Source organism: Sporosarcina sp. CAU 1771 (assembly GCF_054482775.1).
The window spans coordinates 57,672-114,197 of the sequence record NZ_JBTLRN010000007.1; the positions used below are offsets into that span (position 1 = coordinate 57,672).

Annotated in this window: 51 protein-coding genes, 2 riboswitches and 1 other annotated feature (1 of these 54 cut by a window edge); of the genes, 11 read left to right on the forward strand and 40 right to left on the reverse strand. The window is 37.7% G+C overall.

Annotated elements, in window-relative coordinates; genetic code table 11:
* A protein-coding gene (gene gdhA / locus ACXYMX_RS07565) for an NADP-specific glutamate dehydrogenase (RefSeq protein WP_459043644.1) crosses the window boundary here: on the reverse strand, nt 1-1,340 show its 5' portion. It extends 43 nt beyond the left edge of the window; only the first 1,340 of its 1,383 coding nucleotides appear in the window; the start codon lies at nt 1,338-1,340; its stop codon lies beyond the left edge, outside the window.
* A 508-nt stretch (nt 1,341-1,848) separates the two neighbouring features.
* Nucleotides 1,849-2,082: a binding site (T-box leader), on the forward strand.
* Nucleotides 2,083-2,168: 86 nt separating this feature from the next.
* Here gdhA and serA point away from each other — a divergent pair.
* Nucleotides 2,169-3,755, forward strand: coding sequence for a phosphoglycerate dehydrogenase (gene serA / locus ACXYMX_RS07570; protein ID WP_459043694.1), 1,587 nt, complete (start codon nt 2,169-2,171; stop codon nt 3,753-3,755).
* A gap of 172 nt (nt 3,756-3,927) precedes the next feature.
* A complete protein-coding gene (locus tag ACXYMX_RS07575; RefSeq protein WP_459043645.1) occupies nt 3,928-4,299 on the forward strand; it encodes a hypothetical protein in 372 nt (123 codons plus the stop codon).
* Nucleotides 4,300-4,454: 155 nt separating this feature from the next.
* On the opposite strand, the gene ACXYMX_RS07580 is transcribed toward ACXYMX_RS07575, so the two are convergent.
* Both ACXYMX_RS07580 and ACXYMX_RS07585 read right to left on the reverse strand, forming a co-directional pair.
* The gene (locus ACXYMX_RS07580; RefSeq protein WP_459043646.1) at nt 4,455-5,234 is read right to left on the reverse strand and encodes an HAD family hydrolase; all 780 of its coding nucleotides are present in this window, start codon (nt 5,232-5,234) and stop codon (nt 4,455-4,457) included.
* A gap of 79 nt (nt 5,235-5,313) precedes the next feature.
* Entirely contained in the window at nt 5,314-6,600 is a 1,287-nt protein-coding gene (locus tag ACXYMX_RS07585; protein ID WP_459043647.1) for a LysM peptidoglycan-binding domain-containing protein, read from the reverse strand.
* 393 nt (nt 6,601-6,993) lie between these two features.
* Here ACXYMX_RS07585 and ACXYMX_RS07590 point away from each other — a divergent pair, with 393 nt between their 5' ends.
* From ACXYMX_RS07590 to ACXYMX_RS07600, 3 genes are all read left to right on the forward strand, one after another.
* A complete protein-coding gene (locus ACXYMX_RS07590; RefSeq protein WP_459043648.1) occupies nt 6,994-7,134 on the forward strand; it encodes a hypothetical protein in 141 nt (46 codons plus the stop codon).
* Between the two features lie 171 nt (nt 7,135-7,305).
* Nucleotides 7,306-7,962 (forward strand): spore coat protein, encoded by a 657-nt coding sequence (locus tag ACXYMX_RS07595; protein ID WP_459043649.1) that lies wholly within the window; start codon nt 7,306-7,308, stop codon nt 7,960-7,962.
* Between the two features lie 126 nt (nt 7,963-8,088).
* Nucleotides 8,089-8,748, forward strand: a complete 660-nt coding sequence (locus ACXYMX_RS07600; RefSeq protein WP_459043650.1) for an HAD family hydrolase — start codon at nt 8,089-8,091, stop codon at nt 8,746-8,748.
* Nucleotides 8,749-9,129: 381 nt separating this feature from the next.
* On the opposite strand, the gene add is transcribed toward ACXYMX_RS07600, so the two are convergent.
* From add to ilvD, 21 genes are all read right to left on the reverse strand, one after another.
* A complete protein-coding gene (gene add / locus ACXYMX_RS07605) occupies nt 9,130-10,122 on the reverse strand; it encodes an adenosine deaminase (RefSeq protein WP_459043651.1) in 993 nt (330 codons plus the stop codon).
* An 87-nt stretch (nt 10,123-10,209) separates the two neighbouring features.
* Nucleotides 10,210-10,308, reverse strand: a riboswitch (purine riboswitch).
* 147 nt (nt 10,309-10,455) lie between these two features.
* On the reverse strand, nt 10,456-10,599 hold the full coding sequence (locus tag ACXYMX_RS07610) for a hypothetical protein (RefSeq protein ID WP_459043652.1): 144 nt from the start codon (nt 10,597-10,599) through the stop codon (nt 10,456-10,458).
* A 274-nt stretch (nt 10,600-10,873) separates the two neighbouring features.
* The gene (locus ACXYMX_RS07615) at nt 10,874-12,310 is read right to left on the reverse strand and encodes a DEAD/DEAH box helicase (RefSeq protein WP_459043653.1); all 1,437 of its coding nucleotides are present in this window, start codon (nt 12,308-12,310) and stop codon (nt 10,874-10,876) included.
* Between the two features lie 6 nt (nt 12,311-12,316).
* A complete protein-coding gene (locus ACXYMX_RS07620) occupies nt 12,317-12,946 on the reverse strand; it encodes a YczE/YyaS/YitT family protein (protein ID WP_459043654.1) in 630 nt (209 codons plus the stop codon).
* 19 nt (nt 12,947-12,965) lie between these two features.
* On the reverse strand, nt 12,966-13,859 hold the full coding sequence (locus ACXYMX_RS07625) for an RluA family pseudouridine synthase (RefSeq protein ID WP_459043655.1): 894 nt from the start codon (nt 13,857-13,859) through the stop codon (nt 12,966-12,968).
* A gap of 74 nt (nt 13,860-13,933) precedes the next feature.
* A complete protein-coding gene (locus ACXYMX_RS07630; RefSeq protein WP_459043656.1) occupies nt 13,934-15,115 on the reverse strand; it encodes an MFS transporter in 1,182 nt (393 codons plus the stop codon).
* Between the two features lie 89 nt (nt 15,116-15,204).
* Complete coding sequence (locus ACXYMX_RS07635; RefSeq protein WP_459043657.1) at nt 15,205-15,993, reverse strand: 5-deoxy-glucuronate isomerase; 789 nt, start codon at nt 15,991-15,993, stop codon at nt 15,205-15,207.
* A 13-nt stretch (nt 15,994-16,006) separates the two neighbouring features.
* Nucleotides 16,007-16,843, reverse strand: a complete 837-nt coding sequence (locus ACXYMX_RS07640) for a class II fructose-bisphosphate aldolase (RefSeq protein WP_459043658.1) — start codon at nt 16,841-16,843, stop codon at nt 16,007-16,009.
* Between the two features lie 21 nt (nt 16,844-16,864).
* Nucleotides 16,865-18,784: a 3D-(3,5/4)-trihydroxycyclohexane-1,2-dione acylhydrolase (decyclizing) gene (iolD, locus tag ACXYMX_RS07645; protein WP_459043659.1), complete on the reverse strand. Its 1,920-nt coding sequence runs from the start codon at nt 18,782-18,784 to the stop codon at nt 16,865-16,867.
* A 118-nt stretch (nt 18,785-18,902) separates the two neighbouring features.
* Nucleotides 18,903-20,360: a CoA-acylating methylmalonate-semialdehyde dehydrogenase gene (locus ACXYMX_RS07650; RefSeq protein WP_459043660.1), complete on the reverse strand. Its 1,458-nt coding sequence runs from the start codon at nt 20,358-20,360 to the stop codon at nt 18,903-18,905.
* An 18-nt stretch (nt 20,361-20,378) separates the two neighbouring features.
* Complete coding sequence (iolC, locus tag ACXYMX_RS07655) at nt 20,379-21,383, reverse strand: 5-dehydro-2-deoxygluconokinase (protein WP_459043661.1); 1,005 nt, start codon at nt 21,381-21,383, stop codon at nt 20,379-20,381.
* Between the two features lie 260 nt (nt 21,384-21,643).
* On the reverse strand, nt 21,644-22,615 hold the full coding sequence (locus ACXYMX_RS07660) for a sugar ABC transporter substrate-binding protein (protein WP_459043662.1): 972 nt from the start codon (nt 22,613-22,615) through the stop codon (nt 21,644-21,646).
* Between the two features lie 105 nt (nt 22,616-22,720).
* A complete protein-coding gene (locus tag ACXYMX_RS07665) occupies nt 22,721-23,707 on the reverse strand; it encodes an ABC transporter permease (protein ID WP_459043663.1) in 987 nt (328 codons plus the stop codon).
* Nucleotide 23,708: 1 nt separating this feature from the next.
* Nucleotides 23,709-25,214: a sugar ABC transporter ATP-binding protein gene (locus ACXYMX_RS07670; RefSeq protein WP_459043664.1), complete on the reverse strand. Its 1,506-nt coding sequence runs from the start codon at nt 25,212-25,214 to the stop codon at nt 23,709-23,711.
* A gap of 199 nt (nt 25,215-25,413) precedes the next feature.
* Complete coding sequence (gene iolG / locus ACXYMX_RS07675) at nt 25,414-26,415, reverse strand: inositol 2-dehydrogenase (protein WP_459043665.1); 1,002 nt, start codon at nt 26,413-26,415, stop codon at nt 25,414-25,416.
* A 272-nt stretch (nt 26,416-26,687) separates the two neighbouring features.
* Nucleotides 26,688-27,689: a LacI family DNA-binding transcriptional regulator gene (locus ACXYMX_RS07680; RefSeq protein WP_459043666.1), complete on the reverse strand. Its 1,002-nt coding sequence runs from the start codon at nt 27,687-27,689 to the stop codon at nt 26,688-26,690.
* A 278-nt stretch (nt 27,690-27,967) separates the two neighbouring features.
* Complete coding sequence (locus tag ACXYMX_RS07685; RefSeq protein WP_459043667.1) at nt 27,968-29,017, reverse strand: Gfo/Idh/MocA family oxidoreductase; 1,050 nt, start codon at nt 29,015-29,017, stop codon at nt 27,968-27,970.
* A gap of 5 nt (nt 29,018-29,022) precedes the next feature.
* Nucleotides 29,023-29,919 carry a myo-inosose-2 dehydratase gene (gene iolE, locus ACXYMX_RS07690; RefSeq protein WP_459043668.1) on the reverse strand — a complete coding sequence of 299 codons (897 nt, stop codon included), beginning with the start codon at nt 29,917-29,919 and terminating at the stop codon, nt 29,023-29,025.
* 59 nt (nt 29,920-29,978) lie between these two features.
* A complete protein-coding gene (locus ACXYMX_RS07695) occupies nt 29,979-31,724 on the reverse strand; it encodes a solute:sodium symporter family transporter (protein ID WP_459043669.1) in 1,746 nt (581 codons plus the stop codon).
* Between the two features lie 823 nt (nt 31,725-32,547).
* Nucleotides 32,548-32,787, reverse strand: a complete 240-nt coding sequence (locus ACXYMX_RS07700) for an indolepyruvate ferredoxin oxidoreductase subunit alpha (protein WP_459043670.1) — start codon at nt 32,785-32,787, stop codon at nt 32,548-32,550.
* A 129-nt stretch (nt 32,788-32,916) separates the two neighbouring features.
* A complete protein-coding gene (gene ilvD / locus ACXYMX_RS07705) occupies nt 32,917-34,602 on the reverse strand; it encodes a dihydroxy-acid dehydratase (protein WP_459043671.1) in 1,686 nt (561 codons plus the stop codon).
* Between the two features lie 214 nt (nt 34,603-34,816).
* On the opposite strand from ilvD, the gene cynS reads away from it, so the two are divergent.
* Together cynS and ACXYMX_RS07715 are read left to right on the forward strand one after the other, a co-directional pair.
* Nucleotides 34,817-35,266 carry a cyanase gene (gene cynS / locus ACXYMX_RS07710; RefSeq protein WP_459043672.1) on the forward strand — a complete coding sequence of 150 codons (450 nt, stop codon included), beginning with the start codon at nt 34,817-34,819 and terminating at the stop codon, nt 35,264-35,266.
* A 28-nt stretch (nt 35,267-35,294) separates the two neighbouring features.
* Entirely contained in the window at nt 35,295-35,852 is a 558-nt protein-coding gene (locus ACXYMX_RS07715) for an SLOG family protein (protein WP_459043673.1), read from the forward strand.
* A gap of 54 nt (nt 35,853-35,906) precedes the next feature.
* Here ACXYMX_RS07715 and ACXYMX_RS07720 read toward each other — a convergent pair whose 3' ends face one another.
* From ACXYMX_RS07720 to ACXYMX_RS07765, 10 genes are all read right to left on the reverse strand, one after another.
* Nucleotides 35,907-36,044 (reverse strand): hypothetical protein, encoded by a 138-nt coding sequence (locus ACXYMX_RS07720; protein ID WP_459043674.1) that lies wholly within the window; start codon nt 36,042-36,044, stop codon nt 35,907-35,909.
* An 81-nt stretch (nt 36,045-36,125) separates the two neighbouring features.
* Nucleotides 36,126-37,385: an imidazolonepropionase gene (gene hutI, locus ACXYMX_RS07725; RefSeq protein ID WP_459043675.1), complete on the reverse strand. Its 1,260-nt coding sequence runs from the start codon at nt 37,383-37,385 to the stop codon at nt 36,126-36,128.
* A gap of 1 nt (nt 37,386) precedes the next feature.
* Nucleotides 37,387-39,060, reverse strand: coding sequence for a urocanate hydratase (gene hutU, locus ACXYMX_RS07730; RefSeq protein WP_459043676.1), 1,674 nt, complete (start codon nt 39,058-39,060; stop codon nt 37,387-37,389).
* 152 nt (nt 39,061-39,212) lie between these two features.
* Nucleotides 39,213-40,691: a helix-turn-helix transcriptional regulator gene (locus tag ACXYMX_RS07735; protein ID WP_459043677.1), complete on the reverse strand. Its 1,479-nt coding sequence runs from the start codon at nt 40,689-40,691 to the stop codon at nt 39,213-39,215.
* Nucleotides 40,692-40,854: 163 nt separating this feature from the next.
* Entirely contained in the window at nt 40,855-41,577 is a 723-nt protein-coding gene (locus ACXYMX_RS07740; protein ID WP_459043678.1) for an amino acid ABC transporter ATP-binding protein, read from the reverse strand.
* A 4-nt stretch (nt 41,578-41,581) separates the two neighbouring features.
* Entirely contained in the window at nt 41,582-42,316 is a 735-nt protein-coding gene (locus ACXYMX_RS07745; protein WP_459043679.1) for an amino acid ABC transporter permease, read from the reverse strand.
* Between the two features lie 40 nt (nt 42,317-42,356).
* Nucleotides 42,357-43,148 carry a basic amino acid ABC transporter substrate-binding protein gene (locus tag ACXYMX_RS07750; protein ID WP_459043680.1) on the reverse strand — a complete coding sequence of 264 codons (792 nt, stop codon included), beginning with the start codon at nt 43,146-43,148 and terminating at the stop codon, nt 42,357-42,359.
* Nucleotides 43,149-43,304: 156 nt separating this feature from the next.
* Nucleotides 43,305-44,243, reverse strand: coding sequence for a DMT family transporter (locus tag ACXYMX_RS07755; RefSeq protein ID WP_459043681.1), 939 nt, complete (start codon nt 44,241-44,243; stop codon nt 43,305-43,307).
* 108 nt (nt 44,244-44,351) lie between these two features.
* On the reverse strand, nt 44,352-45,260 hold the full coding sequence (gene metA, locus ACXYMX_RS07760; RefSeq protein ID WP_459043682.1) for a homoserine O-acetyltransferase MetA: 909 nt from the start codon (nt 45,258-45,260) through the stop codon (nt 44,352-44,354).
* Between the two features lie 103 nt (nt 45,261-45,363).
* Nucleotides 45,364-45,472: riboswitch (SAM riboswitch) on the reverse strand.
* A gap of 76 nt (nt 45,473-45,548) precedes the next feature.
* Complete coding sequence (locus ACXYMX_RS07765) at nt 45,549-47,597, reverse strand: catalase (protein ID WP_459043683.1); 2,049 nt, start codon at nt 47,595-47,597, stop codon at nt 45,549-45,551.
* 181 nt (nt 47,598-47,778) lie between these two features.
* On the opposite strand from ACXYMX_RS07765, the gene ilvA reads away from it, so the two are divergent.
* Nucleotides 47,779-49,047, forward strand: a complete 1,269-nt coding sequence (ilvA, locus tag ACXYMX_RS07770; RefSeq protein WP_459043684.1) for a threonine ammonia-lyase IlvA — start codon at nt 47,779-47,781, stop codon at nt 49,045-49,047.
* A gap of 46 nt (nt 49,048-49,093) precedes the next feature.
* Here the strand turns inward: ilvA and ACXYMX_RS07775 are convergent, their stop codons facing one another.
* From ACXYMX_RS07775 to ACXYMX_RS07785, 3 genes are all read right to left on the reverse strand, one after another.
* Nucleotides 49,094-50,233: a hypothetical protein gene (locus ACXYMX_RS07775; RefSeq protein WP_459043685.1), complete on the reverse strand. Its 1,140-nt coding sequence runs from the start codon at nt 50,231-50,233 to the stop codon at nt 49,094-49,096.
* Nucleotides 50,234-50,417: 184 nt separating this feature from the next.
* Nucleotides 50,418-50,735 carry a thioredoxin family protein gene (locus tag ACXYMX_RS07780; RefSeq protein ID WP_459043686.1) on the reverse strand — a complete coding sequence of 106 codons (318 nt, stop codon included), beginning with the start codon at nt 50,733-50,735 and terminating at the stop codon, nt 50,418-50,420.
* A gap of 37 nt (nt 50,736-50,772) precedes the next feature.
* The gene (locus ACXYMX_RS07785) at nt 50,773-51,846 is read right to left on the reverse strand and encodes a branched-chain amino acid aminotransferase (RefSeq protein WP_459043687.1); all 1,074 of its coding nucleotides are present in this window, start codon (nt 51,844-51,846) and stop codon (nt 50,773-50,775) included.
* A gap of 364 nt (nt 51,847-52,210) precedes the next feature.
* Between ACXYMX_RS07785 and ACXYMX_RS07790 the strand changes: the two genes are divergently transcribed.
* Entirely contained in the window at nt 52,211-52,543 is a 333-nt protein-coding gene (locus ACXYMX_RS07790) for a DUF5658 family protein (RefSeq protein WP_459043688.1), read from the forward strand.
* A 69-nt stretch (nt 52,544-52,612) separates the two neighbouring features.
* Here the strand turns inward: ACXYMX_RS07790 and ACXYMX_RS07795 are convergent, their stop codons facing one another.
* The 3 genes from ACXYMX_RS07795 to ACXYMX_RS07805 all read right to left on the reverse strand — a co-directional run bounded on the left by ACXYMX_RS07795 (nt 52,613) and on the right by ACXYMX_RS07805 (nt 54,765).
* Nucleotides 52,613-53,236, reverse strand: coding sequence for a hypothetical protein (locus ACXYMX_RS07795; protein WP_459043689.1), 624 nt, complete (start codon nt 53,234-53,236; stop codon nt 52,613-52,615).
* A 53-nt stretch (nt 53,237-53,289) separates the two neighbouring features.
* On the reverse strand, nt 53,290-53,838 hold the full coding sequence (locus ACXYMX_RS07800) for a DUF420 domain-containing protein (RefSeq protein ID WP_459043690.1): 549 nt from the start codon (nt 53,836-53,838) through the stop codon (nt 53,290-53,292).
* Nucleotides 53,839-53,979: 141 nt separating this feature from the next.
* Nucleotides 53,980-54,765 carry an ABC transporter ATP-binding protein gene (locus ACXYMX_RS07805; RefSeq protein ID WP_459043691.1) on the reverse strand — a complete coding sequence of 262 codons (786 nt, stop codon included), beginning with the start codon at nt 54,763-54,765 and terminating at the stop codon, nt 53,980-53,982.
* Between the two features lie 153 nt (nt 54,766-54,918).
* On the opposite strand from ACXYMX_RS07805, the gene ACXYMX_RS07810 reads away from it, so the two are divergent.
* Nucleotides 54,919-55,824: an AEC family transporter gene (locus ACXYMX_RS07810; protein WP_459043692.1), complete on the forward strand. Its 906-nt coding sequence runs from the start codon at nt 54,919-54,921 to the stop codon at nt 55,822-55,824.
* A 78-nt stretch (nt 55,825-55,902) separates the two neighbouring features.
* The gene (locus tag ACXYMX_RS07815; RefSeq protein WP_459043693.1) at nt 55,903-56,370 is read left to right on the forward strand and encodes a VanZ family protein; all 468 of its coding nucleotides are present in this window, start codon (nt 55,903-55,905) and stop codon (nt 56,368-56,370) included.
* Nucleotides 56,371-56,526: the final 156 nt, after the last annotated feature.

Genomic DNA, 56,526 nt, shown 5'->3' on the forward strand with positions numbered 1-56,526 from the left:
AATCCTGCAACGTTCGCACCCATTATAAGATTACCAGGGTGACCATACGTTTCTGCAGCATATAGACTACTGCTATAAATATCCTTCATTATTTGTTTGAGTTTTTCGTCAACCTCTTCTGCTGTCCAACTTAAACGCATACTATTTTGTGACATTTCCATTGCTGAGACTGCAACGCCCCCTGCATTTGCTGCTTTTGCAGGAGCAAAAAGCACCTCATTTTCAACAAATCGATTAATAGCCTCATTTGTACAAGGCATATTCGCTCCTTCACCAATTGCTTTAACTGAATTGGATACGAGAATACGAGCTGCTTTTTCATCGATTTCATTTTGAGTTGCACAAGGAAGGGCAATGTCACAAGGAATCGACCAAATTTTAGAACAATCTTCAACGTATTCCGCATTTGGATGTTCCTTTAAATACTCTTTAATTCGATAGTTATTTTCTTCTTTTAAAAACTTTACGGTATCTAAATTAATGCCGTTTTCATCGTAAATATAGCCATTCGAATCACTACACGCGATAATCGTTGCACCAAGTTGAATTGCTTTTTCCATTGCATAAATAGACACGTTACCTGAACCAGAGACAATTACTTTACTTCCTGAAAAACTATATCCTTTGTCTTTAAGCATCTCATCAACAAAATATACAGTCCCGTATCCCGTTGCTTCTTTTCTACCAAGACTTCCTCCGTGTGCAGGATCTTTCCCTGTAAATACGCCGGCTTGGTAACCGCCTTTTAATCGGTTATACTGACCAAACATATAACCAATCTCACGTCTTCCGACACCTATATCTCCCGCAGGTACATCGACATCCGCACCAATATACTTGCTTAATTCAGTAATGAAGCTTTGAACGAAGCGCATTATTTCTCGCTCTGATTTCCCTTTCGGATCGAAATCAGAACCCCCTTTACCTCCACCAATTGGCTGCCCGGTAAGTGAATTTTTAAACGTTTGTTCGAATGCTAAAAACTTCATAATACTTGTATTTACTGAAGGATGAAATCGAACTCCACCTTTATATGGTCCTAAATCACTGTTAAACTGAACTCGGAAACCTCGATTCACATGAACTTTTCCTTGATCATCTTCCCAAGCAACACGGAATGTAATGATTCGGTCTGGTTCTGTCAATCTTTCAAGAATCCCATTTTCAATAAATTCAGGATGCTTTTCAAATACAGGCCTTAAAGAATCAAAAATCTCCCTAGTTGCTTGTAAGAATTCTTTTTCATCACTATTCCGTTTTTTTATTAATTCGTATACCTCATGCACATAATCATTCGCTAGTTTTTTTGCATCTTTCGTTACATCTGTTAAGTTTTTCATTTTATTATCAGTCCTTTCTTAAAAAGAAAAAAGAGGTTCCAAATGACTCGCTCCTTAATCAATTAGGCCAAGGCATAATTGATTAAGGAGCATTTCGAGTTCACTCGAAAAACTCCTCTAAAAAACCATGATATTCGAGGGACAGCCAAAAAAGCTGACCATGCATATTTCAGTACAGAATCGTGTACAGAAACATGCATTCCTTTATCTAGATTCAGCAGGAGTTTAAACTCCCAATGAATGAATATTCACTTGAATTCATCCCCTATTTTATAGAAGTTGAAGTCTACTGCTGGATTTAGATAAATAATCCGTAGTTCAAATTGCAACATAGTTTTGTATAGTCCTTGTATTTTATACGAATAAAGGAATAAATACAACATATAATTCAATTCTTCGTAATATATTCACAATTTAGTGACAAAACAAAAAACATATAAACTATTAGAACTTTCCTTTGACATTTTGGTTTTGTTTGTCTATCATTGATTCAAATTCAATATTAATTTTAACTATTTTGATGGAGATAAACATTACGTTTACAAATCTTAAGAGAACTGATGGTTGGTGAGAATCAGTGGTTTCAACGTTTTGTGGCACTCCTGAATAGATTGGTCGAATCACAAGTAGACCACTCCGCCCCATGCATGTTGCGCATGATAATTTAGGCCAATTTCTATTTTCGTATTGCGATTGGCAAAAAAAGGGTGGTACCGCGTGAGTAAAGCTTTTCGCCCCTTACATTATGTAAGGGATGAAAGGCTTCTTTTTATTTCATCAAACAATACTGCATTACAAATTTATTTGACTGAAGGAGCGTATCTATTAATGACTTTTAACATTCTAATTAGCGATCCACTTAGTGAAGAAGGTATATTTCCATTAAGACAAGCTAAAGGTATGAATATCGTGGTTGATACAACAAATTCACCTGAACAACTGGTTAATAAAATCCATGAATTTGATGCTTTACTCGTACGTAGCCAAACAACCGTAACTCGGGAAATTATAGAAAAAGGCATAAATTTAAAAATCATTGGTCGAGCTGGAGTTGGTGTAGATAATATCGATATAGAAGCTGCTACTGAAAATGGAATTATTGTTGTAAATGCACCGGACGGAAATACAAATTCAGCTGCTGAACATACAATTGCTATGCTTATGTCACTTGCACGTAAAATCCCTCAGGCATTTAACTCATTAAAAAATGGAAAATGGGATCGCAAATCGTTCATTGGCGTTGAATTGAAAAATAAAACGTTAGGTGTCGTTGGACTAGGGCGGATTGGAGCTGAAGTTGCTACTCGTGCAAAAGGACAGCGAATGAGTGTGATTGCTTACGATCCGTTCCTGACAGAAGAAAAAGCTAAAAAACTTGGTATTACCGCTGGGACAATCGATGAAGTGTTACAAGCAGCTGATTTCATCACGATACACACCCCTTTAATGATAGCAACCAAACATTTGTTGAATAAAGATGCATTTGCAATGATGAAAGAAGGTGTACAGATTATTAACTGTGCCCGTGGAGGCATTATTGACGAAGATGCATTGTATGATGCGATTGTTGCAGGAAAAGTGGCAGGTGCCGCACTAGACGTATTTGAAACAGAGCCCTTTCTTGATCATAAACTATTAACACTTCCACAAGTAATTGCAACTCCTCATTTAGGAGCAAGCACACTAGAAGCACAGGAAATTGTAGCGATTGATGTAAGTAAAGATGTCGTTAGCTTTTTAAATGGTGGATCTGTTCGCAACCCGGTAAACCTCCCTTCTTTATCTAAAGAGGCTTTGGCAAAAGTCGAACCTTACTTTAATTTAGTAGAAAAACTAGGGATATTTTTATCCCGCTTATCTGAAAGTACCATTGAAGAGGTTAACATCTACTATTCGGGTGAGCTTGCTGAATCTGATGTGCGTCCATTAACACGCAATACGATGAAAGGGTTATTGAAACGAAACCTGGGAGATCATGTAAATGATGTGAACGCGCGTTATTTGGCTGATCGATTTGGAATAAAGGTTCATGAACATAAGTCGACAACATCTAAAGGATTCTCCAATCTGATCACTGTTGAAGTGAGAACGCCAAACGGAGTCCGGTGCGTTGCTGGAACTTTACTTAACGGATTAGGGGCACGCATAGTTAAAGTGGATGAGAGTCTTGTTGACGTAGCTCCAGATGGACATTTACTCTTTATTAAACATATTAACCAACCTGGTGCGATTGGTCGTGTTGGTACCCTTCTCGCTAAAGAAAATATTAACATTGCAACGATGCAAGTGGGACGTTCAGTTGCAGGCGGGCATGCGATTATGATGCTGACGGTCGATGAGCATGTCGCGGAGGAAAACATCAATAATTTAAAGAAGATTGAAGATATTTTAGATGTCATTTCGATTGATTTATAAATAAGAGAAAAGGCTCAAAACCATGTTGGTTTGAGCCTTTTCTAAAACGAACTTCTTTTCTCATTTTTTTCGAACTAAGAACTCAAGTACGAATCCTATCTAAATTCCAGTCTTTTTTTCATAATTATTCTTTCCTCAAAACTCCTTGTATAAATTCTATGTTTCGTCAAAATTGACTCTACCTCCACATGAGAGGTTTCTATTTTTTATTCTAGCTCTGTTAAATAATAATGTTGTTAATTTCCGTTTCCGCCCTGAAGAGCGGAAAGATGAAGTCCAATCTTTCCCTGAAGAGCGGAAAGATGAAGTCCAATCTTTCCCTGAAGAGCGGAAAGATGAAGTCCAATCTTTCCCTGAAGAGCGGAAAGATGAAGTCCAATCTTTCCCTGAAGAGCGGAAAGATGAAGTGCGATCTTTCCCTGAAGAGCGGAAAGATGAAGTGCGATCTTTCCCTGAAGAGCGGAAAGATGAAGTCCAATCTTTCCCTGAAGAGCGGAAAGATGAAGTGCGATCTTTCCCTGAAGAGCGGAAAGATGAAGTGTAATCTTTCCCTGACGCATTCCGAAGGGCAGGCGGTCGACCAACCCGTTGTTGTTTCACTTGTCCTGCTGTCCTCCCGGAGTCGCCGTCTTCCACTTCAATCGACTAGGAGTGTACAAATAATTTATCAACTTTCAACAGAGTTATATAACATAGCCTTTACTTTAATAAAGCAAAAAGTTCTTCTAGATTAGTAATTTCAAAAGTAGATTTTACTTCTGGGTTTGGCTCAGCGTTTTCTCTATTAATCCAAACAGATGAAATACCGACACGATTTGCTCCTAAAATATCAGTCATTAAATTATCTCCTACCATTAAGGCTTCATCCGGATTCGTATCACATTTGGCCAAAACATGCTCAAATATTGATGGATCCGGCTTACCTTTTCCAAATGCACCAGAAATGACAATAAGATCAAAATAGGGCGCAATTTCAGGAGTAATTTTCAATTTCGTATGCTGTAAGCTAGGTGATCCATTCGTTAACAACACGAGAGTATACGACTCCTTTAAAAGGTCGAGTACTTTGAACGTCTCTTCATACACGAATGGACTTTTTTTGCGATTTTTAGGAAATAATTCAGCCAACTCACTTCCTAATTGACTATCTTCAATTCCAAGTCGTTTCAAACCCCTTGTCCAAGCTTCCCAACGGTAGCCAGGTACAATCTTTTTCATTTGTTGAAAGGATTCCCCTTCATCATCGAATGTTCCCCAAAGCCCTTCAAATGGATTGATTCCTATCATTTGAGTAAATTCATATGTATCGTATTTTTCATATAATGCTTTGGCTTCGAAACGAACTGCTTCTTCTAACTTTGTTGGGTCCAGTTCGTGTACTTCAGCCGCTCTTTCACAAGTTAACTTAAATGCAGTAGCAACACTTTGTTTGTCCCATAATAACGTATCATCTAAATCAAAAATAATCGTTTTTATCACAATGACCAACTCCAATTTAATTTTATACATAGTATAACAGATTTAAGACCCCGTTAATGGAACAACGAGGTCTGTTTTCTCAAGTTATTTTTGTGACTGTAAAATTGTCGTTGAGTAACAACCAATTTTGTGGAAAGGACAACCCGAGTTTCCAGTACATTATGCCACGCAAGTTAAATTCTTTCATTAAATCAAATTTTGCTTGAATACTCCGTGCATCTTCAAACCATACTTCATGAAACGCACCTGTCTCATCGTAATATTGGAAAAACGGTGCCTGTGCTTGATAGTTATATTGAATCCTCGCATTTTCTTTTAGCGCAAGCGCAATAGCTTGTTGCGGGCTTAATGCTTTCGCGGGAGCACCACCTTGAGGAGGGTAAGGCGTTCCCCAATCATATCCATACAAATTTTGGCCTAAGTACAGTTTTTCTGCTGGAATTTGTGAGAGTGCATACTCTACCACTTGGCGTACAGGACCGATTGGACTGACTGCTTGAGGCATACTGTATGTGTATCCCCATTCATACGTCATTAATGCAACAAAATCTACAATCTCTCCTAGTGTTGCATAGTCATGAGCGCCATAAATTCCGACTGTCACATCGCTTGTTTTAGGGGCTACTGCGACAGATAAGGTATATCCAGCTTGATGAATTCGATCTCGAGCATTTCTAAGAAATTGATTGTACAATTCTCGGTCCTCTGGATAAAGTAATTCAAAATCAAAGTGAATATCCTTATAGCCTATGTCGTTGGCTACTTGGATAATATTTCCAAACAACTGATTTTGTGCAGCCTCATCTGTAAATAGGGCATGGGCTAAATCCGGGCTAAACTGATAGTCTTCTAAATTACTAACAACCATTGCATTCGCCGTTCCCACTCTGCTCGCAATATTTGGAATGTCATCGATTGATGGGGCTATAAGTGAACCGTCGCGATTCATCTGGTAGCTAAACATCGCAAGATAAGTAAGTGAACTTACTAACTTTTTTACTTCTTGAACCATTACCTCAGTGACAGGTGTTCGTGGCTCGACATAAAGTAAGGCTTCAATCGGTTGTTTTTTCTTTTGGGGTATATACAAACGCTGCCCTACTAGTAGCGTTTGAGAAGTTTCGATACCGTTTATTCTAACTAGTTCATTTACAGTCATCCCAAACATATTCGCGATGGAGTAAAGAGACTCTCCTGGTCTCACTAAATGAAAACTTCCTGTAATCGGTATAACCAACGATTGCCCGATTACAAGGCGAGTTGGATCAGGAATTTCATTTGCTACAGCAACTTCTTGATAAGGTACTCCATATGCTTGAGAAATACCATACAAACTTTGACCACTTTGAACTACATGAATTTGCAAATCCATCAACCTCTCATTCGTTAAAATACTTATACTCTAAGGTTATTGATGTGACAAGCTTATTATGCATACAATGAAGCCAAGTGCTTATTTCCGGACATTATAGATCTTATTCAGAAGCATGTTGATACCAAATTTCTTCCCCATTTCTCTTCAATTAGAAAAGACATTCAGTTTCGCCCAGCATACTATGTAAATGAACAGAGAACTTGGAATACAAATAAAAAGTTAATAATTTTAAAAGTAATTTATTTTGTTTTTAATAAAATATCCATGTGAATGAAATATTTTCTTTTCTTTTATTAACAATTATAGTATTATCAAACTATTCTGATGAATGAAGTTATTAATTGCGGACGTTAGAAAAAAACTGATATAAAGGATGGGATAATTATGAAAATCAAGAAAATTGCTCGTGCGTTACTTGGTGCAAATCTATTGCTATTGTTTTCGTTTGCTTTTCTCCCAGCCCTATTATTTAATCCTGACTTAGAAGCATTTCAAACCATTTTAAAATATATTAATAATGATTGATACTACAATTATCTGAAGGAGCCTTGGCATAATTTCAAGGCTTTTTATTATTATCATCATGCAAGTTCCTCTTCTAATAAAATGACTTATTTCTATGATTGAATAGATTCTGTCCTTTTACACATACTAATGTCGATGCTAAAAATGATCGATATTAGGAGGAGTTAGTAAATGACACATAATCAATTTGGAGAACAACCGGGTCAAATGCATCAAAATATGCAAACTGGTGCAATTTCACAGCAAATGAATCACGGTGGCCATGAAGTTTTTGATTTACATGAAGCTATATCTTCAACCGTCGCTTCGTTAGACCAGTCTTTGATCCTTAGACCGCATGTAAAAGACCCGGAGCTACTCGATATATTAGATCGACAATATCGATTTACGTTGGATGAGTATAACATTACCGTAGAAGCTTTTAAATCTGGGAAAGATCCTTCTCACCCCACGGGAAGTTATAAGATGAAGCAAGAAAATGACTTTATTTATGGGTTGAAAGAATCGCCGCCCAAAAAACCTATCCAATCTGCAGCTGAAATATCCGATGAAATCATTTCCGGTTTCTTACTCGGAGCCACGAAAGCAGGAGCAACTACGAAAGCGGCTGTCGCTCTCGAAACAACCAACCCAGTTGTACGCCGTGTTCTTGCTGATTCAATACCTAATTGTATTGAAATGGCTTATGAACTTTCAATTTATCAGAACAAGCATCATTATTACCAAGTACCTCAATTGGCACAGCAAGACATGCAGCAAATGCTAAATGCATTCGCTCCAGCTCAAGGTCAACCACCTTTACCTCCAAATAATAGCGGTATTCAATAAAATTAAAGACCGTGTACAATCCCCTTATTTTAAAGGGATTCGTACACGGTTTTTAATTTCTTTATATTGCAAAAACATTTAATGAACTGTATAGTTTGAGTAACAACCAAGGAAAAGGTGATTTGTATGCGCGTAGCTATATTTGATTTTGACGGTACTTTATACGAGAAAGAAACATTTTCCACTCTTATGGATCACTTAAAGAATCACCCACTCTATCACAAAAAATACAATCGTTTTATTCGCTCCGTGCTTCCTCGATATATTGGAAGTAAAGTTGGGGTTTATCCAGAAGCAAGGTTAAAAGAACGTTCAATGCGCTTTTATTTAGATGTATTTGATAAGTTATCCTCAAAAGAACTAGATACATATTTTGAAGAGCTTGCTGTAAAAATGCGTGTAGATTTTAATGCAACCGTGCTCTCTAAAATAGATGAACACGTTACGGATAACGTTCATGTTATGCTTGTTTCCGGTGCATATACGCCACTTTTACATTCAGTAACTAGAGGCCTACCATTCGATGAAATTATTGGTACTGATATTCCGTTAAAAGAACAACGGATTGATAGCAAAACACCAATCTTTCATATCAATGGGATACGCAAAAATAAAAAAATTCTTGAAGCATTAGAAGGTAAGAAGATTGACTGGGCGAATAGTTTTGCATATGGGGATAGTCACTCTGACTTATCTGTTTTAGAACTCGTTGGAAACCCTGTAGCTGTTCAGCCAGAACCAAGACTTAGATCTGTTGCTGAAAAACGAGTTTGGCAAATCATTTAGGTTTAATAATCGATGAAAATGGACCTTATTAAGTTCCATTTGTGTTGGTAATTATTAAGGAATCAGACTCTATCGGTCTACATAACACATTGATTTCTGTTCCAGACCCTAAGTGTGGAAAGATAAAGTTCAATCTTTCCACAACGCGCTCTGGAGGGCCGGCAGTGGTACAACCCGCTGTCGTTTCACCTGCCCCGCTGATTTAACAGTCTGCACTCCAATCAACTAAGTATTTACAAATAAATCTTACTTCATAATCGTACCCTATAGTTTAAGTGGGAACCTTCAAAATCTGTTAATATTACAAAAGTTTATTGTTATGGTAATTTAAAAAAATGTTCGAGTTCGGGGACTATTTTTGTTTCTAAGTCTAATTTCCTTTTAATATTGTGCTAAGCACCATTCTTTCGTTTCTTGGTCGGCAAAGGAGGCTTTAACACTCGTTACATAAATTTGTCGGTAATCTTCATCGCTTAGGCTATTTTCTTTATTAACTAAATAGAATTCATTTTCCATTGTCGTATTGGATACTGTTCGGTTATCTGTATTAAACGTCACTTTTAATCCATCTTTATGAAACTGATAAATCGGATGTTCAGAATAATGATGAACAGCTTTCGTTTGGACATTACTTGTTGGACACATTTCAAGCACGATTTGTCTATCTTTCACAAGCTGGTAAGCCTCGGCACAATCTTTAATAAATACGCCGTGTCCGATTCGTTCAGCGCCCAAGAGTTCAATGGCTTCTGAAACGTTTTTACCAATCCCCGTTTCACCGGCATGAATAGTGACTCGGTAGCCATATTTCCGAGCTAATGCGATTGGATCTACGAATCTTTTAGAAAAGCCTTCTTCCTCGGATGCGCATAAGTCAATTGCCACTACACCTTTTCCAAGGAACTGTTTCCCTTTTTCAACTACCTCAAATGCGCTTTCAACTGACATCGTCCTCATGCAAGATAGGATTATATTTCCCTTTATCTCGTAACGACTTTCAGCATCTCTCATTCCCTCTATAACCGCTTGAATAACTTCTTCAACAAGAAGACCTTTTTCTACGTGAAGTAGCGGGGCGAATCTGACTTCTAAATATTTCACATTTTCCCATGCTGCATCCTCAAATAGCTCAAAAGTAATTCTTCTTAAGTTTTCCCGGGATTGCATGACCACATTAGGAAGAAAAAATCTTTTTAAATACTCATCGAGAGATTCACAATCCAACGGTGCAACCAATTCCTTTTGCAACTCCTCTTTATCATATGAAGGTAACTCAATGCCTTCCTTTCGGGCAATATCGATAATGGTTTCCGCCCGAAGACATCCATCCAAATGACAGTGAAGTTCAATTTTCGGTAATGCTAAAAAATCCATGTTTGTCCTCCTGAACTAATTTTTTGATGATAAAACAGAAATATTTTGATAATAAAACAAAAAAATTCCTGATTACGAAGAAAATACAAATAAATGTACTTTCTTCGTAATCAGGAATTTCGGTTCCTGGTAGAGACCCCCAAACCATATTATTGGGGTTATACGAAGTCTTATTTAATTCATTAATGTTTTTATAATGATAATGAAAAACATGACAGTTGTCAATAGGGTGTCTAACACCTAACTCATTTTGTTGATTGGAAAAGCCTATTCCACACCCAAAATTATTATTTTCCATGTTCAACTAAATGACTCTATTGCGGAATATACTTTTTACAAAATAGACTCCGTTGCTTGGACTTCAGTGGGAACAGCGCAAGCTGAAAGCCCAGCAGGTAGCGTAGCGGACGCCGAAACGGAAAGCAACAGTTTTCTATATTCGGTTTTCGGCTCTGATTGTTGAAGATCAAATTGCATTTATCTCCCCTATCATACCAGTGGAACCGAACAAAGTCTTCAAAATACTTAATTCCCTTCAGGTTCATTAAAGAGATAAGTCAATTAGGCTAGTCCATTCACACTTCAATAGAGCTGTATTTATAGCCTTACCCCTGTTAGAACAACAAAAAAGGGACCAAACCATTTCGGTTTCGTGTCCCATTTCTTTAATTTTTTAACGCTTTACAGCTCTGGAGAGCACCCGTTACTGTTTTTTTTGTTTTACTTTTTCATTAGATTTTAATACTCACAATCATTTTTTAGCCTTGTGCACTTTCAATTGTTTTCCTTTTACCGTTTTCGTTTTCATTTCCTGTAAGACAATAGGCCCTTTACCATTCAAGATATCTATATACGTAACACCATCTTGAATTTTAATAATCCCGATATCTTCAGCGTCAATTCCAGGAATCGAGGTAATTGTTCCAACAAAATCAAAGGCACGAAGTTTTTTCTTTTTGCCGCCGTTAAAATAAAGCTTCATTATATCTTTGTTTAACTTTTCGCTTTTCACTTTTTTCAACTTAGGGATTTTTTCCATCTTCTCAGTGAAAGCATCCATTGCTCCAGCAACTTGTATCTGAGTCGGAGCATTCGACCGAGAAATTGTAAAACCGATATAGGCTTCGATATCTGAAAGAAATCGATCTTCATAAGGCGTTACGAATGATAGTGCAACTCCTTTATTCCCAGCCCGTCCTGTCCGTCCGACCCGATGTACATAGCTCTCATTCTCGAGTGGTATGTCATAATTAATGACATGCGTAATGTTATCGATATCGATTCCACGCGCAGCCACATCTGTAGCAACTAAATAACGGAAACGACCTTGCTTAAACTCATCCATCACTTCAAAACGATCATCTTGCATCATTCCACCGTGTAATTTGTCGACTGTGTAAAACAAGTTTTCTAATTGCTCCGTTACTTCATCCACTTGATCTTTCGTTCTGCAAAAAATAATACAACTGTCTGGATTTTCGACTACAGTTACTTTACGTAACAAATCGAATTTCTGATTTTCAGTGACGATATATAATGAGTGTTCAATTTGATCAGTCAATGTAACAGTTGAAGCAATTTCTATATTTTGTTGGTTCTTCATATAATTGCTGCTTAACTTTTCAACTTTTTCAGGAAGTGTTGCTGAAAACAACATTGTAGTCCGTTCATTTGGGATTTTTTTAATAATCGCTTCGACTTGTTCAATAAACCCCATATTTAACATTTCATCCGCTTCATCTAAAACCAAATAAGTGATTTTATCTAGAACGAGTGTCCCTCGCTCTATATGGTCCAGGACGCGTCCTGGCGTTCCAACCACAATATGGCACTTCTGCTTCAACTCGGCCTTTTGGTAATTAAAAGGTTGCTTTCCGTAAACTGCAGCTGCATTAATCCGCTTAAAACGACCGATATTCGTAATATCTTCTTTCACTTGATCTGCGAGTTCCCGTGTTGGTGTTAAAATGAGAGCTTGAGGTTTGTTTTCATCCCAATCCACTACTTCACAAATAGGAATCCCAAATGCAGCCGTCTTACCACTGCCTGTTTGTGATTTCACTACTAAATCTTGTCTTTTAAGCGCACAAGGGATTACCTTCTCTTGCACTTCAGTAGGCTCTGTATATCCTAGTCCGTCCAGTGCCTTAATAATTTCATCACTTAATGAAAATTTTTGAAACGTCATTTCCAATCAACCTTCCGCTAGTACTTCATCACAAAGTCTAACCTTTAATTTTGTAAAGCGAGGATAAAATAGTTGTATTAATGGTCCTATTATTATCGTAATAATAATTGTCCCGATTCCAATAGGTCCCCCAATGAAGAATGCTATTACCAAGACAACAAGTTCCATTGCAGTTTTTGTAAATGCTATACTTTTTCCTGTAAGTTGTTGAATCACCACCATCAGGTTATCAATAGGATTTCTAGCAACTTTCATTTGTAAGTAAGATGCAATGCCGATTGCTAAAACTAACACTCCAGCAGACATAACGATTACATCTTTCCCAAAACTACCCGTCTGATATTCCGCAAATACAATGAGTAACCAAAAATCGACAAAGGATCCGATAATAATAATCGTTATGATTGCAAGAAAGTCTGGTATTCCTTTTGCTAATAGACTATTTACAATAATTAAGAGTATACCTACGATAAATACCCAACTACCTACTGTTAAACCTAACTTTTCGGAAAGCGCAACGTACACTGCGTCCCACGGTCCTACTCCTAGATCTGCTATAATCATCATACTTACTCCCAATGCGAGTAATAGCAAACCGACTAAATAAAAAATACCTACAATTAACTTAGCTTTCATTCACTATACCTACTTCTCGTTATTTAGAACGCGTATTAAAAATGGTTGGTACTTCAGCAACAAAACGTTCCAATTTACCAGTACTAGGATGCAAGAAAGCTATAGCTGTCGCATGAAGACCTAATCTTCGTAGTGGATTGCCTGTTGCTCCGTATTTTTTGTCCCCTACTACAGGATGTCCTAACTCTTCCATATGCACTCTAATTTGATTTTTTCGTCCCGTTTCAAGCTGCACTTCTAGTAATGAATACTCTTTGTTCGATTGAATTCTTTTGTAATGAGTAATTGCATGCTGTCCGCCGTTGTCTACAGGACTTGAATATACTTTAAAGGAACTGTTTTCAGTTAACCAAGATTTAATTGTTCCTGATTCCTCACGCACCCTACCTTCTACTAAGGCGGTGTACATTCGTTCCTTTACTGATTCGCTCCAAGTGTTCTGCAATGCTTGTTGGACCTTTTCACTTTTGGCAAACATCATAACACCTGACGTTCCTTTATCGAGCCGATGTACGACAAATATTCTGCTTTTAGCATGATTGCCTCGTACATAGTCCGTTACTTGACGGTAAGCAGTTAGTTCATTTGCTTTATTTGTCGCAACTGAAAGTACGCCCGCATCTTTATTAATAACGATAATATCTTCATCTTCATGAATTATCGATACACCATTCAATTTCGAAAGATTGAGTGCCATTTGATTGCTTAATATTTCAACCTTTTGGCCGGGTTCTAAAGTAAAGTTATGTTGTTTTGTCAACTGGCCATTCACTGTCACTTGACCTCGTGTAAGTATTGACTTGACCGAATTTCTACTGCTCTTAGACATAACTTCGAGTAAAAATGGTAACAACTCGACCTGTTTTTCCACTTTATATGATGTTGTCTGAAATGTTTTATGGTTTTTCTTCATTAAAACTTACCCCTCTACTTACCTTTATAGGCATTGCTATTGAAATTATACACCACAATAGGCTTCCTGTCCGTTCACTTCACTTTATATAAGAGTGCTAATATACCCGCGACTAAGAAGGAAGCTATTCCTGTAAAGATAAAAACCTCGTTTAACCCCATTTGTTCTGCGATAATACCCGCTAAAAAAGGTCCAAATAATATTCCCAATGCATAGAAGGATTGATGGAAACCCATCGCAGACATTTTAAGATTACTCGGACTAATTCTCACGACCTCGCTTAGAATAATTGGAAAGACAAATCCTAATGCGAGTCCTAGACCTGCGTGATAAACACTTAACATTAAAAGTGATTTTGCTGTCGGTATTACAACTAAACTGATAGCTGTTCCTACAAAACTGAATTTTAATATTCGCTGATTCGTTTGAACCGAAAATGTGCGAAATATAAATAAGAAAGAGGCAGATATATGAGGGATAAAAAATGCTCCTATAAGCCAGAAAAATCTTTCCTCAGATACTCCTAACGAAACTGCTACAATTGGTGTAAAACCGAAAATCGTAATAAATAAAACAGCATGTCCAATTAATGAAGCGAATGTAAGAAGTTTTAAATTCGGAACTGCTCTCAATTTATGTAAATGATCTTTTATCGTTAAACGAGGTGATTGAACTTCATTCACTTGTACATCTTTTATTCTCACAGCAAAAAAGATTCCTGCGATCGAAGCAAAAGCTCCTACCCAGAATGGTAAACTCCAACCCGCCAAATATACGAGATAGCCACTAACCGCCATTCCCACGAACTGTGTGCCAACAGTAATGAACTGTAAAGTACCCATAGCCTTAGCTGATTGATTTGGGCTAAAGTAGTACGAATACAAAACAGTTGCCATTACCCAAACGGATGCCGTCACCCCAACTAAAAGCCTTGCGACTAACACCATAAAAAATGAATCAAAAAAGACAAATATCAAATTACTTAAAAGAGCCATTATAAAGCCGACTACCAGAAGATGTTTTCGAATACGTTGTAAATAATCGGATAAGATTCCCAATGGAAGACGGAGTAACACTTGTGTAATTCCATAACTTCCCAAAATGACACCTATAGCAGCATATGAAAACCCTATATGTTGTAGATACACACCAAAGACAGGAGCATATATGTAAATAGCTAGCCAAAAACAACTAACCATTGCCATGAAATTCAAGTGATCTTTAACTGTAATCGTATGTGATGGCTCTATTCTCATAGTATTTCACCCTTAATTTGATTTCATCTAAAAAAAACAGCGCTTGTTCAAATCAGCGCTGTTTTTTTCTATTGCTTATAAAACCAACTTTATTTTTCAGGCCAAATTTTTGCATCCGGCTCTAACATCCACTTATGCTCATCTTCAAAAATTCGTTCTGTCCACGGATTGTTTTCCATATGACGAATCATCCAACAAAAATACATTGCATAGCCTGGTGCTGATGCTTGTGGGTGATCTAAATCTCCTGGTATTGTAATGTAGCTATTATGCTCAATCCGGTGCGCGTCTGGTCCAACCATCGCACAACCAAACCCTTGTGGCTTATCAAAACGATAGTAATAAACCTCTGGCTGATCGTGGTGGTGCGGTGGGTAACTTGACCAACGACCTGGATAGGAAATAACTTCCCCAATCACGAGGTTCGAATACGGCGCGTTGTTGTAATCGAAAATTGTACGGATTACTCGCTCTGCTGTTCCGTCCCAAACACCTTCGCCAGCATTTGTGCTTTCACACTCTTCAGGTGTGTAAAGCTTTGCTTCAAATTCAGTGACATTATCTGTTTTTTGAACGAGCACTTCGCTTTTTCCTAAAGCTGTTACTTTAACATCTATCCCACGTGGTACATGAAGGCACCAAGGATTTTCCTCAAAGACTGATTCTCTTTGAACTTCTTGAGACTGTCCATTCCACTCCAAACGGATTGAACCTTCTAATAAAAGGATTGCTTGTTCTTTAACTGAGTCTGTAAATACTTCTTCGTTTCCTTCGGCGATTGTATAGATGCCGATATCTTGAAGCATATCGGTATGTTTGTCTTCCATATCCGTCAGCTTCGTGTATCCTTCTTTTAATTCACCTAGTTTTTCGTACAATGTAAATTCCTCCTTAAACTCGTCCTGTACTTTGGAACATTTCCATATGCTTTTTCACATTTTCAGCCGCAGCTTGAACAACGAATTCATGGTAATCAAAGTAATTTTCAAAAGGTGCTTGTTCATTCACACGTTTAATGACGTTGTTAAACGTCGATGTCGCCACATTAATTTTACGAATCCCATGAGAGATGGCATGGCGGAAGTCCTCTTGAGATATACCTGAACCACCATGTAAAACAAGTGGAATCTCCACTTCATTATTGATTTCTTCCAGACGATCTAACCGTAAGTTGGGATCCCCTGCATAGACGCCGTGCGCATTTCCAATCGCAATTGCTAACGCATCAACGCCAGTTTCTTCAGCGAATAATTTAGCTTCTTCAACAGATGTAATTGCAATTTCAATATCTGTTAAACCGTCCTCACTTCCACCTACTCGCCCAATTTCAGCTTCAACTGTTGCACCGTATGCTTTTGCTAATTCAACAATCTTTTTTGTTTGAGCCATGTTTTCGTCTAATGGAAGGAGTGAACCGTCAAACATGACCGATGTAAATCCAATTTCCAACGCTTTTTTAATATTTTCTTCTGTTTCACCGTGGTCAAAATGAACCGCTACAGGTACACTCGCATTTCTCGCTGCTTCAACCATCATCGGTCCCATTAGATGTAGCGGAGATGGGCCAAGGCGTACTTCTGCAATTTGTAAAATAAGTGGTGAGCGGAGTTCTTCTGCCGTTCGGATGGCTGCGATTACCATTTCCATGTTCGCTACACTAAAGGCACCTACACCATAATTGTTTTCTTTTGCCGTATTTAGGATATCTTTCATTTTTACAAGTGTCATCGTGTTCCTCCTACTGGAATATCAGTACTTACGTGCTTTTCGTAGATTGTCTTCTTTATCTTCGTATGCCTCTTGAACTTCTTTGCGTTCAGAAACTTCAGGTACACCTACATGCCACCAAGAATCATAGCCATTTGTCATTGTTTTAGGTAGAACTTTAATATCAATTAAAGTACAAACTGACTGTTTCTTCGAATGCTCGATTGCATTCTTCAATTCTTCCATTGATCTGACAGAGTACGTTTTAGCACCATACCCTTCTGCTACTTTCGCAAAATCAATTGTCATAACTTGACCATCCATTTTACCTGTTTCCTCATTACGATGTCTGAACTCCGTACAGAAACTGTCTATTCCATTACCCATTTGCAAGTTATTTATGCAACCGAATCCTGAGTTATCGAATAGTAGAATGTTGATTTTTTTATTTTCTTGGATGCTTGTAACTAATTCTGTATGAAGCATTAGGTAGCTTCCGTCACCAGTCATTGCATATACTTCTTTAGTTGGTTCTGCAAGTTTAACACCAAATGCACCTGCGACCTCATAACCCATACATGAGTAGCCGTATTCCATATGGTATGTGTTACGCGTTTTAGATTTCCACATGCGCTGCAAGTCACCTGGTAAACTTCCTGCTGCACCAACAATAATTGCATCGTCATCTAACAACTCATTAATCGTTCCAAGTACACTTGTCTGGGTAAGCTCAGTCCCTAGAGCTTCTTTATAATCGTTCATTTTATCGTCTAAATGTCCTGCAATTTCTGGAACAAAATTTTCTTGATATTTGATTGTATATAAACGAGCAAGTTCAGTTTTCCAATTATCCTGTGCTTTTTCAATCTCCGTTAAATAACTTGAAGTATATCCTTGAATCGCTTCACTTATTGTGTCGAGACCTACTTTTGCATCCGCAACAACTTGAACAGCATCTAATTTATTTGCATGGAATTCAGATATGTTTATCGTTAAAATATCCGCTTCGCTAAATAAATGCTTGGATGCCGTTGTAAAGTCAGTGAACCTTGTTCCTACGCCTATAATTAAGTCGGCATCTTTTGCTATGTCATTCGCTGCTGAGTTTCCAGTTACGCCTACACCACCAAGATTTAATGGATGTGTACTTTCAATTCCACTTTTTCCAGCTTGTGTTTCTGCAAAAGGAATTTGATGTGTTTCTGCAAACTTTACCAATGCATCTGCTGCTTCAGAGTAGCGAACGCCTCCACCTACAATTAGTAATGGTTTTTTCTTAGATTGGATAAGTGCGACTGCATCTTTAACGCTTTCAACTGAAGGTACTCGTCTTTCAATACGGTGTACACGCTTGTTGAAGAACGCTGTTGGGAAGTCCCAAGCTTCGCCTTGTACATCTTGTGGCAATGAAATTGTGACTGCTCCAGTATCTGCTGGATTTGTTAAGACACGCATTGCGTTAATCATTGCAGACATGAGTTGCTCAGGACGACTTACTCGGTCCCAATATTTACTTACTGGACGAAACGCATCATTTGTTGATATAGATAGATCATGCGTTTGTTCAATTTGCTGTAAAACTGGATCTGGCTGACGAGTTGCAAAAACATCTCCAGGAAGTAATAATAACGGAATGTTATTTGCAGTTGCCGTCGCAGCTGATGTAACCATATTTGCAGCACCTGGTCCTACGGAAGAAGAACAAGCTATGATTTGTTTACGATGCTTTTGTTTAGCAAAAGCAAGAGCAGCGTTTGCCATACCTTGTTCGTTACGTCCCTGATAAACTTCAAGCGCTCCTGGGTTTAAAGACAAAGCTTCTCCTAATCCAACTACGTTACCATGACCAAAAATTGTGAATACACCTTTTACGAAACGTTCTTGCTTACCATCAAATTCAACGTATTGTTCATTTAAAAATTTAACAAGAGCTTGTGCTGTCGTTAATCGAATTGTACTCATTAATGAAGCCCTACTTTCAAATAGAATTTTAATAAAAAGAGGGAAAAGGTTAGAACTGCATTCAGCTCTTCCCTTTTCCCCTCTTTGATCAAACAAGCTGCTGCTGAATTAAGTTATCTTATTTCACGTAACGAGCTGTGACCATTTTCTTCCTAGTATAAAACTCAACGCCATCTTTACCATTTGCATGAAGATCGCCATAGAATGAATCTTTATAGCCTGAGAATGGGAAGAATGCCATCGGAGCTGGTACTCCAAGGTTAATTCCTAACATTCCTGCATCGATTGTTTCACGGAATTGACGAACATCTGCTGCACTGTCTGTATACAAGCATGCACCATTCGCAAATTGTGAAGCGTTTGAGATTTCAATCGCTTCTGCCAAATCTTTAACGCGAACGATCGATAGAACAGGTGCAAAAACTTCATCTTGCCAAATTTTCATTTCTTGCGTTACGTTGTCAAAGATTGTTGGTCCAACAAAGTACCCTTCGCCATCTACTTCTTTGTCTAGACGACCATCACGTACCATTGTTGCTCCTTCTTCGACACCTTTTTCAATGTATCCAAGTGTACGATCTTTATGAGAGTCACGGATAACCGGGCCAAGGAATACGCCATCTTCAAGTCCGTTACCGATAACGATATCATCCGAAGCTTTTTTCAACATTTCAACAAACTCATCTGCAATTGAATCTTCAACCGCAACAACTGCTGCCGCCATACAACGCTCACCAGCTGAACCGAAAGCTGCACTGATGATTTGTGATGTTGCAACGTCAAGGTTTGCATCTGCTAATACGATTGAGTGGTTTTTAGCGCCAGCAAGTGCTTGAACACGCTTCAAGTTTGCAGCACCAGTTTTGTATACATACTCAGCAACTGGTTGTGAACCAACAAATGAAACTGCTTTGATTTTCTTGTTTTCTAAGATTTCGTTAACTACGTCATGCGCACCGTGTACAATGTTTAGAACACCGTTTGGTAGACCTGCTTCTGTAAATAATTCGATGAGGCGATTCGCAAGTAGTGGCGTACGCTCAGATGGCTTCAAGATAAATGAGTTACCACAAGCAATTGCAAGTGGGAACATCCAAGCAGGAACCATCATTGGGAAGTTAAATGGTGTAATTCCACCAACAACTCCTACTGGGTAACGATACATACCTGATTCAATTCCTGTAGCGATGTCTGGAAGTTGCTCACCCATCATAAGTGTTGGAGCACCTGCTGCGAATTCTACACACTCAATTCCGCGTTGAACTTCACCGTATGCTTCTGCTAAGCTCTTACCGTTTTCAATCGTGATAAGTCTAGCAAGCTCTTCCCAGTTTTCAACAAGAAGCTGCTGATACTTGAAAAGGATACGCGCACGACGTGGAACTGCTGTTTGTGACCAAGTTTGGAAGGCTGCGTCTGCTGCTTTTACTGCTAGCTCTACATCTTCTTTTGTTGATAAAGGTACACGAGCAAGTTCTTCACCAGTTGCAGGGTTTACAACCATTACGCTTTTCTCTGATAGTGAATCTACCCATTCGCCGTTAATATAGTTTTTCAAAAGTTCTACGTTTGTCATTTATTATTCTCTCCTTTTTTATTGAGCTGGTTCATATACCGCTGTTTCCATATGGTGCTCTAATTCTTTCACTGTAGGCATTGCATCGGAACAACTATGCTTAGAAATAACTATCGAAGCAGATCCGCTACCCATTTTCATAGATTCTGCAACGCTTTTTCCATTCATAAGGCCATAAATAAATGCTGAAGCATAAGAATCACCAGCGCCGAATGTTTTTAATACATTCGTTTTGAAGATGCCACTTCGATGAGAATCTCCATCTTTCGTATAAGCAATGGAACCTTCTCCGCCGTGCTTAATGACGACAATCTCAGCTTTGTATGAGAACCAACGTGATGCCGTATAGTCGTCATCAGATTCCTCAATATTCAAAAGCTTTTCCATCATGTCAAACTCTTCGCGAGTACCAATAAGGACATCACATTTTTCAGCTGCTAAATTATAGTAAACTGCTGTTTCAGCCTCGTCTACCCATGTATACGGACGATAATCAAGATCAAAAAATACCGTAACATTATGTTTAACAGCGTGTTCCAATGCAACAAATACCGCTTCTCTAGATGGACTTTGCGCTAATGCCGTACCTGAGATAAGCAACGCTTTTGACTGTTTAATGTATTCTTCATCAACATCAGAAGGATGAAGTTTCAAGTCCGCAACATTGTCACGGTACATTAGGATACTACAGTCTTCCGGACTCATGATTTCAGTGAAAGCAAGTCCTGTTACTGCACCTGTATTATCAATCGAAACGCCTCTTGTGTCAATATTTTCGTTCTCTAAATATTCTGTGATGAAGCGACCCATCTGATCGTCTGAAACTTTACCGATAAAACCAGTTTTCTGACCAAGACGCGCTGACCCAATCGCAATATTAGCAGGAGATCCCCCTACATATTTTGTAAAAGTGCTCGTTTCCTCCATCGGTCGGTTGATTTCATTCGCATTCAAATCGACACAGAGCCTACCTACTGCAATTAGATCTAATGGACGATCGGATGCAATTTTAAGTGGATTCATTTTTGTTCCTCCTTAAGAAATAAGTAATTGTTAAGCGCTTAACCTTTTCAGCAAATAAAAAAGATCAATTAATCTATGTAATGGAATAATTAAGTTTCAACACGTAAATGTTGGCGCTTACTATTAACTCAAGTATAATTTTTCATTCTAGAAAAGTCAACACACTTACATTAATACTTTGATTCGCGCGAATATTTATTGAACTAAAAAAGTAGTGCTTATCATAAGTATTCTCGTTAGATAAGCACTACTTGTATTAATTACTCAAGTAAGGATTTTAGGAATGCTAATTTCTCTTCAGCATTTTCTTTTGTAATCCTATCTGCTCCACTTTCGATACGTGGATCTACTTCTTCGCCTTTAATTGCTTTAAGCGCATTTACAACACCTTGATAACCCATTTCATATGGATTTTGAGCAATTGTTCCAGCGAGCTTTCCAGCAATTACTGCTTCAACTGCCTCGATTGTACCATCCGTTCCTACTACTGCAACTTCTAAACCTCTAGATTCGATTGCTCTACTTGCTCCTAGTGCCATATCATCGTTTACTGCAAATACACCTTTAATATCTGGGTGATTTTGAATAATGTTTTCCATTACACTAGCTGCTTTTGATCGATCACTATCAGCAGGTTGGTTGGCAACAATTTCAAACCCAGCTTTTTCAAGTGCTTCTTGTGCACCTTTCATTCGCTCATCAGAAGCGGTGTTTCCTAAAGCCCCTCCGATGATTGCAACCTTATCTCCTGGGCTTAGTAAAGATGCTAAAAATTCTCCACCCAAGTTTCCAGCAGTTATGTTATCAGTTCCAATGAAAGTTGTCTTATCAGACCAATCCGCATCTGTATCTAACAATAAAACGGGTATATTTGCCTCTTTATATTTTTCGAAAACAGGAATTGCAGTTGGTGGCTGTGTTGGTGCTGTAACAATTGCTCCTGGTTTGTTCGTAAGTGCATCTTCCATCATGTTGATTTGCGCAATAACTTCTGACTCAGCAGAAGGTCCAACAACTTTACCATTCACATCCAAGTCTTTAAATGCTTGTTTTGCACCTGCTTCAACAAACTTCCAATACGGACTGCTTAGTGTTTTTAATACGACTACTACACTTTCTTTATCCCCATCGCCTGAATTGTCTGTGCCTTCAGCCGCTTCCCCATCACTACACCCTGCAAGAACAAGCGTCAACATACTAATTGCCATTAGAAACATAATTAATTTTTTCATAAGTATAATCCCCCTATTATCATTTTACTTTAAATTGTGACGCTACATTCGTATCTCCCTTTGGAATCACACCCTTTCGATGGAATAAACAAACAATCTAAACTGTTATTTATTTTTTCCACGGTGACGAAGTACGTCGACATAAACTGCTGCAATAATTACAACTCCGATGATCGCCATTTGAATATCAGATGAAACGTTCAATAAGTTTAATCCATTTCGTAAAACCGCAATAATGAGCGCACCGATCAAAGTACCACCGATCGTCCCTACTCCACCCATAAAGCTTGCTCCACCGATAATAACAGCAGCAATGGCATCTAATTCATACCCTAGCCCCGCCAACGGGAAAGCTGAGTTTACACGACCAACTAATACCAACGCTGCCAATCCAGCCATCAATCCACTTAATGTATAAACCAATACAAGAACCCGGTCTACGTTAATTCCAGATAAGTGAGCGGCTTCTTTGTTTCCACCTACAGCGTAAATATATCTTCCTGTAGCTGTTCTAGTTAAAAACAAATGGAAGAGTAGTGCAATTACTAGTACTAAAATAAAGCTTACAGGCATTGGACCGATAGATTCGTAACCAATGTATTGAATCAGGTATGGAAAACCAGCAATCGGCGCTGCTGCCGTAATAATCAATGCTATACCTCTAAGTAAGTTCATCGTTCCAAGTGTTGAAATAAATGGATGTGGCAAACGAAGTTTCGTTAACAACATTCCGTTTACCCAACCAGCAAATGCTCCAACACCCAGACAGATAAGAATACCTAGTATCGGGTTGAATCCCATATTTACAACAAACAGTCCCATGGTCATCATAGAAACCGCCATAATTGCACCAACTGATAAGTCGATTCCCGCTGTTAAAATAGGAAGAAGCATACCAAAAGCAAGTAACGCGTTGACCGACGATTGACTTGCGATGTTCATTAGGTTTCCGACTGTTAAAAACTGGTCACTCAACATCGTGAGAACAACACTAAGCCCGATTAATCCTAATGGAGCACCAAATTTACTAATAAAATCTTTATCAAATTTGAATTTCCCTTTTGTTTCTACTACTTCTTCAACATCTTTCACGTTAAATCTCCCCCGTAGCTGCTTTCATTATTTTTTCTTGGCTTGCATCTTCACGCATCATGTCCGCTGTTAATTTTCCTTCATGAAGTACAAGAACTCGATCACTTACCCCAAGTATCTCTGGTAATTCCGAAGAAATAATTATTACAATGGCACCATTTGAAACCAATTCGTTTAACAAGCGATACACTTCAACCTTCGCCCCAACGTCAATTCCTCGTGTCGGTTCATCGAAGATAAACACTTTCGCTTTTGTACAAAGCCATTTAGCAATAACTACTTTTTGCTGATTTCCCCCACTTAAGTAAACTGCATGTTGCTCCATATTTCCTGGACGCACTTGTAGTTCCTTTATGTATTCTTGCGCTGTTTTCTTCATCGTTTTTCTTTGTAACAAAGCACTACCCTTAAATCTTTTTAAGCTTGCAAGTGTCATATTAAATTCCAAATCTTGTTCGAGAATTAGTCCTTCACTTTTTCGATCCTCTGTAATAAAGGCTAGTCCCGCTGCAATCGCGTCTCGCGGCGTTTTTATGGAAACTTTCTCACCGAAAACAAAAACTTCACCTGAGTCTATTTTATCTGCCCCAAAAATCCCTCTTGCAAGCTCTGTACGACCTGCACCTACAAGACCTGATATACCAAGTATTTCTCCCTCATAAGCTGTAAACGAGATTGAATGAGGCGAATCCATCAATTTCATATTTTCAACTCGTAAGCCTTCTTTTCCCTTAACGAAATCTACCTTAGGGAATTGTTCTTTAAGGTCTCTGCCTACCATTAGCTTAATCATTTCATCCGTGTTCGTATCTTTAACCTTTAATGTTTTAATTTTATTACCGTCACGCAAAACGCTAAGCGTATCGCCAATTTTAATGATTTCTTCCAACCTATGTGAAATATAAATAATTGCAATTCCCTGTGTTCTTAGCTTCTCAATTGTTTCTAAAAGTTGTGACGATTCAGATTCACTTAAACTTGAGGTTGGCTCATCCATAATAATCAACCTCGCGTTAACGGTAAACGCTTTCGCGATTTCTACAAGTTGTTGTTTACCTACCCCTAAAGTCGAAATGACCGTATCCGGAGATATATCCTGACCTAGAACTTTAAGGAACTCTTTAGATTTACGCTTCATCTCTTTACGATCCAGGTATGTAATGCCACCTCTAGTAATTTTCAGTTCATTTCCAAGAAATATATTTTCATACACTGTTAGTTCAGGAATCAGGTTCAACTCTTGATAAATTGCAGAAATTCCAATATCCATGGCATCTATTGGTGATTTAATGACTGTTTTCTCTCCACTCCAGTACATATCACCTGAATCTTTTGAATAAGCTCCTGTTAAAATCTTAATTAATGTTGACTTTCCAGCACCATTTTCACCAAGAAGTACATGAACCTCTCCGGGCTTTATTTCCAAATTGATATCTTTTAAAACATGAATATTACCGAAACTTTTATTGATATTTTTTAATTCCAATAAAGGTGTACTATCTTTCAATTAAAAAACCTCCGTCCTCAAGTAGTTGCTAGAGATTCCTTTCACTTCGCAATCATGACAATATTCTCACTCAATTTAAGATAGCGCTTACCTTTCTGAATAAGAGAAATATTGAAACCGACTTGTACGTATACTTATCGATTTCAATATACTTAACTGATAGTTTTCATCTAGCGATGCGAACCTATCTTCTATTAAATTAGTTAATTTTGACAGGTTTACCTGAAAGGAATGATTCTTTAGCCGCTTCTGCAATCTTTTCAGCTTGTAGTCCGTCATTTCCACAACAAACCAATGGCGCATCCGTTGCAACTGAATCAATAAAGCAAGATATTTCTTTGATATATGCATCCTTATATCTTTCTAGGAAAAAGTATTGAGGATTATCTTTTATAACACCGTCTTCAGTGCTAATGATTGCTGTTGTTGGCTGAACGTTACCAGCTTCAACAGTACCTTTCGATCCGAAAACTTCCAATCTTTGGTCGTAGCCGTAAACAGCTTTTCGACTATTATCAATGACTCCCAATGCTCCGTTAGCAAATTTCAAAGTAATGATAGCTGTATCTACATCACCAAGTTCTGCAAACATCGGATCTACCAAGCTAGCACCTTGTACGTAAACTTCAGTAACTTCACTACCTGTTACGTAGCGAGCAATATCGAAGTCATGGATACTCATATCCATAAACATTCCACCTGAATTTTTAATATATTCTGCAGGAGGTGGTGCAGGATCTCTTGAAGTAATCTTCACAATTTGAGTGTCTCCAATTGTACCCGCTTTCACTGTATCGTGAACTTTTTTAAAGCTAGCATCGAATCGACGATTAAAGCCTACTTGGAATTTCACGCCATTCTCTTCAACTGCTTTAAGCGCCTCTGCTGAGTCTTCTTTTGAAAAGCTAATCGGTTTTTCACAAAAAATATGTTTTCCTGCATTAGCAGCGTCTTTAATCACCTGGAGATGAGTACTAGTAGGTGAACATACTAGAATTGCATCAATCTCATCGTCGTTCAATATGTCCTGGTAGTCTGCAGTGACATTTTCAATACCAATTGAAGTTGCCCATTCTCTTAAACCATCTACATAAAGATCTGAAATCGTTTTAACTTTAGCATGTTGAAGGCCTACAAGATTTTCTGCATGTAATTTACCAATTCTACCGGCACCAATTATACCGAGTGTTGTTTTTTTCATTTTACTGCCTCCATGACCTTAATAAATAATACGCTTTAATCTTAGATTCTCTAAAACTCTCTAACTTTTTAAATAATTTAAAACAAAGCACTTCGTAATCAAACAAAATCAGTTAAGCGCTTCAGTAAACTAGGATAATCATAAAACGCTTTCAAATAAAAGTCAACCACAAATTTGAATTGTTTAATAAGTTAATAAGTGGACTACCGACTGTGAGCGATTTCTATAAAACTATATAGAAATCACTCACCCAGTTTTCACTTTACTAAACATCATTTTTCTTTTTTAGTCGCCGTTCCCCTCACTATTAACTGGGGATTAAACAAGATTCGCTCGTCTAACTGTTTGTTTTCTTTTATCTCTTTTAAAATAACGTCGACTACCCTTTTCCCTATTTCATAAATTGGTTGAGCCATAGTTGTTAAAGCTGGAACAGTAGTTGTTGCCAATATTGTATTATCGAACCCAACAAGAGATAAATCCTCCGGCACAATTAATCCTTTTTCCTTCGCGCCTTGAATAACACCAATTGCAAGTAGATCGTTACAAGCAAAGATAGCTGTTGGCATGTCGCCTTTATCAATTATTTGATTGAATACTTGCTTTGCATTTTCTAACGTTGCGGATGTTTTATAAATATTCGTATCAAAACACTCAATGGAGTGCGCTGCATGAGCCTCACGATAACCATAAATCCGCATACTACTACTATTCGCATGTTCTGCAATAATCGCAATATTTGTATGACCTAATGATATTAAATAGGAAGTAGCCTCATACCCACCCTTGAAATCATCAACGGATACAGACGTTACGCCCAACCCTGCATTATCATGCGTTAACATGACAAGCGGAAATCCCCTTTTCTTTAAGTCTTTTAATAATGTTGTATCTTGAAATGTTGAAGCCACAATGAATCCATCGACTTGTTGTCTTTGCAGTAATTGGAGATACTTCGTTTCCTTCTCAAGATCTTCGTACGTACTACAAATAATAATACTCATTCCAAACTCATGTGCTCTGTCCTCAATTGTTTTAGCTATCTCGGAAAAGAATGGATTCGATATATCTGGAACTAATAATCCAAGTGTTTTTGTCCCTTTCCCTGTTAATGCTGTAGCCATCATACTCGGTTGATAATTGAGCTTTTTCATTGCTTCCTTAACTCTTTCTCTTGTTGAATCCCTCATATTTCCGGTATTGTTAATTACTTTTGATACAGTTGCAATCGACACCCCGGACTCCTTAGCTACATTATAAATTGTTGGTCTCATCTTCTTTTCTCCAATTCCACTTTTTTATAATCAGACATTTTCATGAAAGCCCTTTCTTTACTATATAAAAAAATAGGTAGAATTCATTTACAATGCCCAACTATTCCCCTTTTATAAATTCAGTTAGTTATTAACTATAATACATTCATTTTATTTTTCCACCTATTTTTATCTTTTAAGTGGAAAATTCAATTAATTGTCTTGAAATCATTTTATAAAAAAGCCCCTCTACTCTAGTTTATAGAGAATAGATGAGGCTATTTCAGGTCATTAAATTATTATTTCGTAATCGCTACTTTTTGTTCAGCTTGTACGTTTATTAATTTTCCAGTTTCAAAAGACTCTTTACATGCATATCCCAACCTTGTAGATTCAACACCATCTCCAACTGTTACTCCAGGCTTACGGTTTTCTAAAATACAGTTGATGAATTCTTCTACCTCGCTCAAATAAGCTTGTTCAAAACGCTCTAAGAATCCATCATGACATTCTTTAATAACGCCATCACTATTGAATATAACTACTTGGTCTCTGTCAGGTGTCGTTCCAATTCGAAGACTACCTTTTGTACCAATAATTTCCGTTTCAATATGATAACCGTGCGCACAGTTTCTTCCTGCAACAAATATACCCATTGCATTATTTTCAAAACGAACCATAGCTGCCCCTGTTTCAGCATCGTTTAACTCATCAAATTCAGGACGTGCATAACTTCCACCAATTGCCCAAACCTCTTCCGCCTTCGCACCTAAAAACCAATGCGCTAAATCGAAATCATGAATAGACATATCAAGGAATAGGCCACCACTGTAATTTGCTTTAGCAAAACTTAAAAAGCTATCCATTTTGTCGGCTGGATCAATCCCATAACAACGGATGAAAATTGGTTGTCCAATATCTCCACGATCCACTTTTTTCTTCGCAGATATATATGAACGGTCATACCGACGCATAAATCCGAGCATGAATACTTGGTCTGGATGCGCATTTACTGAAGCCTCAACTTCAAGTGCTTCTTCCATATACAATCCTAATGGTTTTTCACTAAATACATGAAATCCTGCCTCAAGTGCTTGTTGTATTTGTTTGCAATGAAATCCTGATGGAGATGCGATAAAGATTGCGTCTAACTCTTTATTCTCCAGCATATCTTCATAGTTTGTATAGCCAAATGGAATATTCCATTGTTTTTTTACTTCCTCAACCTCTTCAGGGATAACGCTACAAATTGCCGTCAATTCACAATTTGGAATGCGAAACGCAATATTCTCTGCGTGTTGTCTTCCTAAACGTCCTAACCCAACGATTCCAACTTTAACCTTTTTCATTCGTTTCACACTCCTGCAGTTTCTCTAATATAGTTTCTTGCTTTTAACGCGTATTCAAATGGATTGGCAAGTGCAGGATCCTGTTCAGCTTCTACAATCATCCATCCTTCATACCCGCGTTTTGCTAACACTTCAAACATTGGTGAGAAATTAATTTCTCCGTCTCCAGGAACTGTGAAAACACCTAATTTAACTCCTTGAAGGAAACTTAACTGCTCTGCTTTTATTTTATCTGCTATCGATGTGCGAAGATCTTTTAGATGAACATGCTTAATTCGATCAAAATGACGTTCCAGAACATCCATCGGGTCTTCACCCGAGAATACTAAATGTCCTGAGTCAAAAAGTAATGAAACATATTTCTCATCAGTTAACTCCATAAGCTTATCGATTTCCGCAGTCGTTTGAACACCTGTCCCCATATGGTGGTGATAAACAATTTGCATGTCTTTTTCGTGCGCTAATTTCCCAAGTTCAGTTAACCCAAATGTAAGATCAGCCCAATTTTGTTCTGTGAAAACTGGCTTTTCTTTAAATAGTGGTGTACTTTGTTGGCCTTGAATACTATGCCCTTGTTCAGACACGACAATTACTTTAGCACCCATCTCTCTTAAGAAGTCACGATGTTCAAGAAATGCATTCTTCGTTTCTTCAAATGGCTGCGTAGTGAGATGCGCACTAAACCATGCACTAGCTATTTCTAAATTACGCAATTCCAATGCTTTTTTTAGTGTAGGAATATGTCTCGGATACTTATTCCCAACTTCTGATCCAGTGAAGCCAGCTAATGCCATTTCACTAATGCATTGATCGAAAGTATTTTCTCCACCTAGTTCAGGTAAATCATCATTCGTCCAACCAATTGGTGCGATTCCAAGTTTAACTTTATTTTCTTCAAACATTACTTTTCCCTCGCTCACATTCGATATTTTTCATGCTAACTTGCTTTTTAAACATACTACTAAACTTTCTTCACTTCTGCTTTGGTTTTAATAATTTCACTCGAATCTTCAGGATCAAACTTTTTGTTCATTCGAACCCAGAACCACAAGATTGCAATTATAAATGCTAATATCGCAAACAAGAACACTACCAACCATGGTGAGTACGGAATACTTGCTTCAGCTACACCTATTGGCGAGAAGAATGTATAAACACAAATCATCGTTACTAATATGAATACAGAGAAATGCTTCGCGTATTTCCAAGGTTTCATATCGACAACATTCGCATCATGCATTACAAAAGGCGTCGCACGTGGTCGTAATCTACCCACAATTAGCATAACTAGTACGTTAATCGGGAAGAGGACCGAAAGAATATATAAGAAATTGACGTGACCGAGAACCAATTTGGATAATCCATAGAGTACAACGTGTACAATAATCGCTATTTTTGGAGCACTTGCTGGGATTCGTTTACTGAAGAACCCAACAACTACCATCGTTAATATTGGTAAACTATAGAACCCAAACATTTCTTGTAAGTAATAGTAAAGACCTGATGGAGCAAAGATGATAAACGGTGCTACCGTAACAGCAACAACTGCTAATCCAACAGCAAATATTTTACCCGCTTTAACAAGTTCTTTATCCTTCGCATTCGGTTTAAATATTGGTTTATATAGATCCAATGTAAATAGAGTTATAGAAGCATTCAATGCGTTGTTAAATGAACTCATGATTGCACCAAACAACACTGCTGCTAATAGACCAGATAACGCAACCGGCATTACATCCGCCACAAGCGTAGGGTAAGCCATATCTGGGTTTGTTAACCTGTCGCCATACATGAAATATGCAATTATTCCAGGTAATACTAAGAAAGTAACTCCGAACACCTTTATGAGTCCCGCGAAAAGAACACCTTTTTGTCCTTCTGCAAGGTTTTTAGCACCTAATGTTCTTTGGATAATCGTTTGGTTCGTTGTCCAATAAAATAAGTTGTTAAACAACATACCGGTAAATAATACAGCCCAAGGAACAGATGATGTATGGTAACCAATTGAATTCAATTTTGCAGGGTTAGCGGTTAATAATTTATCCACACCCTCTACAATATTTCCTCCACCTAGAGCTATTAACGCAAGGATTGGAATTAGCAATCCACCGATCATTAACCCGATTCCATTAATTGTATCACTCATCGCAGTTGCTTTAAGTCCACCTAAAACAACATACGAACAACCAATTACACCAATCGCAATCGATATTAGTAATACCATCATGAATGGGCTTATGCTAGAAATTGTAGACAATGAAAATATACTATCTAGTACTAATGCGCCCGAATATAAAACTGTCGGTAAGTAAGCTACTGCATAACCTAACAGAAAAAGTACCGAGACAATTTGCCTCGTTCTCAAATCATATCTTTGTTCAAGAAAGTCAGGAATTGTAGAGATTCCAGTTTTTAAGTATCTTGGTAAAAAAACAAACGCCATAAATATCAGAGCAATCGGAGCTGATACTTCCCAAGCCATAACAACCATTGACTCGCTAAAAGCTTGTCCGTTTAATCCGACAATTTGTTCCGTCGATAAATTTGTGAGAATTATTGAACTCGCAATTACGATTCCCGTTAAGCTTCTTCCACCAAGAAAATATCCGTCAGATGTGGTTAAGTCTGTACCTTTCGTTTTGTACCATGAAAACCACATAACGAATACTGTATAGAGCATAAAAGTTGTGAATACAATCCAAATCATTTGTAACCCTCCATTTAATCTCATTCAACAAAATCAGTACTTTTTCTCTTACTTTGCATTCCATCACTTTCTATTTACTTTTTTAGGGAAGCGCTTAACTTTAAATTCGTTAAGTATCTGAATATTTACCATTCTAAATAATCGCTATATGACTTTAAGTTTACAAACTTAGCGTCAGCAAGACGTGTTATATGTATTGAATTTATAAATTTAAAGAAAGCGCTTTACTGAAATTAATTATATCTTTTGTCTAGTTTAAAATCAATGATTATTATTAATCATTTATCACTTAGTCTAAATGTTTACTTATCTGAATAATCTATCTCTTATCCATACTTGTTGGCCACCACATGCGTTGCAATACCAGTTCACTTGACAAACTCGCTACTTTCGTTTATAGTAATATACTTAGGAAGTAAGGTAGCAGGCAAGACTTGATATTCTGGCATTCTACACAATGTTTTTGAGAACACTTATTCACACTGGCGCGACTATAGGGTCGTAAGGACGTAAAAGTAGGTAGGGTTTACGTTGCTTAAGTTAGAAGACACCCAGTGGAACTACGACCGCGGCAAGGAAAGTAATTTACTTTCTTATGGAAATTATTCCCCCGACTATTCGGGATGAAAAAATGACAATCAAAACTTTTGTTACCTTATAAATAATCAAAGGGCAACTCTCAATTGAGAGTTGCCCTTTTCTAATTGTCTAGACCCCAGCGCCCAGCTCAACTGTGGAAAAGATGAAATCCACAAAAGTCAAAGAGCGACTTCTGTGGATTTCCCTATTTCCTTCGCGAATTACCCAGAGCAACTACGCTTTGTTATGCAATATTGTAAAATGTTTTTGCTTTTTCTAAGAATGGTAAATCCTCAGTAAGTAAATCTTCTTCATGATAAATCGCCTCTACCGGACAAGCGGCTACACAAGCTCCACAATCTATACAAGTATCTGGATCGATTAGATATTGATCTTCTCCAAGTTCTATACAATCAACAGGACAAACCATTACGCAGTCCGCTGCCTTTTCGAGTATACATGCAGAAGTAATAACAAAAGCCATAAAGGAACCCTCCCTTCACTAAATTAAATCTAGTGTAATCATAATATACTTTTTCCAAATTGAACAGCATTAATAAAGACAGGTACCAAGAATCCACATAATTTGTGTCTACTCGGTACCTGCTATTAGTTATCTATTAAAATTATCTGTTACAGCTCCAATTGAGGAACAAGAAACAGTGTGCGCATATTTTCCAAGCACACCTCTTGTATGCATTGGAGGTGCAACCCAACCTTTACGACGCTCTTCCAATTCTTCGTCTGTTAGATCGACTGATATGACTTGAGAAGCCGAACTGACTGTTACCATATCTCCCTCTTTTAGTAGCGCGATTGGTCCACCGACTTGAGCTTCTGGTGCGATATGTCCAACTACAAGACCATGTGTACCTCCAGAGAATCTGCCATCCGTAAGTAACGCTACTTTTTCACCTAAACCTTTACCGATTAGTATTCCGGAAATGGAAAGCATTTCTGGCATACCTGGTCCACCTTTTGGTCCAGCATATCGAATAACTAATACGTCACCATCATTAATTTTATTATCCATTACAGCTTGCGTTGCTTCTTTTTCAGTATCATACACGCGCGCTGGTCCAGTATGAGTCGTTACAGATACTCCTGATACCTTTGCAACAGCCCCACTTGGTGCTAAGTTACCTTTTAACACTACTAACGGACCGTCTTTTGTAAACGGCTTATCCAAAGGTCTGATTATTTCTTGGCCTTCTTCTAAATCTGGTGCATCTTTCAAGTTTTCTGCAATGGTTTTCCCAGTAACTGTTATACAATCTCCATGTAAATAACCTGCTTCTAGGAGTAACTTCATTACTGCAGCCACGCCTCCTACATTAGATAAGTCTTCCATCACATATTGACCACTTGGCTTTAAATCTGCAATATGTGGTGTTTTCTTCTGGATTCGGTTAAAGTCTTCCATTGTTAAGTCAACTTCCGCTGCATGAGCAATTGCAAGTAAATGCAACACCGCATTCGTTGAGCCTCCAAGAGCCATAACAACTGTAATCGCATTTTCAAATGCCTCTTTTGTCATAATATCTTTTGGATAAATACCTTTTTCAAGTAAGTGATAAACCGCTTTTCCTGCAGCCTTACAATCGTCTAACTTAGCATTAGATGTTGCAGGGTTAGAGGAACTACTAGGTAAACTCATTCCCATTGCTTCAATTGCAGATGACATTGTATTTGCAGTGTACATACCGCCACATGATCCAGCTCCTGGACATGCTTTGCATTCAATATTTCTAAGTTCTTCTTCATCAATATTTCCGCTGTTTAATTGTCCAACACCTTCAAATACCGAAACAATGTCAAGCTTCTTACCATTATGATTTCCAGGGGATATTGTTCCACCATAAACAAATACAGCAGGAACCTCAGAGTTAGCAATCGCAATCATACAGCCAGGCATATTCTTATCACATCCACCAATTGCTACAAGGCCATCTAGGTTTTCTCCCCCTACGACAGTCTCTATTGAATCTGCGATAACGTCACGACTTGGCAACGAGTAGCGCATCCCATCGGTACCCATAGAAATACCATCAGAAACAGTGATTGTATTGAAAATAAACGGAACTGCACCTGCTTCTTTAGCGCCGTCTTTGGCGGCAATTGCCAATTTGTCAATATGTATATTACAAGGAGTTACTTCGCTCCATGTACTTGCAATACCAACCATTGGCTTTTTAAAATCTTCATCCGTAACTCCAACTGCACGTAACATTGCGCGGTTTGGCGCTCTCATTGTTCCTTCACTAAAGACTTTACTATTTATTCTCAAATCTTTTTTCATTATATATGCACCTCTTTCATTCACTCATTATACGAGTAACTATTTTAAAGTTCAATGTTTTCTTTTAATTCTCTACTACCTTTTTGTTTTTGTGTCGAAAAAATTACAGATAGTGGCACTATCTTCATTTTTTTTGAAAATCTAAGTCTTATAATGGTAAACTACTATATGAGATATCAATATTAAATATAGTTTACTAAAGGAGGAAATAAAGTTGGTACTGACTAAGGAAATGGCAACGGAAAAAATTTTATTAGCAAAAAGCACTAAACAATTATCGTTTGATGACATCGCCAAAGCAGTTGGCCGTCATACTGTTTGGACTGCGTCAGCAATTATGGGACAAGCTACAATGAATGCTGACGAAGCAAATAAATTAGTTGCGTTACTCGAATTGGACAATGAAGTTTCAACTTCCCTTCAACAAATCCCGTTAAAAGGATCATTGGATACTTCGGTTCCTGTAGATCCACTTATATATCGATTCCACGAGATTACACAAGTTTATGGTACTACAATAAAAGAAGTCATTCATGATAAATTTGGTGACGGGATTATGAGCGCAATTGACTTCACGATGGATATTCAAAAAAAGGAAGATCCAAATGGCGACCGCGTAGTCGTTACATTGGACGGAAAATTCTTACCTTATAAAAAATGGTGATAAAGTACGAATGGTTGGAGATAATAAAATGTTGAAACGATTAGTCGTTACAGGATATAAACAACACGAGTTAGGCATATTCGATGAAAATCATCCAGGTATAGCTTTTATCAAGAAAGCATTGAAAAGTAAATTGCTTTCTCTTCTCGATACTGGACTTGAATGGGTCATTATAAGCGGTCAACTAGGAGTAGAAACCTGGACTGCCGAATTAGTTCTGGAATTGAAAGATGAGTATCCTAATCTTAAATACGCACTCATCACCCCTTTCCTAGAACAAGAGAAGAATTGGAATGAAACGAAACAAGAAACCTACCGTTCACTAATTGAAAAAGCTGATTATCATAACAGCTTAACTCAGACTCCATATGAAGCACCATGGCAATTCATAGAAAAAAATAAATTTTTCATGCGCAATTCGGATGGTATCCTGATTGTCTATGATGAGGAAAATGAAGGGTCTCCTAAGTTTATTAAACAAGCCGCTGACCGCTATGCAGCTAGGTCTGAGTATCAGGTACTGACAATCACTGCGGATGATCTCCAGGCCATTGCCGAGGAAGAACAGTTAAATGAATGGTATTGATGCTGCAAGTAAAGAAAAGTTTCCTAAACGCATGCTTGCGTTTAGGAAACTTTTTTATTTCTTATCCTTTTCATTCTCGTTCTCTCGATTTTTTCCAATTACCTTTAAATCATCTACACTTTTATCGTACCCATACCCATATTCTTCGCGATCTTTTTTACTTCCTTCATTCTTGCCTTTATCTTTTTCCAAGAACTTTCACCTCCATCAAAGGCAGTTTGTTCACGATAGAGGTAAATCATTCCCTTTTTACGAATGAAACTTTTTCAGCTATTAGCCGACTACTTGCACGCCTTTTTTCCAAACAGTTTTCACATGGTTTACACCGAATAAATACTGAAGTTCCTGGTAGTTCTTAATATCCCATAAAACAACATCCCCAAGCTTCCCTATATCCAATGAACCTACTTTATCCTCACTCTTAATGGCACAGGCAGCATTGTATGTGGCAGCCGTCAATGCTTCAGCGGGTGTAAGACGCATTAAGATACACGCTAAGTTCATAACTAGTGGCATTGATGTCGTTGGAGAGGAACCAGGATTACAGTCTGTTGAAATGGCAACCGCGACACCCTCATCAATCATCTTTCGTCCAGCCGCTGCAGTTTCACGTAAATACAATGCAGTAGCTGGGAGTAAACAAGCAATCGTTCCCGACTCTGCAATTGCACGAATCCCTTCGTCAGATGCTTGCAATAAATGCTCTGCTGAAATGGCACCTACTTTTGCCGCTAGTTCTGCACCACCATATGATTCAATTTCATCCGCATGAATTTTCGGAATTAGTCCAAAGCGCTTTCCAGCTTCTAATATACGTTCAGATTGCTCTGGTGTGAAAACTCCTTTTTCACAAAACACATCGTTAAAAACCGCTAATTTCTCTTCAGCAACAACTGGTAATAACTCTTCTATCAAATACTCTATAAATGCATCTTCGCGTCCTTTATACTCCGCTGGGACTGCGTGTGCACCCATAAATGTTGGAACTAGATCAATTGGATGCGTTTCTTGAAGTTTTTTCATCACACGTAGTTGTTTGAGCTCTGTTTCAAGATTCATGCCGTATCCACTTTTTCCTTCAACAGTTGTCACGCCATGGGTAAGAAACGAATCTAGTCGACGGGTTGTTTGCTCGATTAATTCTTCCTCAGTTGCTTCTCGTGTCATACGTGTAGTAGCGTGAATCCCTCCACCAGCATTCATAATATCCATATATGAAGCGCCTTCTAATCGCATTTCGAATTCTTTTTCACGACTTCCTCCGTACGCAACATGCGTATGAGGATCTACAAGTCCAGGAGTAACAAGATGTCCAGTTGCATCGACGATAGTTGCTTCATTCGATCTTGCACCGTATTGCTTTTCAAGTTCAGTTGTAGTTCCTACTGCTTGAATAATACCATCTTCAATCCATACGCTACCATCTTCAATAATTCCGATATCCGACATCGCTTCTTTTATGCGAGGACCTTCTACATTTGAGCTAAGTGTAGCAAGTTGACTCGCATGCTTAATCCAAAGTGGTTGTGTCATTTTATTTACCTTCCTTTTTTAACATTGGAATATTGACTCCCTTTTCCAACGCTGTTTTTTCTGCAAGTTCATATCCTGCATCTACGTGTCGTACTACTCCCATACCAGGATCTGTTGTCAGTACACGTTCAAGGCGAGCTTCTGCTTCTTTCGTTCCATCAGCAACAATAACCATTCCAGCGTGAATTGAGTAACCCATACCTACGCCGCCACCATGGTGTACCGAAACCCAAGTTGCACCACCGACTGCGTTAATCATTGCGTTTAAGATCGGCCAATCTGCGACTGCATCCGAACCATCTTTCATTGCCTCTGTTTCACGATTTGGTGAAGCTACAGATCCTGAATCAAGATGATCTCTTCCGATAACAATCGGTGCTTTTAATTCCCCTGAAGCTACCATGTCGTTAATGATTTTCCCGAAACGGGCACGTTCACCGTAACCTAACCAGCAAATTCGTGAAGGCAAACCTTGAAACTCAATTTTTTCTTGCGCCATCTTAATCCAATTGCAAAGATGTTTGTTATCACTAAATTCTCGAAGGATAACCTCATCTGTTTTATAAATGTCTTCAGGATCACCTGACAATGCAACCCATCTGAATGGACCTTTTCCTTCACAAAACTGAGGACGGATATACGCTGGGACAAAACCAGGGAAATCAAATGCACGTTTGAATCCCTCATCTTTCGCAACTTGACGAATGTTATTACCATAGTCGAATGTAATTGCACCTTTATCCATCATTTCAATCATTGCCTCAACATGTTTCGTCATCGAAGCTTTTGAAAGTTTCACATACTCCTCTGGATTTTCACTTCGAAGTTTCGATGCATCTTCTAGTGACATTTTTGAAGGTACGTAGCCATTTAACGGATCATGTGCCGAAGTCTGATCTGTTAGCACATCAGGCGTGAAACCTTTCGCAATCATTTCTGGTAGTACATCTGAAGCATTTCCTATTAAACCAATAGAAAGAGCCTTTCCTTCCTTTTTTGCTTCTTGAGCAAGACGAATCGCCTCATCAATTGAATCCGTCTTAACATCTGTATACCGAGTTTCAATTCTACGATCAATCCGAGTTTCGTCGACATCGATCCCAATACATACCCCACCCGCCATCGTTACTGCCAGCGGTTGTGCTCCACCCATTCCACCAAGACCAGCAGTCAAAGTGATTGTCCCTTGTAAAGATTCTCCAAAATGTTGCTTCGCAAGTTCAGCAAATGTTTCATAAGTGCCCTGCACAATACCTTGGGATCCAATGTAAATCCAACTTCCCGCAGTCATTTGTCCATACATCATTAACCCTTTTTTATCGAGTTCATGAAACGTTTCCCAGTTTGCATAAGCGGGTACCAAATTTGAATTTGCAATAAGCACCCTTGGAGCATCCAAGTGAGATTTGAAAATTGCAACAGGTTTTCCCGATTGAACTAAGAGTGTCTCATCATTTTCTAACTCTTTTAAGGAACGCACAATCGCATCAAATGATTCCCAATTACGAGCTGCTTTTCCAATTCCACCGTAGACTACAAGTTCATCAGGATGTTCTGCGACTTCAGGGTCTAAATTATTCATTAACATTCGAAGTGCAGCCTCTTGTTGCCATCCTTTTGTATTCAATTCTGTCCCTCTATATCTAATAACTTTTTCACTTGTATTTGTTGTCATTTTTCATATCCCCTTTCAATTATATATTCATTATACATCGAAAAATCTGTTTATTTATTATGATTTATTGTCTTTTTTATAATTAATCGAATAAAATTTATGGTTTTTTGTTTTAATTACAAAAAACCTCGTTATATTTATTCGAACGAGGTTTACAAATTTCTAGAGCGATAAATTGAAGGTGTACAACCTTCATGTTTTTTGAAAATAGTATTGAAATAGCTTTGATATGAATAACCTGTTAAATTCGCTATTTTTTCAAATGATAAATCTGTTTCAATCAGTAATTCTTTTGCCTTTTCGAGTCTAATTTGATGCAATACAACATTAAAAGACAGACCTGAATCTGAAGAAAAACGTCGACTTAATGTACTTTTATGAATACGAAGTGAATCTGCACATTCGTTAAGTCCCCACTCTACATTCCAATAATTAGATTCTATTAATTCACGGACCTTTTCGACCAATGAACGATCCACACCTGAAATACGAGACTGCCCATCGCCCTGTAGAAGTAATTTTGTTGTAAAACCTATTAACTCTTGAACAATTTCATAAACAACCGAACTCCGTAGTATTTTCTGAAATACCGCATGATACGCAGTTTCCCACTCGTCCGTTTGGATATTATACGACTTCATATACCGCCTAATTTGAGCTAATACACTCGTCAATTTTACACGCACAAGTTCCGGATCTGGATAGGGATATGTATACATAAGAAAAGAGTGTTCAATCCAGTAACGGATTCCTATCGCATCTTTTTTATCTAGCATTTCAATCCATTGCCTTTGTTCCATCGGGGTTAAAAATGGATCCATTTCTGCCCAAATCACTTTCTCATTCTTTGATAAAATAATGTCATAGCCCTCAAAAAAGAGAACCTCTGTTAGTCGCTTAGTTTGCAAATAATTTTCCTTCAATGATTCTAAAGAGGCAGATACATGACTAACAATCGTAAGTGGGCCCCCACCACTGTCTTTCCAGCGAGATAAAAACACTTGAAATTCTTCTTGAAATATATCCACTTCTTTAGTTTCATATACACATAATATAAATTCTGACAAAGCAAAAAGTTGAACTTCTTCAGGAAATGGGAAGTAGCGTAACTGTTCATAAACCTTTGCTAAATCATCACTATTCGAAGGTAAAAAGGCCGTCATCGTTGTCGGTATTTTATGTGATTTCTCCATTAAAAATAAATCCGAATGCTCACTAGAAAATCTGATGCTGTTTTCTTTGCCTTTAACGGAATAGTTTTGGCTCGAATTTCTTACTTGGAATCGTAATTGTTGGATATGTTTAATTATTTCGGTAGATGTGAATGGACGAAACAGCACATCATCTGCACGTAAACGAAGTCCCCTATATGCCGTACGAAAAATTCGTTCTGAGGAAATTCCAATCCAATTATTGTTTTCACTAGAATGGATTGAGAAGAAATCATCGTGTTCCTTTGTCCAGTTATCCATATCAATCAGTAACAAATGGCTCGTTTCTTCTCGGAATATCTGTGCATATTCTGTAAAGGTATCCCAAGATATAATTTCAACATCCGATAAATGTGTTTCTACTATCCATCTGATACCTTCCGCTTCTAATGCATCCTTTGCAACCAAATGAATCTTCATACACGCACCCCACTTTTGCCGTTAGTAATCTTAATAGGTATTTAATATTAAATGAATGTAACCATTATCCGTAAACATAAAATAAAAAAAATGATAACGCAACCTCTATTTAGGTTTAACGTTATCATTAAAAGTAACTAAATAAATGTTCGGGTTTTACCTATTACAATATTTTACTTAAAAATGCCTTTGTTCGCTCATTTTGTGGATTATTAAACAACTGGTTAGGTGGTCCTTCTTCAACCAAAAGCCCTTCATCCATAAACAGAACTCGATCTCCCATTTCCCTGGCGAAACCCATCTCATGTGTAACAACAACCATCGTCATACCTTCAACAGCAAGTTGTTTCATGACATCCAGAACTTCCTGAACCATCTCCGGGTCAAGTGCTGATGTTGGCTCATCAAATAGCATTACTTTAGGCTTCATTGCAAGCGCTCTTGCGATTGCGACTCGTTGTTGCTGTCCGCCTGATAATTGTTCGGGATAGGCATTCGCTTTATCGGCAAGTCCTACTTTTTCCAACAATTGAAGTGCTAATTGTTCAGCATCGGAAGGACTCATTTTCCGAACCTTTTTCGGCGCCGCGGTAATATTATCAATGACCCGCATATGAGGAAAAAGATTAAACTGTTGAAAAACCATGCCTACTTCTGTTCGAATTTCATTAATATTTGTCTTTGGATCATTTACTTTGACTCCATCAATAAAAACTTCTCCAGAAGTAATTTCTTCCAACAGGTTGATACAGCGTAAAAAGGTACTCTTACCAGATCCACTCGGCCCAATTACGCAGATAACTTCTTTTTCCGCAACATTATAATCAATCCCTTTTAGCACTTTTAGATTTCCAAATGATTTATGCAAATCTTGGACTTTAATCATTTATTCACCTTCCTGCTGACTCACGTCCATATTTAAATATTCCTCTTCTAGGTGAGGGAGTGTAACTATTGCTAAACCGTTTTTCTACATAGCCTATCAATTTACCAAAGATGAATGTTAGTAACAAATAAAGTATTGCAACTGTAATATAAGGTTCCCAGAATCTACTTGATGCGCCTGCCACTATTTTACCAGCATACAATAAATCTGGAGCTGCGATAACCATTAGCAAAGAAGAATCTTTCATCAATGCGATCAATTCATTGCCCAAAGGCGGTATCATTCGACGAAAAGCTTGCGGCAAAACTATTAACTTCATTGACGTCGCAGCAGTCATACCTAAAGATCTCGCCGCTTCGGATTGCCCCTTTTCAATCGACTGAATACCTGCTCGTATAATTTCAGCATTATAGGCCGCACTATTAAGTGTAAGTGCTATTACTCCGGATGTAAAATATCCTAAGGAATGTCCAAAGATCCCCGGAATTATTGCCGTATGAATTAACAATATCTGTACCAACAATGGCGTACCACGAAAGAAATCAACATAATACTTCGCGGGGTAAAAAATCCACTTTCGCTTCGATAATTTTCCCATTCCTACAAATAAACCTAGGAATAGTCCAAGGATATATCCAATAATTGTTAGAGCAAGTGTTATACCTATACCGCGAATAAACATGGCACGATAATTCCAAATCATTTCCCACATGTCCCAGCGTATATTAAGGAAATCCAAATCAATCACTCCAATCTAGTCCACTGAGGTAGAAAGATATTTACTCTACATCGAATCCTGTGATTTCTTTTAATTTCCCGCTGTCTTTCACTGCTTGAATACCTTTATTCAATAGGTCCACAATCTCAGTATTCCCTTTCTTAACCATTAGACCGTAATACTCTTTTTCAAAACTATCATCCTCGATTGTTTTCACTTTCACATCAGGATTTTGATTTTTATATTCAATAACTACAGCATTATCTCCCACAGATGCGTCCGCATTCCCGTTAATCATTTCGGTGATTGCTAACGGCATTGTTTCAGCTGCAAGAATCTTAGTACTAGTATCACCCAAAAGTCCCTGCGTTACGATATGACCTGTTGTGTTGATTTGAACAGCAACACGTAAGTCTTTTAAATCTTGGAAGTTGGTAACTGTAGATTCTTCAGGAACAAGAATTAATTGGTTAGCAATAAAGTATGGATCGGTGAAATCATAGGACTTCTGACGATCCTTTGTTATTGTAATCGAAGAAACTGCAAAATCTACTTCACCACTGTCAACTGCAGGAAATAAAGGTTCCCATCCGTAGTTTTTGTATTCTACTTCAATGCCTAATTCTTCGGCAATTGCATTAACAATATCGATATCGATTCCTACAATATTCCCTTTTTCATCCATTGACTCCATTGGTGCGTAAGTTGCGTCTGTTCCAACAATTAGCTTTTTCTTACCCGTATCACCACCGGTAGACCCAGTGTCTTCCGACTTAGTTCCACAAGCAGCCAATAACAATCCTAAGCTAAGTACAAAAATCAACATTGTAAATAAACGTATTCTTCTTTTCAATGAAATCCCCCCTAAATGTAATAAGTTATTTGTAATTACGGAATATTCTAAAATTCCGCGTAATTGTATTAATTATATATGAATAAGTACTTCTATACAATAGCTATATTGAATACTACTTCCTAGACCAATTCAAAAAAGTCTAGCTCTATTTTGCTAGACTTCTTCCTTATAAAGTATTTTCTTCTGTTTACTAAGTGATAAAATCAAAATTGTAGATAATATACATGCCGTTCCAATCCACTCAATTATTCCAAATGCAACTTGTAGCCAAACAACTGCTAAGAATGCTGCAGAAAGCGGTTCTACACAAGCAAGTAAACTTGCCTCGGCAGCCTTTATATGTTTTAAACTTTCCAAAAAGAAAAAGAAAGCTATGAGCGTTCCGAAAATAATAATAAACACCACTGCACTGAATGACTGCATGTCCCATTGGCCTTCAAACTTCCAGGGTGGATGTACAAAACTAAACGCAATCCCCCCCACCAACATGCCCCAACCTACAACAATACCTGAACCCCATCTTGCAAGAAGTTGTAAAGGATGCAATGTATAAAAGGCGAGTGAGAATGCAGAAGCAATCCCCCAAAATAAAGCTAGTTTTGATATTGACAAACTATAAATGCTGCCTTTTGTAACGAGTAAGAAAGTACCAATTAACGCCAATACAACCGCGAAAACCTCAATTTTAGAAGGCAACTTCTTAATTCGTATTGCTGAATAACATACAATCAGAACAGGCGCTAAGTATTGAAGAATTGTAGCAGTTGCTGCATTTGAATGTTGAATCGCTGCAAAAAAAGTATATTGCACCGTTAACATGCCAAATATACTAAATAAAACCATACTGAAAGCATCGTGCTTATGCTTCCACACATCCCAAATCCTTTTCTCTCCTCTAGCCCGCGTAATCACTAACATGACTACTCCAGCTATAAGTAACCGACTGACAACTAACCATTCAGAGCTAAATTCCTTTTTCTCAAAAAGAAACTGAGCCACCGTACCAGAAACTCCCCACATTACAGCTGCAATTAATACCAATATAATTCCAGTCATTCGTTTAGGGATATTTCCTTTAAATTCTTGTTGCATCTAAACTTCCCTCTCAATTGCATCCGTATTTCTTTGTATAGTCAAAAATTATGATTCGAATACAGAGTTTACTTTGCCGGTATCAAAAACTTCTATACAAAGATTATATTAGCTCCATTCATATGGAGTTTCTTGATAAACATAATAATTTAGCCAGTTAGAAAATAGCAGATGCGTATGTGATCGCCATGTATTCATAGGCTCTTTAGTCGAATCGTCATTCGGAAAGTAATTTTCAGGCAAGTCTACTTCGACACCTTTATTCATATCACGTGAATATTCTTCACCGAGTGTTCCTGCATCGTATTCAAAATGTCCCGTAATCATTATATGCTTCGCGTCATTTGACAAAATAATAAATGCTCCAGCATCTTCAGAGACGGCAAGCAGTGTTAAACGTGGATCATTCTCTATTTCTTTAATCGAAACAGATGTATAGCGAGAATGCGGTGCATTAAATTCATCATTAAATCCCCGAACAAGTTCAACGGTCGGGTCGAAAACTCTATGGTTGAAAACACCAAAGCATTTCTTAGGTAAATCATGCTTCCCAATTCCATAATGATGATACAACGCAGCTTGTGCACCCCAACAAATATGTAATATAGAAGTGACATTGGTCGTGGTCCAATCCATTATACCTTGTAGTTCTCCCCAATAATTCACGTCTTCAAATTGTAAATGTTCAATCGGTGCACCCGTAATTATCATTCCGTCAAAACGCTGATGTTTAATTTCATCAAATGTGTTATAAAAGTTATCCAAATGGGATTTACTTACATTTTTTGATTCATGGGTTGCCATATTTAAAAAAGTGACATTTACTTGTAACGGAGTGTTTCCAAGCAACCTTAGAAGCTGTAATTCCGTTCTTTCCTTTTCAGGCATTAGATTTAAAATAATAATATTCAGCGGACGGATATCTTGAGCAGTTGCACGCTCTTGATCCATCACAAATATTTTCTCTGCTTTTAACAGTTCGCTAGCTGGTAATTGTTTTGGGATATTAATCGGCATTGTATCTCTTCCTTTCTTTACTGGAAAAATGATGAATAATAATAATATTAAAAATCCTCTTTTCTAATGATGAAAGAAAAGAGGATTGAGTGTAAGTTCTCATTTCTTATCTCTCAAGATAAAGAATCTTGGTGGAGGTAGCACCTTCCTGATAAACTCAGAGGTTGCTGAAGCTTCAATGGGCCATATCCCTTAGCTTCTCTTGATAAGAGCTATTCAATTTTGAATTAATTATACTACTCTTAAATATAATGTCAATTAGATAGAGTCTTTACCTTTCTAGGCGTGTCAATAAATATCTCGATTCCAAAATCGTTGCTGAGCAATGGCGTTCACCATCTGCGTACCGAAATTGGCGTCATTTTTAGTTAGAATGATGCCCGGCCCTTCTTCTGCCTGGGACTTTTCAAGATATTGCATACCACTCGTTGCAAATCCAATCGGTTTATAATGCTTAAATGCTTCATTAATATAATAAGTAATATCTCTCGAAAACTTCATTGGATTACTAGATTTTCCACCTACAACATAAAGTGAATCGAATAGGACTGGATCTGTTGTAAGAAACGTTTCGTTTACCACAACTTGATAATTATCAGTACTTCTAATGGTTCCTAGTCTTTCGCCCACTATTTTGACAACAACTCCTGCGTTTAAAAATGTTTGAACAGCATCCAACACTTCGGCGCCGTTAAACCCATTACCAATCAACACAGCTACCGTTAATGTGTTCGGAAGGCTAATCGTATCAGATTGACTAAGTGCTGGCGAGGAGGCAGTTACTAACGACTGTGGCTCTGTCGGTCGTTGTACACCAACTTCCTTTGCGACAGTAATTGCCATGCGTTGGTCTATCCGTGCTAACATATCCACAACTTGTTGTTTAACCGATTGACTAGTTACTTTACCAACCTCAAAAGTGAATGCTGAGACAATATGCTCTTTTTCAGGAGGTGACATACTATTCCAGAATAGGCGGGCTTGCGAAAAAAAGTCTTTGAACGACTCACTTCGCTGCTGAATTACACGCCCCTCTACTTTTTCCTGGTAGTGGACAAAGCCACCTTCTTTCGCACTTGATGTAGCAGGAGTATTATTTGCTAATGAATTTTTATGATAGCTTACTTGACCTACATCAATCCTTTGTCTTCCGTATCCATTGCGTTGATTGTTATGAATCGGACACACTGCCCGATTAATTGGAATTTCAGTAAAATTGGGGCCACCTAGCCTTATAAGTTGTGTATCTAAATAGGAAAACAATCTTCCTTGAAGCAATGGGTCATTTGTGAAATCAATTCCCGGAACAATATTTCCTGGATGGAAAGCCACTTGCTCTGTTTCCGCAAAAACATTATCAACATTTCGATTTAATGTCATTTTACCAATTATTTTTACAGGGACAATCTCTTCGGGCCAAAGTTTTGTTGCGTCAAGCACATCAAAATCGAACATAAACTCATCTGCTTCTTCAATCATTTGAACGCCTAATTCCCATACAGGAAAGTTTCCATTTTCTATTGAATTCCATAAATCCCGTCGCTGGAAGTCCGGATCTTTCCCTGAAACTTTCTGTGCTTCATCCCAAACTAACGAATGCACCCCCAGTGTAGGCTTCCAATGAAACTTAACAAATCTTGCTTTGCCCTCTTTATTCACAAAGCGAAACGTGTGTACACCAAAACCATCCATCATCCGCCAACTTCTCGGAATTGAGCGGTCCGACATAAGCCACATGATCATATGCGCTGATTCTTGATTGTTGGCGATAAAATCCCAGAATGTATCATGAGCAGATGATGCTTGTGGAATTTCATTATTTGGTTCAGGTTGAATTGCATGGACTAAATCAGGAAATTTTAAAGCGTCCTGGATGAAGAAAACAGGTATATTATTTCCGACTAAATCATAATTCCCTTCCTCTGTATAAAACTTTACCGCAAATCCTCGAACATCTCGCACAGTGTCAGCCGAACCCCTACTTCCAACAACGTTTGAAAATCTTGTGAAAAGCGGAATCTTAGTACCTGGCTTTTGTAAGAATTTTGCTGTCGTATATTCACTCATTGATTCATACAACTCAAATTCCCCATGGGCTGCGTATCCCCTTGCATGTACAACCCGCTCCGGAATGCGTTCATGATCGAAATGTGTAATTTTCTCTCGGAAATAAAAATCCTCTATAAGTGTTGGTCCACGAAGACCTGCAGTTAAGGATTGCTCGTCATTCGAAACACGTAGTCCTTGATTTGTAGTTAGTCTCGTTCCATCATTGTTCACTCTGAATTTCTCTAATTGTTCATTCTTACTGTTTTCATTTATTGAAGAACTCTCCATGCTATCCCCTTCCAGCTAATTAATTGGGCCACAATATATACCATCCCCATTATCTATATGCTCACATCTATAAGAATGAAACTTTATTTTATTGAAAAATTGTGTATAATATTCACATACTTCACTCCATTCATGTTATAATCACAGGATATTTAATTAATTCGAAAGAAGTGGATAAGTAATGAAATTAAAAAACAACGAACCGAAAACGTTACATATTGAAGATATCCTAATCGCTTATCAACTTTTAAAAGATATCGTCGTGCATACACCTTTACAAAGGAACGAGCGCCTATCTGAAAAATATGACTGTCATGTGTATATAAAAAGGGAAGATTTACAACATGTTCGCTCATTTAAATTAAGAGGTGCTTACTATAAAATAAAAACGATTGAGGCACAAGCACGTGAAAAAGGAATCGTCTGCGCAAGTGCTGGAAACCATGCACAAGGTGTTGCCTATGCCTGTGCGCATTTAGGCATCGATGGTAAGATTTTCATGCCGCTAACTACACCAAAACAAAAAATTGACCAAGTTAAAATGTTTGGCCGTTCCAATGTAGAAATAATATTAACTGGTGATACATTTGACGATACTTCTGTTCGTGCAATTGAATTCGCTAAAATGGAAGATCGACTTTTCATTCATCCCTTTGATGATTTAGATATCATTGCTGGTCAAGGAACTGTTGCAATCGAAATCATGAATGACATAGAAGAATCTATAGATTATGTCTTTTCAAGCATTGGCGGAGGAGGACTTGCATCTGGGTTATCAACTTACATCAAAAACGTTTCTCCTCATACGCGTATGATAGGTGTAGAACCTGCTGGTGCCGCAAGTATGAAAGCTGCTTTCGAAAACGAGGGTGTCATATACTTAGATTCAATTGATAAGTTTGTGGATGGGGCTGCTGTTGGCTGCTCAGGTCAAATCACATATGAAATTTGCCGTAAATACCTTGATGATATTGTAGTTGTACCTGAAGGCAAAGTGTGTACGACTATTTTAGACTTATATAACCAACATGCTATTATTGCTGAACCTGCTGGGGCTTTACCTATAGCTGCATTAGACTTTTATAAAGATCAAATTAAAGGGAAATCAGTTGTATGTGTAATTAGCGGTGGTAATAATGACATTGGGAGGATGCAAGAAATCAAAGAGAAATCATTAATCTATGAAGGATTACTTCATTATTTCATCATTAATTTCCCACAAAGAGCGGGTGCGCTTCGTCAATTTTTGGATAATGTACTTGGACCGAACGATGATATCATCACATTTGAATATACAAGAAAAAACAATAAAGAAAGTGGCCCTGGACTCGTTGGGATTGAATTGAAGAATAGCGAGGATTACGCTGGACTCGTTGAGCGAATGGAACAAAGCGGATTTTCTTATACTGAAATTAAAAAAGGTAGTAATTTATTCGGTTTACTAATTTGATTTGAAAGGATAGCTCTTAAAAAGCTATCCTTTTTTTCATCCTTATTTATCGCATATGCAACTCATTCTGCGATAAATAGGAAAGCAACCTAGAAAGAATCTCGGCTCTTAATTTCACTTGATCTGGGAATTGATAAAAGAATGAAATCTTTTGCAACCAAATTTCATCACCATCGTTCTTTGGAGACAATATAAAGTAAGCCCAAACTTCAGCAATGTCTTCAACAGGGCTAGTTACAGCATAATCGGTAACGAATTGATCCTCATAATCCATGAAAAACTCAGTCGCTACATCTTCATCTTCCGCAACCCCACGTTCCTCCCATTCATCTAAGACATCTAGCCAGAACGTTTCAATATATGCCTGGAGCATCGAGTCTTCCTTCATACATCCCATGCCGTCAACAAAAAAATATTGACATGTGGCTGGGGCTGTTTCATGGATTTCATCGTCATCTTCCGAGAATACTACTTCTTCATTCATATCCATTTGACTATCTTGCAATGTTAGTAAATGAGCAAATTCATGCAGCAATGTCGTTTGAGATATAAATAGTTCTTTTGAATCTAAAATATCCATACTTAACCACCACTTACTTAAGTCTTCGTCATCAGGTTCCACTTGAGCAAGGGTTTCCTCGTTTCCATCTGTCATGATATGAAAACCTGATAGCATTTGACGCTCACTTTCGGGGATTAGATTGGTAAACATGTTCCAAATACGTACATGCTTTTCTACATCGTCTCGATAACTCTCAAGTCCATCGTCAACGACCAAGAATTCTGGGTTCGTTAACAGATCACCTTCAAGCTCATACCTCGCAAGTACTTGCTCAAAATAGGAATCGCCTTCATCGGAGAATTCATAGTCTGTCAACAAATCACCAAAACGTTCAATAATTTGTTCGGCCAGCTGATCTCCTAACGTCGCACATTCCGTAGTTGTTTTGCACTTCTTTTGAGGATGACAAGTATCTGTTTGACCCTCATAAATTTCGAATTTCCCACAAACAGATTCGGTGATAGCTCCTTCACTTTGTATATTTTTTAGTTTGGTTTCTAACAACTCCATTTCTTCTTCACTAATTCGTTCTTCATTGAAAATCGAACAACCAGAAACTAGAAATAAACAAATTGTTACGACAGTTAACACCACTAAGTATCGAACTCGTTTACTTACCTTCAATATATGGCCCCCTTTTCCAATTTTAACTTTCTACATCTCCGTTGTATGTTACCGCTATCCAAAAGTTGAACAGGTATAGTTTTACTTCAAATAAAATAAAGACCTCGATCACTTCTGCCTGAGAAGATCGAAGTCCTTTATTTATACGTAAACTAATTGCTTTCTCTTAAAGATGAAACCGGTTTTAATTTGAAAGTCCATTTATAAAGCTTTCAATTTCTTCTTGTGTTTTACGGTCTTTACTAACAAATCTGCCTGCTTCTTCACCATTATGAAATGCAATGAAACTCGGGATACCAAAAATGCTTAGGTCTCCACACAAATCGATGAATTCGTCACGATCTACAGATATAAACTCATACTCCGGATAGTCGACTTCAATCCTTGGTAATATCGGATCAATAACTCGACAATCTGGACACCAGTCTGCTGTAAACATGAACATCGTTCTCTCTCCATTTTTTAGTTGTTCAAAGTGCTCCATTGATTGTAATTTCTCCAACTCGTATTCCCTCCTATAGTGTAGGCTTCAAACTATATTATTTAACTTCAAGAACCCAACCTAATGGATCTTCTATTTTACCCGTTTGAATACCTGTTAACTCTTTATAAATTCTTTCTGAAAGCTCGCCAATTTCTCCATTGTTAATAACAAGCTCTTCTTCTTTCCAATAAAATTCACCAATTGGAGAGATAACTGCTGCTGTTCCAGTTCCAAAAGCTTCTTCTAGGAGACCATTTTTCTGAGCAGTTCGAATTTCTTCCATTGAAATTTTTCTTTCTGTAACAGGAATTCCCCAGTGATTTAACAATTCAATAACGGACTTTCTAGTTATACCTTCTAAAATACTGCCATTTAATACTGGAGTAATCACTTCACCATTAATTTTAAAGAAGACGTTCATCGCGCCAACTTCTTCAATATACTTTCTTTCAATTCCATCCAACCAAAGAACTTGGGCATATCCTTTTTCAGAAGCAACCTCTTGTGCTTTTAAACCAGCAGCATAGTTGCCTGCAGTTTTCGCAGTCCCTGTACCACCGGATACTGCACGAACAAATGTATTCTCAACAAGTATTTTTACTGGACGAATACCTTCTTTGTAATAAGATCCTACCGGAGAAAGAATAATCATAAACTGATATTTTTTTGATGGTGCTACACCTAAATAAGCTTCAGTGGCAATAATAAATGGACGGATGTAAAGCGATGTTCCTTCTGCTGTTGGAATCCATTCCTTATCAATAACGAGAAGTTGCCTTAGTGCCTCTAATGCCAATTCCTCATTCACTGGAGGAATACTCATTCGACTACCTGATTGATTCAACCGTTTCATATTTTGTTCAGGACGGAATAATCGAATCGTTCCATCTTCAGAACGATATGCTTTCAGTCCTTCAAAAATCGTTTGGCCATAATGAAAAATAATTGATGCTGGATCTAACGTAAGTGGTTGATAGGATTCAATTCTATGATTTGTCCAGCCTAAACCTTCAGTATAATCTGCTATAAACATATGATCTGTAAATACTCGTCCAAATTCTAATTGGTCTGTTAATGGTTTCTCTTTTTTTGATTCTGTCAATTTGACCTGAACGTTGAGTGTTGTCATTACGTTGATATCCCCTTAGACTAATTTTTTAGTTACTTCTATGTAAAGAAGACGACTTTAACCCATATTATACAACGAAAATAGTAGATGTACAGTTTATTCTTTCAAGTTTGTAAATTAATATACCGAAATTTTTGCAATAATTATTTTTATAGTCACATTTATTAACACTTCCTATTTACTTCCAATTTAGAACCTCTTGTTTCTATTCATCGCAAACTTCATCCGAACCTGCATTTTTTCTTTCAATATCTTATCTCTCATAAACTTAAATCCTTTAGTTAATCAATGAATAACATCGATCTTAACTTCATATACTAACTAAAAACCTTTAATATGCTATTTTAGAAAGGGACTGGGTTATATGGATATTAAGATTCCTTTTCAAACACGTAACTTAGCTTACAAGATGGCACTACTATTGTTCGTTTTAGCAATTTTCGATGCACTTCTTACTGATTTTGGAATTAGAAATCATCATATTGAAGAAGCAAACCCCCTTATGCGATTCGTTTATGAAAGTAGTGTCCTCTACTTTTTTGTAATTAAAATAAGCCTACCTATTCTGCTACTCTATATTCTTACTAAAATAGAACCAAAGATATTTCTTAATGTGTTAGTCGCATCCAGTGTACTCTTATATACACTTGTTTTATTTCAACATATTTTCTGGTTGATACTAGTTGCTATCACATAAGATCGAATATTAGGCTGAACGGAACGATTACATAAAAAAACACTAGGATGCAAAATGCCCTAGTGCGTTTCAGTCTATATTCTCCTGCTTATCTTCTTTCTTCTCTTTGATAATAAATCCTCTTCCATTCGGTGTAGATTTGGAGAATAATCGTGCCATGTACGAAGAGGTCATACTGTAGCTATTCTCTATCTTTTCTGCCAGGAAATTTGTTCGTTCATAGAGGATCGATCTAATGAAATCCATTTGTCGAAGGACTTTCTCCGTCAATCCCTCTTGTTTATCTAGTCTTTTTAGTAAATCTTGTTGAATTTCCTCTTGACTTGAAATTTGTTTTGTCAATTCTTCCTGGTAGACCAAGTTCTTATTTAGTATCTCTACAATTTCTTGACTCAATTTGCTTACATCTTGTACTTGGTTTCTAATAGTTAGATTCTCAACATGCTCATTTTCCAATAAATCATCTAAACGATTCTTCGCGCTTTGCCATTGATTCGCTTGTGTTTGTTTTTCTTGCATTATTATAGATTTCAAAGCATCAAGTTGGTGATTGATGATGTCAACGGATTCCTTTTGTTCGGTCATCCACTCTTCTATCGGATTAATCGTAAAGTGTTCTTGATTGTTTCCGAGAGCACTGAAAGAGTTTTCATAAATTGTCGGCTGTCCATTTGTATTCATTAATAGACCCATAACCGCCCCCCTTATTCTAGTATCTTATGCGATACTCTATAAAGGTGACATTTTCAATAGTATGGGGAGATTAATATATAAACAAGAACGCCTGTTAGACTTACATAAAGCCAAATTGGCATTGTCCAGCGAGCAATTTTCTTATGACGAGCATTCTCCATATTCCAAGCACGAGCCACACTCGTAAGTACAAGCGGTACGATCACTGCAGCAAGAATAATATGGGTGATTAGGATGAAATAATAAAAGCCCGCCATAAAACCTTCTCCGCCAAATGACGTTGATGGTGCTAAAAAGTGGAAGGTTACATAACTAACAAGGAACAAAGACGTTGTCACTAATGCTGCGTAAATAAAACGTTGGTGAACCTTCACATTTCTTTTCAAAATAGCAATAAGTGCCCCGACTAAAAACAGGAAGGTAAACGAATTAAATATTGCATTTGCTAATGGCAAAATCGTCACATCGAATGCATCAAAATCTTCATATCCAGGCATTCCAGAAAGAATGCCAATTGCCCCAATTAAAATAATTGAAATTGCGATAATGAAAGGTTTGTAGTTTCTTTTCTTGAAACCTTTAACTGATCCAGTATTCTTCATAAATTTAATCACTCCGTTAGTTATTATGGTTCTTCTACCCATGAAGTTCATGAGTTATTGGGAGATGAACCGGTTACTTTTATTGTATAGCATTAGGAATACCTAAGCGTTCGATAAGCGCACTTTTTTGTGAACATATTGCTACCGCTTCTTAATCGTCAACCCCGGCCTATTATCTTCCCAACGAATTGCCACGGGTACTCTAAATGTTTCACTTAATAAATCTTCCTGTAACACCTCGGCTTTTTTGCCTAACGATACAATCTTCCCGTCTTTTAACAAGAGAACATGCGTAATCTGATTAACTAGCTCTTCTATATGATGGGTAACATAAATAATATGACATCCACTCTTAACGATTGCATTCATTGAATCTAAGAATTCTTCTCTTGAGAGTATGTCCAATCCTGAACAAGGCTCATCCAGAATTAGGATACTAGGTTTACTCATTAACGATCGTGCAATGAGCACCCTTCTTTTTTCTCCCTCAGATAACTGATGAAATACTTTCCCTTTCAAATTTAATAACCGCAAGCTTACAAGCAAAGAATCTGCCCTTTCCCAGTCTTCACTTTTCACTTCTTCATAAATCCCAAAACTCGCAAATTTTCCGCTTACAATTACTCTTTCTACGGTTTCATTGGAATAATAAGAAGTGAAACGCTCTAAAGAACTACTAACAAAACCAATTTTTTTCCGTAACTCTGGTAAATTAGTTTTACCAAACACGTTTCCTAAAACCTCAACTTCCCCAGTTGACGGGAAATGATAGCCTGATATGATGTTTAGAAGGGACGTTTTACCAGATCCATTTAACCCCAATACCCCCCATTGTTCACCAGGTTTAATTGACCAATTAATATTTTCTAAAATCACTTGACCACTTCTTTGAAATGAAACACTTTTTAAACTTGCTATATTTTTCATAACTAACATTCCCTCTTTCCATGTTAACTATCGACTGATAAGCTTTACTTTAAGGAATCCCTTGAGATAGTCAAGGAACTTGTATGACAGTGAGTTGAAAACTTTAACAACTTTTATAATATGTAATAGCTATTTTGCTTGAGGTGATCTATTTTGGAATTATTGTTAATTATCTTACCGGTCTTTATCATTTTCTTTACAGGATATGTAGGCCAAAAACTTATAGGATTTGATATTAAGTCCATTTCAACTGTCGCGCTTTATTTAATGTCACCATTTCTAGCATTTCGAACATTTTATACGAACGACATAACAATGGATTACTTTTACATTATTTCCTTCTCCCTTCTTCTAATGTTTGCCTTACTTCTTATCGTTTGGATTACCTCGATCCTTATGAAAGCCACTCGACCCCAATTGTCAGCTATGATTCTTGGCGGGGTTTTCATGAACAGCGGAAACTATGGGGCCCCCGTCGTTCTTTTTGCATTTGGAGCGGTCGGATTTGATTACGCAGTCATCATGATGGTCTTTCAAAGCCTTTTAATGAACACCGTTGGCATCTTTTTCGCTTCCATTGGTGGTAAAGAAAAAGCTACCCTTCGTCAATCTTTCCAGAGAGTTATTCGAATGCCGCTTCTCTATGCATCGCTCATAGGCGTTGGATTTCAACTTGTTAATGTTGAGGTTCCAAGTTCCATTATGAAAGCCGTAAGCCTCGTTGCTGACGCTTCTATACCAACGGTCATGATTGTTCTTGGCATGCAGCTTGCCGTCATAACCAGAAAGCGTGTGGCTTATCGCTACGTCTCTGCGGTCACAGTCATTCGAATGGTTGCATCTCCGCTGATTGCGGTTGGCATTATCTATTTCATGCCTATAAATGATCTACTAAAAACTGTCTTAATCCTACAGTCTGCTATGCCTGCAGCAGCGAATACAACAATGTTCGCACTTCAATTTGAAACGGAACCAGATCTTGTTTCCTTCACAACTTTCATTACTACACTTATTAGCATTCTAACAATACCAGTTGTGTTATTCCTGCTTGGTGTCTAATTAGGATGATATTGTTAATAATGAAGTATGAGCTGATAAATCTCTTTATCTTAGACGGGAGCGTGTTAGTCTTATTCTATGAAAAAAATAATTGTGCTTTTAGCTCTCCTCTTCATTTTGTTCATCTCTTCTGGTCAGACATATGAACAACAGTCTATCATTCCTACCCTTGAAAAATGGTTACCAGGAAAGCCTTTCGAATCTATACTATCGAAATTAGCAATACCCTATTGGGGGATTGAGGTTTCGATTGATGAACGAGGGTATTATTATTTTATTGAATTTATTATTAGAAAAAGTGCCCATTTTATCATTTTCGGCTTAGTTGCTCTTTCCGTTTACTTTGTTTTACCGAAATATAATTATCGTACGCTACTTGCGTTACTACTAACCATCGGATTAGCTTGTTTAGATGAGTTTCATCAATCCTTAACTGGTGGACGAACACCGTCTATGCAAGATGTTCTTCTAGATACAGCTGGAGCAGTGACTGCACTTTTTTTAGTACGAATTATTCTTATTTTACGCAACAGAAAAAAACACTGAAGAGATTATTTGAGGCCACTGAAAACATACTAAGATTAGTAGTGTAGACCAAGGCATTGGTTTGCACTACTATTTTTTTGTATAGTAGAGGTGAAGAATAGACCGAATTGGACTTTGGATCTCGAATCCGTACTGAAAACTGGTCTACTTCACCAC

What these genes read in the sequence shown, in the direction of transcription:
- serA (WP_459043694.1), top strand. Translation starts at nt 2,169, where the DNA reads ATGACTTTTAACATTCTAATTAGCGATCCACTTAGTGAAGAAGGTATA.
- ACXYMX_RS07590 (WP_459043648.1), top strand. Translation starts at nt 6,994, where the DNA reads ATGAAAATCAAGAAAATTGCTCGTGCGTTACTTGGTGCAAATCTATTG.
- ACXYMX_RS07595 (WP_459043649.1), top strand. Translation starts at nt 7,306, where the DNA reads ATGACACATAATCAATTTGGAGAACAACCGGGTCAAATGCATCAAAAT.
- ACXYMX_RS07600 (WP_459043650.1), top strand. Translation starts at nt 8,089, where the DNA reads ATGCGCGTAGCTATATTTGATTTTGACGGTACTTTATACGAGAAAGAA.
- add (WP_459043651.1), bottom strand. Translation starts at nt 10,122, where the DNA reads ATGGATTTTTTAGCATTACCGAAAATTGAACTTCACTGTCATTTGGAT.
- ACXYMX_RS07610 (WP_459043652.1), bottom strand. Translation starts at nt 10,599, where the DNA reads ATGCAATTTGATCTTCAACAATCAGAGCCGAAAACCGAATATAGAAAA.
- ACXYMX_RS07615 (WP_459043653.1), bottom strand. Translation starts at nt 12,310, where the DNA reads ATGACGTTTCAAAAATTTTCATTAAGTGATGAAATTATTAAGGCACTG.
- ACXYMX_RS07620 (WP_459043654.1), bottom strand. Translation starts at nt 12,946, where the DNA reads ATGAAAGCTAAGTTAATTGTAGGTATTTTTTATTTAGTCGGTTTGCTA.
- ACXYMX_RS07625 (WP_459043655.1), bottom strand. Translation starts at nt 13,859, where the DNA reads ATGAAGAAAAACCATAAAACATTTCAGACAACATCATATAAAGTGGAA.
- ACXYMX_RS07630 (WP_459043656.1), bottom strand. Translation starts at nt 15,115, where the DNA reads ATGAGAATAGAGCCATCACATACGATTACAGTTAAAGATCACTTGAAT.
- ACXYMX_RS07640 (WP_459043658.1), bottom strand. Translation starts at nt 16,843, where the DNA reads ATGACACTTGTAAAAATGAAAGATATCCTAAATACGGCAAAAGAAAAC.
- iolD (WP_459043659.1), bottom strand. Translation starts at nt 18,784, where the DNA reads ATGAGTACAATTCGATTAACGACAGCACAAGCTCTTGTTAAATTTTTA.
- ACXYMX_RS07650 (WP_459043660.1), bottom strand. Translation starts at nt 20,360, where the DNA reads ATGACAAACGTAGAACTTTTGAAAAACTATATTAACGGCGAATGGGTA.
- iolC (WP_459043661.1), bottom strand. Translation starts at nt 21,383, where the DNA reads ATGAATCCACTTAAAATTGCATCCGATCGTCCATTAGATCTAATTGCA.
- ACXYMX_RS07660 (WP_459043662.1), bottom strand. Translation starts at nt 22,615, where the DNA reads ATGAAAAAATTAATTATGTTTCTAATGGCAATTAGTATGTTGACGCTT.
- iolG (WP_459043665.1), bottom strand. Translation starts at nt 26,415, where the DNA reads ATGAAAAAAACAACACTCGGTATAATTGGTGCCGGTAGAATTGGTAAA.
- ACXYMX_RS07680 (WP_459043666.1), bottom strand. Translation starts at nt 27,689, where the DNA reads ATGAGACCAACAATTTATAATGTAGCTAAGGAGTCCGGGGTGTCGATT.
- ACXYMX_RS07685 (WP_459043667.1), bottom strand. Translation starts at nt 29,017, where the DNA reads ATGAAAAAGGTTAAAGTTGGAATCGTTGGGTTAGGACGTTTAGGAAGA.
- iolE (WP_459043668.1), bottom strand. Translation starts at nt 29,919, where the DNA reads ATGTTTGAAGAAAATAAAGTTAAACTTGGAATCGCACCAATTGGTTGG.
- ACXYMX_RS07695 (WP_459043669.1), bottom strand. Translation starts at nt 31,724, where the DNA reads ATGATTTGGATTGTATTCACAACTTTTATGCTCTATACAGTATTCGTT.
- ACXYMX_RS07700 (WP_459043670.1), bottom strand. Translation starts at nt 32,787, where the DNA reads ATGGCTTTTGTTATTACTTCTGCATGTATACTCGAAAAGGCAGCGGAC.
- ilvD (WP_459043671.1), bottom strand. Translation starts at nt 34,602, where the DNA reads ATGAAAAAAGATTTGAGAATAAATAGTAAAGTCTTTAGTGAAGGAACA.
- ACXYMX_RS07715 (WP_459043673.1), top strand. Translation starts at nt 35,295, where the DNA reads ATGTTGAAACGATTAGTCGTTACAGGATATAAACAACACGAGTTAGGC.
- hutI (WP_459043675.1), bottom strand. Translation starts at nt 37,385, where the DNA reads ATGACACAACCACTTTGGATTAAGCATGCGAGTCAACTTGCTACACTT.
- hutU (WP_459043676.1), bottom strand. Translation starts at nt 39,060, where the DNA reads ATGACAACAAATACAAGTGAAAAAGTTATTAGATATAGAGGGACAGAA.
- ACXYMX_RS07735 (WP_459043677.1), bottom strand. Translation starts at nt 40,691, where the DNA reads ATGAAGATTCATTTGGTTGCAAAGGATGCATTAGAAGCGGAAGGTATC.
- ACXYMX_RS07740 (WP_459043678.1), bottom strand. Translation starts at nt 41,577, where the DNA reads ATGATTAAAGTCCAAGATTTGCATAAATCATTTGGAAATCTAAAAGTG.
- ACXYMX_RS07755 (WP_459043681.1), bottom strand. Translation starts at nt 44,243, where the DNA reads ATGCAACAAGAATTTAAAGGAAATATCCCTAAACGAATGACTGGAATT.
- metA (WP_459043682.1), bottom strand. Translation starts at nt 45,260, where the DNA reads ATGCCGATTAATATCCCAAAACAATTACCAGCTAGCGAACTGTTAAAA.
- ACXYMX_RS07765 (WP_459043683.1), bottom strand. Translation starts at nt 47,597, where the DNA reads ATGGAGAGTTCTTCAATAAATGAAAACAGTAAGAATGAACAATTAGAG.
- ilvA (WP_459043684.1), top strand. Translation starts at nt 47,779, where the DNA reads ATGAAATTAAAAAACAACGAACCGAAAACGTTACATATTGAAGATATC.
- ACXYMX_RS07785 (WP_459043687.1), bottom strand. Translation starts at nt 51,846, where the DNA reads ATGACAACACTCAACGTTCAGGTCAAATTGACAGAATCAAAAAAAGAG.
- ACXYMX_RS07790 (WP_459043688.1), top strand. Translation starts at nt 52,211, where the DNA reads ATGGATATTAAGATTCCTTTTCAAACACGTAACTTAGCTTACAAGATG.
- ACXYMX_RS07795 (WP_459043689.1), bottom strand. Translation starts at nt 53,236, where the DNA reads ATGGGTCTATTAATGAATACAAATGGACAGCCGACAATTTATGAAAAC.
- ACXYMX_RS07800 (WP_459043690.1), bottom strand. Translation starts at nt 53,838, where the DNA reads ATGAAGAATACTGGATCAGTTAAAGGTTTCAAGAAAAGAAACTACAAA.
- ACXYMX_RS07805 (WP_459043691.1), bottom strand. Translation starts at nt 54,765, where the DNA reads ATGAAAAATATAGCAAGTTTAAAAAGTGTTTCATTTCAAAGAAGTGGT.
- ACXYMX_RS07815 (WP_459043693.1), top strand. Translation starts at nt 55,903, where the DNA reads ATGAAAAAAATAATTGTGCTTTTAGCTCTCCTCTTCATTTTGTTCATC.